The organism is Actinomadura chokoriensis, assembly GCF_041463665.1.
Lineage (GTDB): Bacteria > Actinomycetota > Actinomycetes > Streptosporangiales > Streptosporangiaceae > Spirillospora > Spirillospora chokoriensis_A.
Genome location: NZ_JAXCEJ010000002.1, coordinates 229635 through 287305 on the forward strand (window position 1 = coordinate 229635; position 57671 = coordinate 287305).

The 57671-nt window shown below is 71.0% G+C and carries 52 protein-coding genes and 1 pseudogene (2 of these 53 cut by a window edge); 29 read left to right on the plus strand and 24 right to left on the minus strand.

All coding sequences use genetic code 11. The features are described 5' to 3' along the window. The 3 genes in view from SM418_RS04430 to SM418_RS04440 are tightly spaced (each overlapping or abutting the next) and all read right to left on the minus strand, a layout consistent with a single transcriptional unit that may run on beyond the window. On the minus strand, positions 1–536 hold the 5' portion of the coding sequence (locus tag SM418_RS04430) for an ABC transporter ATP-binding protein (RefSeq protein ID WP_371939246.1). Its footprint begins 151 nt before the window's first position; only the first 536 of its 687 coding nucleotides appear in the window; the start codon lies at positions 534–536; its stop codon lies beyond the left edge, outside the window. Then, complete coding sequence (locus SM418_RS04435) at positions 533–1606, minus strand: peptidoglycan-binding protein (protein WP_371939248.1); 1074 nt, start codon at positions 1604–1606, stop codon at positions 533–535. Before SM418_RS04435 ends, SM418_RS04430 begins: the two co-directional genes overlap by 4 nt. Further along, complete coding sequence (locus SM418_RS04440) at positions 1573–1938, minus strand: hypothetical protein (RefSeq protein WP_371939250.1); 366 nt, start codon at positions 1936–1938, stop codon at positions 1573–1575. Before SM418_RS04440 ends, SM418_RS04435 begins: the two co-directional genes overlap by 34 nt. Positions 1939–2441: 503 nt before the next feature. Between SM418_RS04440 and SM418_RS04445 the strand changes: the two genes are divergently transcribed. The 3 genes from SM418_RS04445 (at position 2442) to SM418_RS04455 (ending at position 4929) form a co-directional block, all read left to right on the plus strand. Beyond that, positions 2442–2867 carry a VOC family protein gene (locus tag SM418_RS04445; RefSeq protein ID WP_371939662.1) on the plus strand — a complete coding sequence of 142 codons (426 nt, stop codon included), beginning with the start codon at positions 2442–2444 and terminating at the stop codon, positions 2865–2867. 206 nt (positions 2868–3073) lie between these two features. Beyond that, positions 3074–3736, plus strand: coding sequence for a response regulator transcription factor (locus SM418_RS04450; protein WP_371939251.1), 663 nt, complete (start codon positions 3074–3076; stop codon positions 3734–3736). Positions 3737–3741: 5 nt separating this feature from the next. Continuing rightward, complete coding sequence (locus SM418_RS04455; RefSeq protein ID WP_371939663.1) at positions 3742–4929, plus strand: sensor histidine kinase; 1188 nt, start codon at positions 3742–3744, stop codon at positions 4927–4929. Here the strand turns inward: SM418_RS04455 and SM418_RS04460 are convergent. Next, on the minus strand, positions 4856–6643 hold the full coding sequence (locus SM418_RS04460) for an AMP-binding protein (protein WP_371939252.1): 1788 nt from the start codon (positions 6641–6643) through the stop codon (positions 4856–4858). The two genes, SM418_RS04455 and SM418_RS04460, sit on opposite strands and share 74 nt — an antisense overlap. A gap of 132 nt (positions 6644–6775) precedes the next feature. Here SM418_RS04460 and SM418_RS04465 point away from each other — a divergent pair. The 5 genes and pseudogenes from SM418_RS04465 to SM418_RS04485 form a co-directional block, all read left to right on the plus strand. Further along, positions 6776–6961: pseudogene (locus SM418_RS04465) on the plus strand (acetyl-CoA C-acyltransferase); the annotation flags it as partial. Positions 6962–6995: 34 nt separating this feature from the next. Beyond that, positions 6996–9095 (plus strand): 3-hydroxyacyl-CoA dehydrogenase NAD-binding domain-containing protein, encoded by a 2100-nt coding sequence (locus SM418_RS04470; RefSeq protein ID WP_371939253.1) that lies wholly within the window; start codon positions 6996–6998, stop codon positions 9093–9095. Positions 9096–9304: 209 nt separating this feature from the next. After that, positions 9305–10789 (plus strand): amino acid permease, encoded by a 1485-nt coding sequence (locus SM418_RS04475; RefSeq protein ID WP_371939254.1) that lies wholly within the window; start codon positions 9305–9307, stop codon positions 10787–10789. A gap of 63 nt (positions 10790–10852) precedes the next feature. Then, a complete protein-coding gene (locus SM418_RS04480; RefSeq protein ID WP_371939255.1) occupies positions 10853–12211 on the plus strand; it encodes an FAD-dependent oxidoreductase in 1359 nt (452 codons plus the stop codon). Positions 12212–12293: 82 nt separating this feature from the next. Then, the gene (locus tag SM418_RS04485) at positions 12294–12659 is read left to right on the plus strand and encodes a hypothetical protein (RefSeq protein WP_371939256.1); all 366 of its coding nucleotides are present in this window, start codon (positions 12294–12296) and stop codon (positions 12657–12659) included. Positions 12660–12698: 39 nt separating this feature from the next. Here the strand turns inward: SM418_RS04485 and dxs are convergent, their stop codons facing one another. Continuing rightward, entirely contained in the window at positions 12699–14642 is a 1944-nt protein-coding gene (dxs, locus tag SM418_RS04490) for a 1-deoxy-D-xylulose-5-phosphate synthase (RefSeq protein ID WP_371939257.1), read from the minus strand. A gap of 148 nt (positions 14643–14790) precedes the next feature. Here dxs and idi point away from each other — a divergent pair, with 148 nt between their 5' ends. The 6 genes from idi to SM418_RS04520 all read left to right on the plus strand — a co-directional run bounded on the left by idi (position 14791) and on the right by SM418_RS04520 (position 20019). Next, positions 14791–15366 carry an isopentenyl-diphosphate Delta-isomerase gene (idi, locus tag SM418_RS04495; RefSeq protein ID WP_371939258.1) on the plus strand — a complete coding sequence of 192 codons (576 nt, stop codon included), beginning with the start codon at positions 14791–14793 and terminating at the stop codon, positions 15364–15366. A 108-nt stretch (positions 15367–15474) separates the two neighbouring features. Further along, a complete protein-coding gene (locus SM418_RS04500; protein ID WP_371939259.1) occupies positions 15475–16782 on the plus strand; it encodes an ABC transporter substrate-binding protein in 1308 nt (435 codons plus the stop codon). Continuing rightward, positions 16779–17744 (plus strand): carbohydrate ABC transporter permease, encoded by a 966-nt coding sequence (locus tag SM418_RS04505; protein WP_371939260.1) that lies wholly within the window; start codon positions 16779–16781, stop codon positions 17742–17744. The genes SM418_RS04500 and SM418_RS04505 overlap by 4 nt, the downstream gene beginning before the upstream one ends. Beyond that, a complete protein-coding gene (locus SM418_RS04510) occupies positions 17741–18592 on the plus strand; it encodes a carbohydrate ABC transporter permease (protein ID WP_371939261.1) in 852 nt (283 codons plus the stop codon). Before SM418_RS04505 ends, SM418_RS04510 begins: the two co-directional genes overlap by 4 nt. A 253-nt stretch (positions 18593–18845) precedes the next feature. Beyond that, the gene (locus SM418_RS04515; RefSeq protein WP_371939262.1) at positions 18846–19274 is read left to right on the plus strand and encodes an ASCH domain-containing protein; all 429 of its coding nucleotides are present in this window, start codon (positions 18846–18848) and stop codon (positions 19272–19274) included. A gap of 91 nt (positions 19275–19365) precedes the next feature. Beyond that, positions 19366–20019: a Uma2 family endonuclease gene (locus SM418_RS04520; protein WP_371939263.1), complete on the plus strand. Its 654-nt coding sequence runs from the start codon at positions 19366–19368 to the stop codon at positions 20017–20019. On the opposite strand, the gene mug is transcribed toward SM418_RS04520, so the two are convergent. From mug to SM418_RS04550, 6 genes are all read right to left on the minus strand, one after another. Further along, positions 20006–20569: a G/U mismatch-specific DNA glycosylase gene (gene mug, locus SM418_RS04525; protein ID WP_371939264.1), complete on the minus strand. Its 564-nt coding sequence runs from the start codon at positions 20567–20569 to the stop codon at positions 20006–20008. The genes SM418_RS04520 and mug overlap by 14 nt on opposite strands. Then, positions 20569–21288: a sulfite exporter TauE/SafE family protein gene (locus SM418_RS04530; protein WP_371939265.1), complete on the minus strand. Its 720-nt coding sequence runs from the start codon at positions 21286–21288 to the stop codon at positions 20569–20571. The genes mug and SM418_RS04530 overlap by 1 nt, the downstream gene beginning before the upstream one ends. A 37-nt stretch (positions 21289–21325) precedes the next feature. Continuing rightward, positions 21326–22255 (minus strand): aldo/keto reductase, encoded by a 930-nt coding sequence (locus tag SM418_RS04535; protein ID WP_371939266.1) that lies wholly within the window; start codon positions 22253–22255, stop codon positions 21326–21328. 322 nt (positions 22256–22577) lie between these two features. Then, complete coding sequence (acnA, locus tag SM418_RS04540) at positions 22578–25343, minus strand: aconitate hydratase AcnA (protein ID WP_371939267.1); 2766 nt, start codon at positions 25341–25343, stop codon at positions 22578–22580. A gap of 250 nt (positions 25344–25593) precedes the next feature. Next, a complete protein-coding gene (locus tag SM418_RS04545) occupies positions 25594–25794 on the minus strand; it encodes a hypothetical protein (protein WP_371939268.1) in 201 nt (66 codons plus the stop codon). A 7-nt stretch (positions 25795–25801) separates the two neighbouring features. Then, positions 25802–26200, minus strand: coding sequence for an ATP-binding protein (locus SM418_RS04550; RefSeq protein WP_371939269.1), 399 nt, complete (start codon positions 26198–26200; stop codon positions 25802–25804). Positions 26201–26368: 168 nt separating this feature from the next. Between SM418_RS04550 and SM418_RS04555 the strand changes: the two genes are divergently transcribed. From SM418_RS04555 to SM418_RS04565, 3 genes are all read left to right on the plus strand, one after another. Beyond that, on the plus strand, positions 26369–27184 hold the full coding sequence (locus tag SM418_RS04555) for a helix-turn-helix domain-containing protein (protein ID WP_371939270.1): 816 nt from the start codon (positions 26369–26371) through the stop codon (positions 27182–27184). After that, complete coding sequence (locus SM418_RS04560) at positions 27171–27353, plus strand: DUF397 domain-containing protein (RefSeq protein ID WP_371939271.1); 183 nt, start codon at positions 27171–27173, stop codon at positions 27351–27353. The genes SM418_RS04555 and SM418_RS04560 overlap by 14 nt, the downstream gene beginning before the upstream one ends. A 156-nt stretch (positions 27354–27509) precedes the next feature. Beyond that, the gene (locus tag SM418_RS04565) at positions 27510–28736 is read left to right on the plus strand and encodes an LVIVD repeat-containing protein (RefSeq protein WP_371939272.1); all 1227 of its coding nucleotides are present in this window, start codon (positions 27510–27512) and stop codon (positions 28734–28736) included. 43 nt (positions 28737–28779) lie between these two features. On the opposite strand, the gene SM418_RS04570 is transcribed toward SM418_RS04565, so the two are convergent. The 4 genes from SM418_RS04570 to SM418_RS04585 all read right to left on the minus strand — a co-directional run bounded on the left by SM418_RS04570 (position 28780) and on the right by SM418_RS04585 (position 33858). Then, positions 28780–29130 (minus strand): DoxX family protein, encoded by a 351-nt coding sequence (locus SM418_RS04570; RefSeq protein ID WP_371939273.1) that lies wholly within the window; start codon positions 29128–29130, stop codon positions 28780–28782. A 2-nt stretch (positions 29131–29132) separates the two neighbouring features. After that, positions 29133–29987: a sigma-70 family RNA polymerase sigma factor gene (locus tag SM418_RS04575; protein ID WP_371966044.1), complete on the minus strand. Its 855-nt coding sequence runs from the start codon at positions 29985–29987 to the stop codon at positions 29133–29135. 86 nt (positions 29988–30073) lie between these two features. Continuing rightward, positions 30074–31534, minus strand: coding sequence for an HNH endonuclease signature motif containing protein (locus SM418_RS04580; protein ID WP_371939275.1), 1461 nt, complete (start codon positions 31532–31534; stop codon positions 30074–30076). Between the two features lie 749 nt (positions 31535–32283). Further along, on the minus strand, positions 32284–33858 hold the full coding sequence (locus SM418_RS04585) for a carboxylesterase/lipase family protein (RefSeq protein ID WP_371939276.1): 1575 nt from the start codon (positions 33856–33858) through the stop codon (positions 32284–32286). Between the two features lie 481 nt (positions 33859–34339). Here SM418_RS04585 and SM418_RS04590 point away from each other — a divergent pair, with 481 nt between their 5' ends. Continuing rightward, on the plus strand, positions 34340–35644 hold the full coding sequence (locus SM418_RS04590; protein WP_371939277.1) for an MFS transporter: 1305 nt from the start codon (positions 34340–34342) through the stop codon (positions 35642–35644). Next, on the plus strand, positions 35641–37398 hold the full coding sequence (locus SM418_RS04595) for a glycoside hydrolase family 2 protein (RefSeq protein WP_371939278.1): 1758 nt from the start codon (positions 35641–35643) through the stop codon (positions 37396–37398). Before SM418_RS04590 ends, SM418_RS04595 begins: the two co-directional genes overlap by 4 nt. A gap of 29 nt (positions 37399–37427) precedes the next feature. Here SM418_RS04595 and SM418_RS04600 read toward each other — a convergent pair whose 3' ends face one another. Continuing rightward, positions 37428–38411 (minus strand): DUF2804 domain-containing protein, encoded by a 984-nt coding sequence (locus SM418_RS04600; protein WP_371939280.1) that lies wholly within the window; start codon positions 38409–38411, stop codon positions 37428–37430. Between the two features lie 205 nt (positions 38412–38616). On the opposite strand from SM418_RS04600, the gene hpnC reads away from it, so the two are divergent. The 6 genes from hpnC to hpnH are packed head-to-tail and all read left to right on the plus strand — an operon-like array spanning position 38617 to position 45887. Further along, positions 38617–39498: a squalene synthase HpnC gene (hpnC, locus tag SM418_RS04605; protein ID WP_371939281.1), complete on the plus strand. Its 882-nt coding sequence runs from the start codon at positions 38617–38619 to the stop codon at positions 39496–39498. Next, entirely contained in the window at positions 39495–40412 is a 918-nt protein-coding gene (hpnD, locus tag SM418_RS04610) for a presqualene diphosphate synthase HpnD (protein ID WP_371939282.1), read from the plus strand. Before hpnC ends, hpnD begins: the two co-directional genes overlap by 4 nt. A gap of 52 nt (positions 40413–40464) precedes the next feature. Continuing rightward, entirely contained in the window at positions 40465–41841 is a 1377-nt protein-coding gene (gene hpnE / locus SM418_RS04615; RefSeq protein ID WP_371939283.1) for a hydroxysqualene dehydroxylase HpnE, read from the plus strand. 55 nt (positions 41842–41896) lie between these two features. Next, positions 41897–42907 (plus strand): polyprenyl synthetase family protein, encoded by a 1011-nt coding sequence (locus SM418_RS04620; protein ID WP_371939284.1) that lies wholly within the window; start codon positions 41897–41899, stop codon positions 42905–42907. A 17-nt stretch (positions 42908–42924) separates the two neighbouring features. Continuing rightward, positions 42925–44883 (plus strand): squalene--hopene cyclase, encoded by a 1959-nt coding sequence (gene shc / locus SM418_RS04625; protein WP_371939285.1) that lies wholly within the window; start codon positions 42925–42927, stop codon positions 44881–44883. Continuing rightward, positions 44883–45887, plus strand: coding sequence for an adenosyl-hopene transferase HpnH (gene hpnH, locus SM418_RS04630; RefSeq protein WP_371939287.1), 1005 nt, complete (start codon positions 44883–44885; stop codon positions 45885–45887). The genes shc and hpnH overlap by 1 nt, the downstream gene beginning before the upstream one ends. A 45-nt stretch (positions 45888–45932) precedes the next feature. Here the strand turns inward: hpnH and SM418_RS04635 are convergent, their stop codons facing one another. Further along, positions 45933–47909: a bifunctional phosphatase PAP2/O-acyltransferase family protein gene (locus SM418_RS04635; protein WP_371939288.1), complete on the minus strand. Its 1977-nt coding sequence runs from the start codon at positions 47907–47909 to the stop codon at positions 45933–45935. A 226-nt stretch (positions 47910–48135) separates the two neighbouring features. Here SM418_RS04635 and SM418_RS04640 point away from each other — a divergent pair, with 226 nt between their 5' ends. Together SM418_RS04640 and SM418_RS04645 are read left to right on the plus strand one after the other, a co-directional pair. After that, positions 48136–48798: a PadR family transcriptional regulator gene (locus SM418_RS04640; protein WP_371939289.1), complete on the plus strand. Its 663-nt coding sequence runs from the start codon at positions 48136–48138 to the stop codon at positions 48796–48798. 2 nt (positions 48799–48800) lie between these two features. Further along, positions 48801–49283: a DUF1707 SHOCT-like domain-containing protein gene (locus SM418_RS04645; RefSeq protein WP_371939291.1), complete on the plus strand. Its 483-nt coding sequence runs from the start codon at positions 48801–48803 to the stop codon at positions 49281–49283. A 90-nt stretch (positions 49284–49373) separates the two neighbouring features. Here the strand turns inward: SM418_RS04645 and SM418_RS04650 are convergent, their stop codons facing one another. After that, a complete protein-coding gene (locus SM418_RS04650) occupies positions 49374–50303 on the minus strand; it encodes a LysR family transcriptional regulator (RefSeq protein ID WP_371939293.1) in 930 nt (309 codons plus the stop codon). A gap of 74 nt (positions 50304–50377) precedes the next feature. Between SM418_RS04650 and SM418_RS04655 the strand changes: the two genes are divergently transcribed. After that, on the plus strand, positions 50378–50545 hold the full coding sequence (locus SM418_RS04655; RefSeq protein ID WP_371939294.1) for a hypothetical protein: 168 nt from the start codon (positions 50378–50380) through the stop codon (positions 50543–50545). 53 nt (positions 50546–50598) lie between these two features. On the opposite strand, the gene SM418_RS04660 is transcribed toward SM418_RS04655, so the two are convergent. Genes SM418_RS04660 through edd form a run of 4 tightly spaced genes read right to left on the minus strand, consistent with a single transcriptional unit; the run spans position 50599 to position 54503 of the window. Continuing rightward, positions 50599–50982 carry a PPOX class F420-dependent oxidoreductase gene (locus SM418_RS04660; RefSeq protein ID WP_371939296.1) on the minus strand — a complete coding sequence of 128 codons (384 nt, stop codon included), beginning with the start codon at positions 50980–50982 and terminating at the stop codon, positions 50599–50601. A 35-nt stretch (positions 50983–51017) separates the two neighbouring features. Next, on the minus strand, positions 51018–51653 hold the full coding sequence (eda, locus tag SM418_RS04665) for a bifunctional 4-hydroxy-2-oxoglutarate aldolase/2-dehydro-3-deoxy-phosphogluconate aldolase (protein ID WP_371939297.1): 636 nt from the start codon (positions 51651–51653) through the stop codon (positions 51018–51020). Continuing rightward, on the minus strand, positions 51650–52642 hold the full coding sequence (gene glk, locus SM418_RS04670) for a glucokinase (protein WP_371939299.1): 993 nt from the start codon (positions 52640–52642) through the stop codon (positions 51650–51652). The genes eda and glk overlap by 4 nt, the downstream gene beginning before the upstream one ends. A 49-nt stretch (positions 52643–52691) precedes the next feature. Continuing rightward, positions 52692–54503: a phosphogluconate dehydratase gene (gene edd / locus SM418_RS04675; RefSeq protein ID WP_371939300.1), complete on the minus strand. Its 1812-nt coding sequence runs from the start codon at positions 54501–54503 to the stop codon at positions 52692–52694. Between the two features lie 147 nt (positions 54504–54650). Here edd and SM418_RS04680 point away from each other — a divergent pair, with 147 nt between their 5' ends. Further along, positions 54651–55769: an ROK family transcriptional regulator gene (locus tag SM418_RS04680; RefSeq protein WP_371939301.1), complete on the plus strand. Its 1119-nt coding sequence runs from the start codon at positions 54651–54653 to the stop codon at positions 55767–55769. 5 nt (positions 55770–55774) lie between these two features. On the opposite strand, the gene SM418_RS04685 is transcribed toward SM418_RS04680, so the two are convergent. Continuing rightward, positions 55775–57211, minus strand: a complete 1437-nt coding sequence (locus SM418_RS04685; protein ID WP_371939302.1) for a hypothetical protein — start codon at positions 57209–57211, stop codon at positions 55775–55777. 231 nt (positions 57212–57442) lie between these two features. Then, positions 57443–57671, minus strand: the 3' portion of a protein-coding gene (locus tag SM418_RS04690) for a hypothetical protein (protein ID WP_371939304.1). 344 nt of this gene lie beyond the right edge of the window; only the last 229 of its 573 coding nucleotides appear in the window; the start codon falls outside the window, past its right edge; the stop codon is at positions 57443–57445.

Below are 57671 nucleotides of genomic sequence, written 5' to 3' on the forward strand. Positions count from 1 at the left end.
ACCTCGGCGCCCGCGGCCGAGTCGAGGTTGCCGGTCGGCTCGTCCGCGAGCAGCAGGCCGGGCTCCCCGACCACGGCACGGGCGACCGCGACGCGCTGCTGCTCGCCGCCCGACAGCTGGTGCGGCCGGTGCCCGGCCCGTGCGCCGAGCCCCACCCGTTCGAGCGCGTCCCGCGCCCGCTCCCTGCGCTCCCTGATCGCGGCGCCGCCGTACAGCAGCCCTTCGGCCACGTTGTCGAGCGCGCTGACGCCCGCCGCCAGGTGGAACTGCTGGAACACGAACCCGATGTGCCGTGCCCGCAGCGCCGACAGCTCCCGGTCCCCGAGCCCGCCGACCTCGTGCCCGGCGACCCGCACGCTGCCCCGCGTCGGACGGTCGAGCGTCCCGATCATGTGCAGCAGCGTCGACTTGCCCGACCCGGACGGCCCGACGATCGCGACCCTCTCCCCCGCCGCGATCACCAGGTCGACGCCCTTCAGCGCCGCGACACCGCCCGCGTACTCCTTCGTCACCCCGGTCAGCTCGACGATGTTCATCCGGCGGGCACCCCGACCTTCACGCCCTCACGCAGGCCGTTCCCGCTGATCTCGACCCGTCCCCCGCCGAACGTCCCGACCTCCACGGCGACCAGGCTCCGCCCCTCGTCGACGACCTCGACGCCGAAGCCGCCCTCCCGCAGCGCCAGCAACGCCTCGACCGGCACCGACAGGACGTCCTTCCTCCGCTCGCTCTCCAACTCGACGCCGACCGGCGCCTCGTCCAGCCGTCCCGTCTCGGCGCCGCCGATCGAGATGTCGACGCCGACCGTGGTCTTCTTGTCCTGCCCCGACCCGGTGCTCTCCGCGACGCCGCCGACCCTGGTGATCCTTCCCTTGACGGTCCTGCCTCCGGGCAACTCCACCGAGACCTCGGCGCCCCGCTTCGCGAGGTCCTGCTTGTCGGCGTCCAGATCGACGTGCACGACCCGCTTCGTCCCGGCCACCGTCAGAACAGGCTGCCCTTGCCCGACGCGCTTCCCCTCGGGCGCCTTGACGTCCCTGATCCGCACGGCCCCGCTCTGGAAGACGACCTGACCCGCACCGACCGCGCCACTACGCGCGAGCCCGCGATCGTCCTGCCACTCCTCGACCGCGGCCTCGGTCGCGCCGGTGAACTCGTCGTCCACGGTCACGCCGCCGTACCCGAGCGCCCGCAGGTTCTCTTCAAGTTGCCGGACGTCCTCGCCCGAGTCGCCGTTCCTCAGCGTCCGGTACATGGGGCTGCCGCCGTACATCAACGTGACCCGCTCGCCCGCCACCTTCAGCAGCGTCCCGCCCCGCCTGACCGTCGCCCCCTGCTCCGGCGCCCACGTCACCACGCCGGACGCGCCCGCCCACACCTCCCGCACATCGTCGTAGGTGAGCTTCCCGTCCACCTTCTCGGTGTCCACTAGATCTCCTCGGCTCACGACGGCGGTGCCCAGCCGCGCCGCACGGACGCCGTCCGCCTCACCATCGCCCGCCGTCCAGGCCAGCACGCTCCCGCCGCCGACCACCACGACGACGGCGACCCCGCCGGCGACCACGACCCGCCTCACCGTCCGGCCCCCGGCAACATGCTCTTGCACGCCTCACGCGCCTTCTCCAAGGCGCCCCGATCGATGTTCCCGCTCGGAAGCTTGACCTGCCCGTCCGCCCCGGGGTCCGGAATGTCCACGCCGTGCTCGCGCATGCACTGCGCGAACCTGACGTACTGGTCGCGCACCTTCGGGTCCTTGAGATCGGGCATCCCGCCGCCCGCCTGCAACCACCGCTGACACTTCTCCAGCGCGCCCTGCAACTTCCCTCTGTCGACCCCCTTCCCGAACCGCATCGCCTTCTCGTCCCCGCTGCCCGGATCGGGCACGTCCACCCCGTTCTCCCGCATGCACCGCGCGAACTCCAGCCGCGCGTCCTCCACGGAAAGCGACCGACTCGGCGAAGCCGACGCGGACCTCTTGGCCGCCGCCCCACCGGCACTCGCCACCCCACGTCCTCCATCGCCGCTCCCGCACGCCGCCAATCCCAGCACCAGCGGCACGGCCACCCCGGCGACCCACACCCGAATCCCCATCTCGTCCTCTCCGCCGAGGCCACCCGCCCCGACGAAAAGCCATGAGACCGACGACGGGGTTAAACCCGCATTAGCCGTGCAGGCTCGTCCCGGGACGACAGGTCATGCGGTTGATCTGCTGGCGCGGCCGTTCGGGCTACGTTTAGGACGCAGAACGGCGAGGACGGCCCGACGGAAGTTCGAGTGAGGGTGCAAGCCGCTCGCGGGGATTTCGTGATCCGGCAGTGCCGCGGTTCTCCGAGAAGACGTGGCCGCGGATGTCAAGAACGGTTCGGCGGCTCCGTCCTCGGGACAGATGCGGCCACCGTGGCCGTACCGAGGCAAGGGGGCCCAGCGTGGCGATCCAGCGGATGGACAACGTCCTCATCGTCGTCGACGACCTTGAGGCGGTCATCGCGTTCTTCGTCGAACTCGGCATGGAACTGGAGGGCAAGGGGCCGATCGAAGGGCGCTGGGCGGAACGTGTCATCGGACTTGAGGACGTCCGCCAGGACGTTGCCATGCTGCGGACCCCGGACGGCCACGGAAGGGTAGAGCTGGCGAAGTTCCACAGGCCGAGCGCCATCAAGCCGGAGCCGAAGGACGCACCGGCCAACACCCTGGGCATTCGCCGCATCATGTTCGCGGTCGACGACATCGAAGGCGTCATCGACCGCCTGCGCGGGCACGGCGCCGAACTCGTGGGCGAGCTGGAGCAGTACGAGAACATCTATCGTCTCTGCTACGTCCGCGGCCCCGAGGGCATCGTCGTGGGACTCGCCCAGCAGCTCAACTGAAGCCCGCCGCAGCGCAGACCGACCCCGCCGCCGGACGGTCCGCGTCGGTGGCGGTGACCGTGCGTCCGACGGTGCTCTGCTACGTCGGCGGGCGCGGGATCGGGACGGTCTCGTTCGAGCCGGGTGGTGCCGCGACCGTGACGTACACGTGCTGGCGGCGGTAGGGCTTATCGGGGTTTAACCCGCGGGGCGGCATGCTCGGCGGCATGCGTGTACTGATCGTCGAGGATGAGCGGGTGCTCGCGGACACCATCGCCGAGGGGCTCCGCGACGAGGCCATGGCCGTCGACGTGGTGTACGACGGCGACGCCGCGTTGGAGCTGACTTCGTACAACGAGTACGACGTGGTGATTCTCGACCGGGACCTGCCCACGGTGCATGGGGACGACGTGTGCCGAGAGTTGGTGGGGCGGCGTAGTCCGGGGCGGATCCTGATGCTGACGGCGGCGGGCGACGTCGACGACCGGGTGGGCGGGCTGACGCTCGGCGCCGACGACTACCTGCCGAAGCCGTTCGTGTTCAGCGAGCTGGTGGCGCGGGTGCGGGCGCTGGCGCGGCGGTCGGGGACGGCCGTACCGCCGGTGCTGGAGCGCAGGGGGATCCGGCTCGACCCGCACCGGCGGAAGGTCGCGCGGGACGGGCGGGAGCTGCGGCTGACGAAGAAGGAGTTCGCCGTGCTGGAGGAGCTGATGCGGGCGGAGGGCGGTGTGGTGTCCGCCGAGCGGCTGCTGGAGCGGGCGTGGGACGAGAACATCGACCCGTTCAGCAACATCGTCCGGGTGACGATGGCGACGCTGCGCCGCAAACTCGGGCAGCCGCCGGTGATCGAGACGGTGACGGGTTCGGGCTACCGGCTGGAGACGCGGTGAGGAGGCTGAGCGTCCGGACGCGGCTGACCCTGGTGTACGGGGGGCTGTTCCTGGTGACGTCGGCGGTGCTGGTGTCCGTCACGTACCTGCTGACCGTCCGGACGATGGACAACCGGTTCTCGGCGCGGGAGAACGTCGACGCGGCGACGCTGGCGCGCCTGCGGGCCATGGCGATCGACGGCGACCTCAGCCAGCTGATGGCGTTGAGGACCGACGCGGACCGGCAGCTGGCGCGGCAGAAGCATGACGTCCTGGAGCAGCTGCTGCAGAGTTCGCTCGTCACGATGCTGGTGCTCGGCGTCCTCGCGGTGGCGATCGGGTACCTGGTCGCGGGGCGGATGCTGCGCCCGCTGCACAGGGTGACGGCGACGGCGCGGCGGCTGTCGGAGAGCAACATGCACGAGCGGATCGCGCTGGACGGGCCGCAGGACGAGATCAAGGACCTGGCCGACACGTTCGACCGGATGCTGGACCGGCTGAACCGCGCGTTCGACGCCCAGCGGCGGTTCGTCGCGAACGCCTCGCACGAGCTGCGCACGCCGCTGACCATCAACCGGACGGTGCTGGAGGTCGCGCTGGCGAGCCGGAAGAGCCCGCCGGAGACGAAGGCGCTCGCGGACGTCCTGCTGGGCAACACCGCCAGGCACGAGCGGCTCATCGAGGGTCTGCTGCTGCTCGCGAAGTCCGAGCGGGAACTCGGCACCCGGGCCGGCACTCCCCTGCCGGACGTGGTCCGCAGCGCGCTCGACCAGCTGGACGACCCGGCGGTGGACGTCGAGGCGAGGCTCGCCCCGGCCGTCGTGACCGGCGATCCCGTCCTGCTGGAGCGCTGCGCGGTGAACCTGCTGGAGAACGCCGTAAAGTACAACGTGCCGGACGGCCGGGTCTGGGTCAGCACCGGGGTGGCGGACGGCGAGGCCTTCCTCCGGGTCGTCAACACCGGACGGCCCGTCCCGGCCTACGAGGTCGCGGCGATCTTCGAGCCGTTCCGGCGGCTGCGCGCCGACCGGACGGGGTCGCGGGACGGCGCGGGCCTCGGCCTGTCGATCGTCCGGGCGGTGGTGCACGCGCACGGCGGCGCGATCGAGACCGTCCCGCGCCCGGACGGCGGCCTGTCGATCACGGTCCGGCTGCCCGGGGCCGCGGCCATTCCACCCGTCCCTCCGGTCGCGGCTGCCCGGGAGGCGCGCTGAGCCAGCGGTGCACGACCTTGCCGGTCGCGTTGCGCGGCAGCTCGGGGATGAAGTGCACGTCGCGGGGCACCGCGTACCGGGCGACCTGGGCGTGCACGTACTCGCGGACGGTGTCGGCGTCGAGCCGGGCGCCGGGCCGCAGGACGATGTAGGCGGCGAGCCGCTGGCCCCATTCCTCGTCGGGGACGCCGGTCACCGCGACTTCGTGGATCTCGGGCAGCCGCAGCAGCGCGTCCTCGACGTCGCACGGGACGATGTTCTCACCGCCGGACACGACCATCCCGTCGCTGCGGCCCTCCACGAACAGCAGGCCGCGGTGGTCGATGTGGCCGAGGTCGCCGGTGGCGAGCAGCCCGTCGCGGACCTCCATCGGCTCGCCGCCGGTGTAGCCCTCGAACAGCAGCTCGTTCGCGGCGAAGATCTGGCCGCGGGTCGAGCGCCCCACCCGGCGGCCGTCGGCGTCGACGATCGCCAGCGAGGTGTTGCGCGGCGGGCGCCCGGCGGTGCGCGGGTCGAGCCGCAGGTCGTGCGGGGTGGCGATGGACACCCAGGACGCCTCGGTGGACCCGTAGACGTTGTAGAGCCGGTCGCCGAACGCGTCCATGAACCGGGTGGCGAGGTCGCCGGGCAGCGCGGCGCCGCTCAGCGCGAAGATCCGCAGCGAGGACGTGTCGTGGCGGTCGCGGACCCGCGGGGGCAGCTCCAGGATGCGCTGGCACATGACCGGGACGGCGAAAACGGCGACGTCGCGGTGGGAGGCGACGGTCCGCAGCGTCTGCTCGGGGTCGAACCGGCGGTGCAGCACGACCGGCGCCCGCATCGCCCAGGCCATCTGCAGCGCGGCGTACCCCCAGGTGTGGAACAGCGGCGCCTCGACGACCATGGTCTGCCGGGCGCGCAGCGGGATCCGGGACGTCATGGAGGCGAGCGGCCACAGGCCCGGCCGGGGCGGGCGGCGGGCGCCCTTCGGACGTCCGGTGGTGCCCGAGCTGAGCATGATGGTGCGGCTCTGGATCTGCGGCGGCCCGGACGGGGCGTCGGACGCGGCCGTCGAGTCGATGACCTCGGCGATGCTCGGGCCCGTCCCGGCGGAGGGGCGCGGTGGCGCGTCCACGTCCGAACGCGGGGGCGGGAGCGTCGCGAGCGGGACGGGTGCGGCGAGCGGCATGCCGGCCGGCGGGCGGTGGTCGGCCCACAGCACGGTCCGGCGCAGCGCGGGGGGGACGTTCGCCAGCAGCGGCGCGAACTCGGCGTCGGCCACGATGAGGGCGGGGCGCAGCTCGCCGAGCACGGCGCGGATCTGCCCCGTTCCGAAACCGGTGTTGAGCAGCACGACCTCGGCGCCGCGCCGCGAGCACGCGATGAGCGTCAGCGCCATGCCGCGATGGTTGCGGCACAGGACGCCGACGCGCGGGCGGGGGCCGTGCAGCGGCAGCCCGGCGGCGAGGCGCGCGGCGCGCTCGTCCAGTTCGGCGAAGGTGAGGACGCCGTCGTCGTCGATCAGCGCGGGACGGGACGGGGACCGGACGGCGGACGAGGCGACGAGCCCGGCGAGCGTGGTGCCCCAGCGCCGCAGCGTGCCCGTCTGCCGGACCATGCGGCGCGGCCCGCCGGTGAACAGCAGCCCGGTGCGCAGCAGGAGCGCGGTGAGGTCGCGGATATGCCCGATCCGCCGGCGCATCCCCGGCCGGTACACGGGCCTCGCGTGCGTCACCGTCCCTCCCTGCACGCCACGGTACTCACCCGTAAGTGGGCGAACAAGGGCACCGCCCGGTCAGTGGTTACTGACGAGTAGCATTGCTGGTTACCAGTAAGTAGCATCGCTGGCGCGGGTACTCGTGCCGCCCGGCGGGGCGGCGCGATCGCGCTCGGCCACCCGCTCGCCTCGTCAGGCGTCCGGCTGATGAACCAGCTCGCCCGCCTGTTCGAGGAACGTATCACTGTCCATTGCGGACTGACCACGATGTGTGTGGGCATGGGCATGGGCGGAACCGTCCTCTGGGAGAACGTCACCTGGGAGGGCGCCAAATGAGCGAGGCAGTCGTTCGGGTCCGGGGGAGGGCACAGTGAGCAGCCTTGGAGAAGTCTTCGCCGACGAGGTCGTCACGCACGCGCACGTCCGTGATGTGACGTTGCCCTACAGCGCGGGCACGCTCGCGCTAATCACGCTGGACAACGGCTTCGACCACACCAAGCCCAACACGTTCGGCCCCAACGGCCTCGCCGAGCTGAACGCCGCCATCGACACCATCGCCGTTCGCGACGACATCGCGGCCGTCGGCGTCACCGGCAAACCGTTCATCTTCGCGGTCGGCGCCGACCTCAAGGGCGTCCCGCTCATCACGAGCCGGGAGGACGCGGCCGCCATCGGCAGGCTGGGCCACGACGTGTTCCGGCGCCTCGGCGAGCTGCACGTCCCGTCGTTCGCCTACTACAACGGGGCCGCGATGGGCGGCGGCGTCGAGATCGGCCTGCACTGCACCTACCGGACGATCTCGTCCGGCGTCCCGGCGTTCGCGCTGCCCGAGGCGTTCCTCGGGCTGGTGCCCGGCTGGGGCGGGACGTACCTGCTGCCGAATCTGATCGGCGCGGAGAAGGCGCTCAAGGTCGTCGTCGAGAACCCTCTCGCGCAGAACCGCACGCTGAAGGGCGGGCAGGCGTACGAGCTGGGCATCGCGGACGCGCTCTTCGACTCGGCCGACTTCCTGGAGGAGTCCCTCGCCTGGACGGCCCGCGTCCTGTCGGGCGACATCACCGTCACCCGGCCCGAGGTCGACAAGGGCAAGGCGTGGGACGACGCGGTGGCGACGGCCCGCTGGAACGTGGACGGCAGGCTCCACGGCGCGGCGCCGGCCTTCACCCGCGCCCTCGACCTGGTCGCCGCCGCCAAGGACCGCACCCGCGACGAGGGCTTCGCCGCCGAGGACGAGGCGCTGGCCGACCTCATCATGAGCGACGAGCTGCGCGCCGGCCTGTACGCGTTCGACCTCACCCAGAAGCGCGCGAAGAGGCCCGCCGGAGCGCCGGACAAGTCCCTCGCCCGCAAGGTCACCAAGGTCGGCGTCGTCGGCGCGGGCCTGATGGCCTCGCAGCTCGCGGTGCTGTTCGCGCGCCGCCTGGAGGTGCCGGTCGTGCTGACCGACCTCGACCAGGAGCGCCTGGACAAGGGCGTCGGCTACGCGCACGGCGAGATCGACGGGCTGCTCGGCAGGGGCCGCCTCTCCCCCGACAAGGCGAACCGCCTCAAGTCGCTCATCTCCGGCTCGCTGGCCAAGGACGCGTTCGCCGACGCCGACTTCGTCATCGAGGCCGTGTTCGAGGACATGTCGGTCAAGCGGAAGGTGTTCGCCGAGGTCGAGGAGTACGTGTCGGCCGAGTGCGTCCTCGCGACCAACACCTCCTCGCTGTCGGTCACCGAGATGGCCGCAGGTCTGGAGCATCCCGAACGGGTCGTCGGCTTCCACTTCTTCAACCCGGTCGCGGTCCTGCCGCTGCTGGAGATCGTCCGGGGCGAGCGAACCGACGACGCCGCGCTCGCCACCGCGTTCGCGACCGGCAAGGCGCTGAAGAAGTCGTGCGTGCTCGTCAGGGACGCTCCGGCGTTCGTGGTCAACCGGGTCCTGCTGCGCCTGCTCGCCGAGATCGTCCGGACGGTCGACGAGGGCACCCCGATCGAGGTCGCCGAGCGCGCCCTCTCCCACGGGCCCGCCCCGCTCGGCCTGCCGATGCCGCCGTTCGTGCTGATGGGCCTCGTCGGCCCGGCGATCGCGCTGCACGTCAACGAGACGCTGCACGGCGCGTTCCCGGACCGGTTCCCGCTGTCGGACAACCTCGCGAGGATGGTCGAGGCAGGCAAGTCCGGCGTGTACCTGCCCGACTTCTCCCTGGACCCGGAGGTCGTGGAGATCTTCGCCGGCGGGACGAGCCCGTCCACCGAGGAGCAGGTCCTGGACCGGGCGCTCGCCGCGCTCGCCGACGAGATCCGCATCATGCTGGACGAGGGCGTCGTCGCGGCGGCGCAGGACATCGACCTGTGCATGATCCTCGGCGCCGGCTGGCCGTTCCACCTCGGCGGCATCACCCCGTACCTGGACAGGTCGGGCGTCGCGGAGCGGGTGACCGGCCGCCGCTTCCTGGAGCCCGGGGTCGCCTCCCTGCCCGCCTGACCTCCGCCCGCTCCCCCGGGAAAGGGGCGTTCCGAGCCTCGCGCCGAACGCCTCTTTTCCGGTGTTTCCGCACGTCACAAGCATGATCGTGGTCCGGCTGATCATAACCGGCGCACATCTGGGCATACGGCTGACGGCCGTCCGGGGACTCCGGCGGCCGTGCCGGGGCACCGGCGGCGTGACGAGCACGAGGCGAAGGGGCGCCGAGGATGAACCTGCTGCGCACGAAATCGGTCGAGCAGTCGATCCGGGACACCGAGGAGCCCGAGCACCGGCTCCGGCGGGCCCTGTCGGCGCTGGACCTCACCGTCTTCGGCATCGGAGTGATCATCGGCACCGGGATCTTCGTGCTCACCGGGCAGGTCGCCCGGGAGAAGGCGGGGCCCGCGGTCGCGCTGTCATTCGTCTTCGCCGCCATCGTGTGCGGGCTCGCGGCGCTCTGCTACGCCGAGTTCGCCTCCACCGTCCCGGTGGCCGGCTCCGCCTACACCTTCTCCTACGCCACCATCGGCGAGTTCCCGGCCTGGATCATCGGCTGGGACCTCATCCTGGAGATGGCGCTAGGCGCGGCGGTGGTGGCCGTCGGCTGGTCCGGCTACTTCGCCTCGCTGCTGGACGACATCGGTGTCACCATCCCGGCGTCGCTGGCCGCCCCGCCGGGCGAGGGCGGGACGGTGAACGTCCCCGCCATCTGCCTCGTGGTGCTGGTGACCGCGCTGCTCGTCCTCGGCGTCAAGATCTCCTCGCGGGTGAACGCGGTGGTCGTCGCGATCAAGGTGTCCATCGTGCTGCTGGTGATCTTCGCCGGGCTGTTCTTCGTCAAGGGCGCCAACTACCAGCCGTTCATCCCGCCCTCGAAGCCGACACCGGAGGTGAGCGGCCTCTCGGCGCCGCTGATGCAGGTGCTGTTCGGGATCACGCCGGTCAGCTACGGCTGGCTCGGCATCTTCGCCGCCATCGCGATCGTGTTCTTCGCCTACATCGGCTTCGACATCGTCGCCACCGCCGCGGAGGAGGCCCGCCACCCGCAGCGGGACGTGCCCATCGGGCTCATCGGGTCCCTCGTCATCACCGCGGTCCTGTACGCCGCCGTCGCGACCGTCGTCGCCGGCATGCAGCACTACACCGAACTCAGCACCGCCGCCCCGCTCGCCGACGCCTTCAAGTCCGTCGGGCATCCCGCGTTCGCCACCATCATCGACGTCGGCGCCGTCATCGGCCTGACCAGCGTCGTGCTGATCCTGCTGCTCGGGCAGAGCCGCATCTTCTTCGCCATGGGACGGGACGGCCTCATGCCGCCCTGGCTCTCGGCCGTCCACCCGCGGTTCGGCACCCCCTACCGCTCGACCATCATCATGGGCATCGTCGTCGCGGTCCTCGCCGGGTTCATCCCGCTCGCCAAGCTCGCCGAACTCGTCAACATCGGCACGCTGTTCGCGTTCCTCGTCGTCTCGATCGCCGTGGTGATCCTGCGCCGCACCCGCCCGGACCTTCCGCGCGCGTTCCGCACCCCGTGGGTGCCGGTCATCCCGATCCTGGCCGTGCTCGGCTGCCTGTTCGTCATGATCAACCTGCCGGTGGACACGTGGCTGCGCTTCGTCGCCTGGATGATCATCGGCGTCGTCGTCTACGCCGGCTACGGGTACCGGCACAGCCGGGTGCGCCGCGCTCAGGAGATCTCCGTCAAGACCTGAGATTCCGGCTCCCACCCACTTCAGGGGGGTCAACGGTAGGCATTTGACCGCCGGGTGGGCACAATGACCCGCATGGCTTCTCCAGTGCTCGTCGCGGTGATCGGTTCCGGCCCGGCGGGGATCTACGCCGCCGAGGCCCTCGTCAAGCAGGCCGACGGCGACGTCCGGGTGGACGTGTTCGACCGGCTGCCGACGCCCTACGGTCTGGTCCGCTACGGCGTCGCGCCCGACCACACGTCCATCAAGTCCATCGCCCGCTACCTGCAGCGAGTGCTGGAGGACCCCGCGGTCCGGTTCTTCGGCTGCGTCGAACTGGGCCGCGACATCACCCGCGCCGACCTGCTCGACTGCTACGACGCCGTCATCTACGCGACCGGCGCGATGGTCGACCGGCACATGCGGATCCCCGGCGAGGAACTGGCCGGCAGCATCGCCGCGACCGACTTCGTCAACTGGTACTGCGGCCACCCCGACGCCGCCGACCACGAGTTCGACCTGTCCGTGGAGGAGGTCGCGGTGATCGGCGTCGGGAACGTCGCCGTCGACGTCGTCCGCATCCTCGCCAAGACTGCCGACGAGCTGCGCGACACCGACGTGCCCGAGCAGGTCATCGAGGCGCTGTCGCGCAGCCGGGTCAAGCGGGTCCACATGATCGGGCGACGCGGCCCGGCGCAGGCGAAGTTCACCACGAAGGAGGCCCGCGAGCTGGGCGAACTGCCCAACGCGAGCATCCACGTCAGGCCCGAGGACATGGACCTCGACCCGGCGAGCGCCGAACTCGCCGCGAGCGACCGCAAGACCGGCGGCAACATCAAGGCCCTCAGTGCCTGGACGGGCGAGCCCGCCCCCGGCCGTCCCCGGCACATCGACGTGCGGTTCTGGCGCGCACCCGTCGAGATCCTCGGCACCGACCGCGTCGAGGGCCTCAAGCTGGAACGGACCCGGCTGGAGGAGTCGGGCCGCGTCACCGGCACCGGCGAGTTCGAGACGCTTCCCGTCGGCATGGTGCTGCGGTCCGTCGGCTACCAGAGCGTCCCGCTGACCGGCGTCCCGTTCGACGAGCGCTCCGCCGTCGTCCCGAACGAGGGCGGCCGCATCCTCGGCCCGGGCGGCGTGCCCGTCCCCCGCGAGTACGTCGCCGGGTGGATCAAGCGCGGGCCGTCCGGTGTCGTCGGCACCAACAAGTCCGACGCCGCCGAGACCGTCCGCAACCTCCTGGAGGACGTCGCCGGCGCCGACACGACGCCGAAGCGCACCATCGAGGAGCTGCTGGAATCGCGCGGGCTCCCCGTCGTCACCTACGACGACTGGCTCAACCTCGACGCCGCCGAAATCGCCCTCGCGCGCAGCCTCGACCGCGGCGAACGGGTCAAGCTGGGCCGCTGGGAGTCGATGACGTCTGCGTGCCGCCGCGCGGAATGACGCACATGTAATTCGCTTCCGGGTAAATATCCCGCCGGGAAAGTAGTGACGAACATGTGACCCGGGCGCTACGGTGCGGCGTGTGACCGGTGGTCCAGAACTGTACGGGTTCCCCCCACCCGAGACGGTCCCCGACCTCAGGTGGCTGGGCCCCGACTACGTGTCCGTACTCGTGTACGACCTGACGCAGGGGCTTCTGCGCCAGGACCCCCGCACGTCCGTCATGGGCGTGCGGTGCGAGGGCGAGCCCCGGCTCGACCCCTCGGTCGACCCGGCGGGCGTCATCCGCGCGCACGACGCCTGCTTCCCGCTCCAGGTCTTCGTGCAGGACGGCGCCGGGCGCCCGTGGCGCCTTCGTGGGCGATGGACGTACTCGGGACGCGGGCTCGGCACGTCCGCCGCGTCCATCACCCACTTCTGGCAGCTGCTGTCCGCGGACGGCGTCTAGCCCCGCGGCGCGCCGGGCCGCCCGGTCAGGGCCGCTCGATCAGGGCTGGTCGTCCGACGTACGCGACGCCTCCGCCGCCTCCGCGTCCTCGCCCTCCGCCGCGGTGATGCGCGCCACCGACTCGGTGATGTCGCGGGCGAGCGCCTGCGGCGTCAGGCCGATGTCGGCGAGGATCTCGCCGCGCGACGCGTGATCGAGGAACTCCTGCGGGATGCCGAACGTGCGGATCGGGGTGTCCACCTCGGCGTCGCGCAGCAGCCGGGCCACGGCGTCGCCGACCGCGCCGGTGCGGCCGTTGTCCTCGGCGACGGCGACGAGCGCGTGGTCGCGGGCGAGGTCGAGCAGCGCGGGGTCGAGCGGCTTCACCCAGCGCGGGTCGAGGACGGTGACGCCGATGCCCTGCGCGGCGATCAGCCCGGCGGCCTCGACCGCGGGCGTCGCCATCGAGCCGGCCGCCACCAGCAGGACGCGGGTGCCGTTGGAGCCGTCGTGGCGGGCCAGCACGTCCATCCCGCCGACCCTGTCGATCGCCTCGATGTCGTCGGCCGCCGGGCCCTTCGGGTAGCGGATCGCCGTCGGCCCGTCGGAGACGGCGACGCACTCGCGCAGCAGCTCGCGCAGCCGGGCGCCGTCGCGCGGCACGGCGACCCGCAGGCCCGGGACGAGCTGCAGGATCGACATGTCCCACATGCCGTTGTGGCTGGCGCCGTCGTCGCCGGTCACTCCGGAGCGGTCCAAAGCGAAGGTGACGGGCTGCCGGTGGAGCGCCGCGTCCATCAGGACCTGGTCGAACGCGCGGTTGAGGAACGTCGCGTACACCGCCACGACCGGGTGCAGGCCGCCCATCGCGAGCCCGGTGGCGGACGTGACGGCGTGCTGCTCGGCGATGCCGACGTCGAAGATGCGGTCGGGGAACGCCTCGGCGAACGGCGCGAGCCCGACCGGGTAGAGCATCGCGGCGGTGATGCCGACGACGTCGCGGCGCTCCCGGCCGATCGCGACCATCTCCTCGCCGAAGACCTTCGTCCAGGCGGGGCCGCCCTTCTTCTTGACGAACCTGCCGGTGGCGGGGTCGAACGCGCCGCCGCCGTGCATGCAGTCCTCGGTGTCGTTCTCCGCCGGCGCGTAGCCGCGGCCCTTGGTGGTGATGCAGTGCACGATGACCGGGCGGCCGAACCCGCGGGCGCGGCGCAGGGCGCGCTCGACGGCGTCCTCGTCGTGGCCGTCGATCGGGCCGACGTACTTCATGCCGAGGTCCTCGAACATGGCCTGCGGCTGCAGGACGTCCTTGAGGCCCTTCTTGATGCCGTGCAGCGCCTCGTAGGTGAGGTTGCCCACCACCGGGGCGCGCGGCACCGTCTTCTTGATGAGGTCGAGCGCGTTCTCGTAGCCCTGGGTGACGCGCAGGTCGGCGAGGTGGGACGCGAGGCCGCCGATGGTCGGCGAGTAGGACCGGCCGTTGTCGTTGACGACGATGATGACGGGGCGGTCGACGCCGGCGGCGATGTTGTTGAGCGCCTCCCAGCACATGCCGCCGGTCAGCGCGCCGTCACCGACGACCGCGACCACCGCGCGGTCGGACTCGCCGCGCAGCTGGAACGCCTTGGCGAACCCGTCGGCGTACGAGAGCGCGGTCGAGGCGTGCGAGTTCTCGATGACGTCGTGCTCGGACTCGGCGCGGCTCGGGTACCCCGACAGGCCGCCGCGGCTGCGCAGCAGCTCGAAGTCGTGCCGTCCGGTGAGCACCTTGTGCACGTAGGACTGGTGTCCCGTGTCGAAGAGGATCTTGTCGTGCGGCGAGTCGAAGACGCGGTGCAGCGCGATCGTCAGCTCGACCGCGCCGAGGTTGGGCCCCAGGTGCCCACCGGTCTTGGAGACCGCCTGAACGAGGAACTCGCGGATCTCCTCCGCGAGCCGAGACAGTTGAGCGGCGTCCAGTCGTTTGAGGTCGTCGGGACCTTTGATCGACTCCAGCAAGCTCACTCGTTTCAACTCCTCCGTCGGGGATCGGTCTCCCCTGGCTCGGGCCGTTCTGAGTTTAATCCCGGTTCGCCCCCGACGCGCCGAAGGGCGTCCGCGCGCCGGGTGCGAAAAGACTGACCTCGGGGCGGCGATGGGGTAGGAGTAGAGCATGGGCGTCGAAGAGATCGTGCTGCTCAACGCGGACGACGAAGCCGTCGGAACCGCTCCCAAGAGCGCCAGCCACCATAGCGACACGCCGTACCACCTGGCCTTCTCGTGCTATGTGACGGACACGGAGGGTCGCGTGCTGATCACTCGGCGCGCCCTGGACAAGCGCACCTTCCCGGGTGTCTGGACGGGGAGTTGCTGCGGCCATCCGGGTCCGGGCGAGAAGCTGCGCGATGCCGTGCTGCGGCGGCTGCGGGACGAGCTCGGCATTCCGTCGGCGTCGCTCACCTGCGTCCTGCCGCGGTTCCGGTACCGCGCCGTCGCCGAGGACGGGACGGTCGAGCACGAGCGGTGCCCGGTCGTGCGCGCGACCGTCGCCGACTCCTCCGTCCACCCGAACGCCGCGGAGGTCGAGGCGGCCGAATGGTGGACGTGGGAGCGCTGCCTGGACCTCGCCCGCCGTCCCGAGTCCTCGCCCTGGTACCGGCTCCAGCTGGCCGAACTGGCGCCGCTCGGCGCCCCGCCCGACTGGCCGGACGCCGGGCAGGAGGGGCTGCCGCCCGCCCTCGCCTGGTAGGCGAGAGTGACGCGCATCACCTATTGATCACTTTTCCGTCGCCGGTGTTGACCCTGCCGGCGTCCGAACGGACGCTGGCACTTCCCGGGGTAACCGAAGGGACGGACGATGCGAGTACGTGCTTTCAGGCGCCGCTGGACGGTGTTCGCGGCCGTGGCGATGACCGGGGCCCTCGCCCTGTCGGGCTGCGGCGGCGACGACGGCGAGGGCTCGAAGAACGACAAGTCCGAGGTCGAGGTCTTCTCCTGGTGGACGGGTCCCGGCGAGGCCGACGGGCTGAAGGCCATGCAGGCCGACTTCGAGAAGAAGAACCCCGGGACGAAGTTCGTCAACGCCGCCATCGCCGGCGGGTCGGGCACGCAGGCCAAGGCCGTCCTGGCGAGCCGGCTGCAGAACCGCAAGCCGCCGGACTCCTTCCAGGGCCACGCGGGCGCCGAGCTGCTCGACTACATCAAGGCGGGGCAGATCGATCCGCTGGACGACTTCTACCAGCAGAACAACCTGAAGTCGGCCTACCCGCAGCAGCTCCTCGACCAGATCACCTACAAGGGGCACATCTACTCGGTGCCGGTGAACATCCACCGGTCCAACGTGCTCTGGTACAACCCCGACATCCTGAAGGACGCCGGGGTCGACGGCCCGCCGAAGTCGATCCCCGAGTTCATCACCGCGCTGAAGGCCGTCAAGGAGAAGACGAAGAAGGTGCCGCTGTCGCTCGGCGCGCAGTGGACGGCCGACCACCTGCTGGAGAACGTCCTGCTCGGCAGCCTCGGCGCCGACGCCTACAACGCGCTGTGGAAGCCGGGAGCCGACTGGAGCACCCCGGCGGTCGCCAAGGCGCTGGGCGAGTTCGGCGAGATCATGAAGTACACCACGCTGGAGGCCGCGTCCACCGACTGGCAGGGCGCCGCGAAGGCCGTCGTGGACGACCGGGCCGCGTTCAACATCATGGGCGACTGGGCGTACGGGTACTTCGTCGGCGATGCCCCCAACGGCCTCGGCAAGAAGCTCGACACCGACTTCAAGTACGCGGCGGCGCCCGGCACCGAGGGCACCTACATGTGGCTGTCGGACAGCTTCACCCTGCCCAAGGGCGCGCCGCACAGGGCGGGCGCGACCGCGTGGCTGAAGGAGGTGTCCAGCAAGGAGGGGCAGGACCTCTTCAACCCGAAGAAGGGCTCCATCCCCGCCCGTAAGGACGCCGACAAGAGCCTCTACACCGGCTACCTGCAGACCGCGTTCGAGGAGTGGAACGACCCGCAGACCAAGCTGGCGGGCTCGTTCTGGCACGGCGTGAACGCCAACAACAAGTGGCACACCGACATCGACACCGCGATCGGCCTGTTCCTGCAGAGCAAGGACGTGGGCAAGCTCCAGCAGGGGCTGGTGAGCGCGGCCAAGAACAGCGGGCTTTGACTTCCTCGGAAGAGGGCCTGAAGGCGGCGGACCCCGGCCGCCGGGATGTGCCGAAGGAGCATCGCGCGTCGTTCCTGCGGCGCAGCCGCACGTGGCTGCCGGGGCTGCTGCTGGTCTCACCCTCCATCGTCGCGATCGGCCTGTTCGTCTACGGGCTGCTGTTCTGGAACACGCGAGTCGCGCTGAGCGGCAAGCACGACGAGGTATCCGCGTACGGGTTCGACAAGGGCAGGAACTTCGTCGACCTGTGGGACCAGCCGAGCTGGCCGGGCGCGGTGAAGCACGCGCTGCTGTTCACCGCGGTGTTCGTCGTCGGCGCCCTGCTGCTCGGCGCGTTCCTGGCGTTCCTCATGGACAGGGGCGTCCGGGCGGAGGCGGGCTTCCGCGTCGTGTACCTGTTCCCGATGGCGGTGTCGTTCATCGCGAGCGGCGTGGTGTGGCGGTGGCTGATGAACCCGGCCCCGCCGGAGCGCGCGGTCGGGTTCAACCAGCTGTTCGACAAGCTCCACGTCGGGTTCCTGTCGAACGACTGGTGGCAGGACCCGGACTGGGGGATGGCGGCGATGGCTCTGCCCGCCATCTGGCAGATGTCCGGATATGTCATGGCTTTGTATCTGGCCGGGTTCCGCAGCGTCCCCGAGGACCTGCGCGAGGCGGCGCGGGTGGACGGCGCGTCCGAGTGGAAGGTGTACCGGTACGTGGTGTTCCCGCAGCTCCGCCCGGTGACGCTGTCCGCGCTGATCATCCTCGGGCACATCTCGCTCAAGGTGTTCGACCTCATCATGGCGATCGCGGGCAAGCAGATCATCACCTACGTCCCGGCCATCGCCGCCTACGTGGAGATCTTCGACCGGCACGATCCGGCGAACGGCGCCACCATCGCCACGTACCTGCTGGTCGCGGTGGCCCTGCTGGTGATCCCGTACCTGGTGTGGTCGGTGCGCTCGGAGCGGGCCCGATGACCGCGGTGGGCGCGCCGGGCCGCCGCTCGTCCGGCACCGTGCGGACGGTGAGGATCATCATCCTGCTGGCGTTCGTCGTGCTGTTCCTCATCCCGGTCTACGTGCTGATCGTGACGAGCTTCAAGCCGCTCGACGAGGCGGACCCGGGCAGCGCGTGGAACCTGCCGAGCCACTGGAGCGTGTCCGGCTGGAGTTCGGCGTGGGACACGCTGAGGCCCGGCCTGGAGAACAGCGTCAAGATCGCCGTCTCCGGGTCGATCATCTCGGCGGTGCTCGGCTCGCTGAACGGCTACGTCCTGTCCAAGTGGCGGTTCCCCGGCGCGGACGTCGTCTTCACGCTGTTCCTGTTCGGCATGTTCATCCCGTACCAGGCGGTCATGATCCCGCTGGCGGGGCTGCTGACGGACATGGAGCTGGCGGGCACGATCCGCGGCCTCGTCCTCGCGCACGTCGTGTACGGCATCCCGATCTGCACGCTCATCTTCCGGAACTATTACGTCACGATCCCGGACGAGCTCATCGAGGCGTCCCGCGTGGACGGCGCCGGCATGCTGCGCACGTACTGGTCGGTGGTCCTGCCCGTGTCGGCCCCGGCGTTCGCGGTGACGCTGATCTGGCAGTTCACCTCGATGTGGAACGACTTCCTGTTCGCGGTGTTCCTCGGCGCCCCCGACAGCTGGCCGGTCACGGTGATGCTGAACAACACCGCGGGCTCGGGCGCGGTCGCCGTCCAGTACAACCAGCAGATGGCCTCGGCGCTCCTCGCGTCCCTGCCGACCCTCCTCGTCTACCTGCTGCTCGGACGGTTCTTCATGCGCGGCCTGATGGCGGGCGCCTTGAAGGGTTGATTCACCCAGCACGTCAACCGGACACCCGTCTCAGGCGTCACATGGGTGATCGGCAGAGATCCGCATGGGAATTTACGGCCCGGCAGCCGCCCCGTGATGGATTTCGACCCCTTCGACCCTTCTGTTGGCAATTCAGTCGGAATGCGCCTAGCCTCTCGTGCATCGTGGCGCGGCGCACCGGCGTCCCGCCGGGCCTCGGCGATCCCGGGCCGACGCAGACCGGGCGAGCAGTGGAGGTGGGCGCGTGCAGGCGATGAGTGTTCAGCAGCCCTGGGCGTTCGCGATCGCGCGTGGCGGCAAGTCCGTCTCGAACCAGGACTTCCCGGCCGCCTACCGCGGCCCGCTCCTCATCCACGCGTCCATGCGCGTCGACCTCAAGGCGTGCGACTCGCCGCTGATCCGGGCCGCCGGCTGGGACCCGCGCGACCCGCTCGCCACCATCGGCGCCATCATCGCCGTGGCCGACCTCGACGACGTCTGCTCGGCCGCCGTCCGCGGCGGCGCCTGCGACTGCGGCCCCTGGGCCGCGCGAGGCCGCCACCACTGGCACCTCACCGGCGTCCGGCCCCTTCCCCGCCCCATCGTGGCCGTCGGCCGCACCGACCTCTGGCAGCCGACCCCCAGCCTGCTCAACGAGGTGAACACCATGTTCGCCACCGCCTCCCTCAACAGCGCAAGCTGAGAGTAAAGAGATTGCTACGCTAGGTCGCCGAAGTCGGGCGGGGTAACGTAGTCCCTGCATGGATTCGTCATGCCACCAACGGGAGCGGCACGTGAGCATCGCGCACGATCATGGCGGGCTTGGCCCGTACACGGTGGAGGACCTGCACGCCCGAGAGGACGAAGGCCGAGGCCTTGAACTCGAAGATGGGTGGCTGGTCGAGTTGTCTCCGAATCCACTGCACAACATGGCCTACGAGAGGCTGCGCCAGATCATCCGGACGGCGGCAGCGGACGCGGATGCATCTCTCCTCGTGACTTCCGGAAGCGACTGGGAAATCGAAACACCGGTCGGCATTCGCAAGCCGGATGTGGTCGTGATCCCTGGAGACATCGCCGCCTCGTGGTATGACGGCGTCTGCCCGGCCACCATTCCAGGTCAGGATCTACTCCTCGTCGTGGAGGTGGTCTCGCCGCGCAGCGGAAGCGAGGGCAGAGACCGTTTCCGCAAGCCCCAGGAGTACGCGGCGATGGGAATCCCCCAGTACTGGCTGGTCGACTACACGCCGGAACCCATCGTCCAGGTCTTCGTCCTGGACGACCATGAGGTCGGCCCAACCGGCAACAGGGTCAGCGCCTATCGGCTCGACCAGACAGCGAAGTCCGGAGACGTCCTGGAAGTCGAGGTCTCAGCCGACAAGCCGTTCACCGTTCGGTTCGACCCGCAGGTCCTCGGACAACGTCCCAGCCGCTTCACCGACATCTGAGGGCCTCGGCGGCTTCGCGGAGGCGGCCGAATTCGGCGGCGATGCGGTCGAGTGGCCAGCCCGCGTTGAGTCCGCTCGGGTTGGGCAGCACCCACACGCGGGCGGAGCCGAACGTCTCGTCCTGCGGGCCGATCTGCGTGCGCGGGCGGCCGAAGGCCGTGCGGTAGGCGGTGACTCCCGCGACGGCCAGATAGGCCGGGCGGTGCCGTTCGACGAGGGCCCGCAGCCGGCGTCCGCCTTCGCGGAGTTCGCCGTCGGTCAGTTCGTCGGCGCGGGCCGTGGTGCGGTGCGCCAGGTTCGTGATGCCGAGGCCGTAGCCGGGCAGGAGGTCCTGCTCGGACGGGTCCAGCAGGCGGTCGGTGAAACCGGACCGGTACAGCGCGGGCCAGAAGCGGTTGCCGGGGCGCGCGAAGTGGTGCCCGGTGGCGCCGGAGTAGAGGCCCGGATTGATGCCGCTGAACAGCACCCGGAGCGTCCCGCCGTCCGGGGGCAGGACGTCGGGGATGACGCGGTCACGGGCGGCCTCCAGATCGGCCTTCGTTGGACGCATCAGATCAGGTTACGGACGATCAGCACCACCGCGGACGCCCCCACGACGACGAGGAGCGCCGCGCGGAGGCGCCCGGCGTCCAGGTAGCGGCGCAGGGGCCCGGCGCCGAGGAACCCCGCGAGGACGAACGGCAGGAGCATCAGGCCCGCGACGACCTGCCGGACCGGGAGGCGTCCGGCGAGGGCGAGGGCGCCGAGGGACAGGATCGCCCCGCCGACGAAGTAGAGCGCGAGGGTGGCGCGGACGCGGGGCCCGCTCTCGCGCTGGTAGAGCAGCGCGATCGGCGGGCCGCCGATGCCGGACGCGGTGCCGGTCGTGCCGGAGACGAGCCCGGCGACGGCGAGCGTCCTGCGGTCCCGGGGCACCTCCCGCGACCAGGTCGTCACGGCGAGCGCGGCCAGGACGACGAGGCCGATCACGATGCCGAGGACGTGTTCCGGGACGGCGGCCACCAGCAGCACGCCGAACGGCGTTCCGGCCAGGCGGCCGGCGAAGGCCCAGCCGAGCCCGCGCAGTTCGACATGCCGGACCTCCTCCGCGAGGGTCGCGAACGGAAGGGCGAGCGTGACCACGAGGACCGCCCCCGGCATCAGGGCCGGGAACAGCATCGCGACGACCGGGGTCGCGACCAGGCCGACGCCGAGGCCGACGCTGCCCTGCACGATCGCGCCGACCAGGGCGGCGAGCCCGCCGATGAGGAGGAAGTCGAGAGGTGGCACGGTCGCCGACGCTACATCCCGACATCTCCGGTCTGGATCAGGCGGACGCCTCGGTGAGCCGCTTGAGCTGGTCGTCGGTCAGCGTCGTCCGGGCGACGTCGAGCAGGGGCGGCAGCTGGTCGAGGGTGCGGGCGCTGGCGATGGGCGCGGCGACGGTCGGCTGCGCGGCGAGCCAGGCGAGCGCCACCGTCGCGACGGCGGTGTCCTGCTCCTCGGCGACGATGTCGAGCGCGGCCAGGACCCGGCGTCCGCGTTCGGTCTCCAGGTGCCCGGCGGCGCGTCCGGCGCGGACGCTGTCCACCTTGGCCCCCGGACGGTACTTGCCGGTCAGGAAGCCGGAGGCGAGCCCGTAGTACGGGACGGCGGCGAGGCCGTGCCGTTCGGCGATGTCGCGGCGCGGCCCCTCGTAGGTGTCGCGGGACACGAGGTTGTAGTGCGGCTGGATGGCCACGTAGCGGGCCGTGCCCTCGCGCTCGCTGAACTCCAGCGAGGCTTCGAGCCGGTCCAGCTCGATGTTCGACACCGCGATCTGCCGGACCTTCCCGGCGGTGACCAGGTCGTCCAGGGCCGTCATGATCTCCCCGACGGGCACGGACGGGTCGTCGAAGTGGGTGTAGTAGAGGTCGATGCGGTCGGTGCGGAGCCGGCGCAGCGAGTCGTCCGCGGCGGCCTTGATGTTCGCGGGCGACAGGCCCTGGCGCTCGGGGTGCTTGCCGACCTTGGTCGCGATGACGATGTCGTCGCGGTTGCCGCGCGTCTCCGTCCACTCCCCGATGATCGTTTCGGACTCGCCGCCGCTGTTGCCCGGCGCGGCCGCCATGTAGGAGTCGGCGGTGTCGACGAAGTTGCCGCCCGCCGCCGCGTAGGCGTCCAGGATCTCGAACGAGCGTTCCTTGCCCGCGGTCCACCCGAACACGTTGCCGCCCAGGCAGAGCGGGAAGACGTCCACGTCACCGAGCTTCTTCATTCAGCCATCCCTTGATCCAGTGGCCTTTCCTCCCCTGCGGGGAGGGCTTCATTCCCTCGCGGGACCGAAATTCTGGTTCACCAGGCCGTGCCCCAGGAGTTCACCACGTCCACGATCGCACGTTCAGCGGCGGGTCCCGCCCGCGCCGGCCAGACGAGCATGCTTCGCGACTGCGCCCACGCCCTCGACCAGTGCCCGTTTCCTCCAAGTAATGACTGCTTTTGACATAACTTCCGTATGATCATTGCTTGTCTTGCTTGAGAAGTCCGCACACGTGAACGGGCCGCCCCCGATCGGGAGGCGGCCCGTTTCGCGTCGCGGACTACTTGCGGATCAGGTTGCGGAGGACGTACTGGAGGATGCCGCCGTTGCGGTAGTACTCCGCCTCACCGGGGGTGTCGATGCGGACGGTGGCGGTGAACTCCTTGTCGCCCGCCTTGACGGTGACCTCGTCCGGGACGCCGCCCTCGTTCATCGCGGTGACGCCCGTGATGTCGAAGGTCTCGGTGCCGGTGAGGCCGAGCGACTCGGCGGACTCGCCGTCCTTGAACTGCAGCGGCAGGACGCCGAGGCCGATCAGGTTGGAGCGGTGGATGCGCTCGTAGGACTGCGCGATGACGGCGCGGACGCCGAGCAGCGCGGTGCCCTTCGCCGCCCAGTCGCGGGACGAGCCGGAGCCGTACTCCTTGCCCGCGATGACGACGAGCGGGGTGCCCTGCGCGGCGTAGTTCTGCGCGGCGTCGTAGATGAACGCCTGGGGCGCGCCGTCCTGGGTGAAGTCGCGGGTGTAGCCGCCCTCGACGTCGTCCAGGAGCTGGTTGCGGAGCCGGATGTTGGCGAACGTCCCGCGGATCATGACCTCGTGATTGCCGCGGCGCGAGCCGTAGGAGTTGAAGTCCTTGATCTCGACGCCGTTGTCCTGGAGGTACTGCGCGGCGGGCGTGCCGGCCTTGATGGACCCGGCCGGGGAGATGTGGTCGGTGGTGACCGAGTCGCCCAGCTTCGCCAGGACGCGGGCGCCGTGGATGTCGGTGACCGGCTCCGGCTCGGCGCCCATGCCGTCGAAGTACGGGGCCTTGCGGACGTAGGTGGACGAGGCGTCCCACTCGAACAGGTCGCCGGTCGGGATGTCGAGGCCGGTCCAGCGCTCGTCGCCCTTGAAGACGTCCGCGTAGCTCTCGGTGAACATCTCCTGGCCGATGGACGACTCGACGATCGCCGAGACCTCCTCCGGCGCGGGCCAGATGTCGCGCAGGTAGACCGGGCCGTCGGTGCCCTCGGCGATCGGGTCGTTGAGGATGTCGATGTCCATCGTCCCGGCGAGCGCGTAGGCGATGACGAGCGGCGGCGACGCGAGGTAGTTCATCTTCACGTCGGGGCTGATGCGGCCCTCGAAGTTGCGGTTGCCGGACAGCACCGCGGTGACCGCGAGGTCGTTGTCGTTGACGGCCTTGGAGATCTCCGGCTGCAGCGGGCCGGTGTTGCCGATGCAGGTGGTGCAGCCGTACCCGACCAGGTTGAAGCCGATCTTGTCGAGGTACGGGGTGAGCCCGGCGCGCTCGTAGTAGTCGGTGACGACCTGCGACCCGGGGGCGAGCGAGGTCTTGACCCACGGCTTGCGCGTGAGGCCCTTCTCCACCGCGTTCTTGGCCAGCAGCGCCGCGGCGATCATCACGTACGGGTTGGACGTGTTGGTGCAGGACGTGATGGCGGCGACGGCGACGTGCCCGTGGTCGAGCTCGAACGCCGTCCCGTCCTCCAGGGTGACCGGGACGCGGTTGTGCGGCCGGCCGGACCCGCCCGCGTCGACGTGCCGGGGCTTGTCGCCCGCGGTCTCGTGGGCGATCGCCGGGGTGTCCGAGGCGGGGAAGCTCTCGTTGGACGCCTCGTCGAGCGCGCCCAGGACGCTCTCGACGTAGTTCTGCACGTCCCGGCGCCAGGTCGCCTTGGCGGCGGACAGGGAGATGCGGTCCTGCGGGCGCTTCGGGCCGGCCAGCGACGGCACGACCGTGCCGAGGTCGAGCTCCAGGTACTCGGAGAAGTCGGGCTCGACGGACGGGTCGAGCCACATCCCCTGCGCCTTCGCGTACGCCTCGACGAGCGCGATCTGCTCCTCGTCCCGCCCGGTGAGCCGCAGGTACTTCAGCGTCTCGTCGTCGATCGGGAAGATCGCGCAGGTGGAGCCGAACTCGGGGCTCATGTTGCCGATCGTGGCGCGGTTCGCGAGCGGCAGCGCGTGCACGCCCTGGCCGTAGAACTCGACGAACTTGCCGACGACGCCGTGCTCGCGCAGCATCTCGGTGATCGTGAGCACCAGGTCGGTCGCGGTCGTCCCGGCGGGCAGCTCGCCCGTGAGCTTGAAGCCGACCACGCGCGGGATGAGCATCGAGATCGGCTGGCCGAGCATCGCGGCCTCCGCCTCGATGCCGCCGACGCCCCAGCCGAGCACGCCGATGCCGTTCTCCATCGTCGTGTGCGAGTCGGTGCCGACGCAGGTGTCGGGGTAGGCGACACCGTTGCGGTCGAAGACCACGCGCGCGAGGTGCTCGATGTTCACCTGGTGGACGATGCCGGTCCCGGGCGGGACGACCTTGAACTCGTCGAACGCCGTCTGCCCCCACCGCAGGAACTGGTAGCGCTCCTTGTTGCGCTCGTACTCCCGCTCCACGTTGCGCTCGAACGCCTGCGGCGAGCCGAAGTAGTCGACGATGACCGAGTGGTCGATCACCATCTCCGCCGGCGCCAGCGGGTTGATCTTCGTGGGGTCGCCGCCGAGGTCGCGCACGGCCTCGCGCATCGTGGCGAGGTCGACCACGCACGGCACGCCGGTGAAGTCCTGCATGATCACCCGCGCGGGGGTGAACTGGATCTCCTTGCTCGGCTGGGCCTGCGAGTCCCACTGGCCGAGCGCGCGGATGTGCTCGGCGGTCACGTTCGCGCCGTCCTCGGTGCGCAGCAGGTTCTCCAGCAGCACCTTCAGGCTGTACGGGAGACGGGCCGCGCCCTCGACGGCGTCCAGCCGATAGATGTCGTACGACTTGTCGCCAACCTGCAGCTTGTCAAGGCTGCCGAAGCTGTTCGCGGACACGGACTCCTCCTCCGTAGCCACCGCGCGTCCGGTCCGGGACATGAGCGCGCGGCGCTCGTCTTGATCTTCAATGTCCCCGTCCCCTGCGCCGGCACGGGCGGCGGGACGGGTGCTCGTTTACCTTGATCCTGCCTTAGTCGGACCCTTCGCCCACAACCAGGGCAGCCTAACTTCCGCAGGTTTTCTCTTGACGTCAAGCTATCCCCAATTTATCTCGACATCAAGCTACTTGCACCCGGCCCCCAGGAGATCACCCGCTCTCCCGCAGCGACCGGACGGCCCGCCGCGCGGCACCGGGGTCCGCGGCCGCGAGCAGGGCGAGCATGCTTCCCAGGTCACCGGACCAGATCAGACGGCCGTTGGAGATCCTCCAGAGCCCGCGCTCGTCCCGCGTGACGGCCCATTCCGGAAAGAGGTGCTGGAGCAACAGCAGTACGACGGGCTCGTTCATGTGCGTCTCACGAAGCAGCGAGCTTCGCCCACACGACCTTCCCGCCCTCATTGAGGGGCCGGACACCCCACGCGTGGACGATCTCCGCCATGAGCTGGAGCCCGCGCCCGGACACAGCCGCGCAGCTCCGCGGCCGGATCACCGGCCGCTCCTCACCGCCCTCCCACACCTCGATCACCGGCAGTCCGTCGCGCTCATCGCGGAACACCCGCACGACGATCGGCCCCTCACCGTGCCGGTAGGCGTTGGTGACCAGCTCGCAGACCACGAGCCGCCCCACGTAGTCGTCCTCGATCCCCCACTCGGCGAACCGCTCCGCGAGAAACCGCCGCGCGAGCCGGGGCGCCCGGTCGGTGGGTTCGAGGACGAGCGGAGACGGAACCTCTGGGGCAAGTGCGATGGACATCGGGACACGACCTTCACGTGGGGTTCTCTCGAAGCGTCTCCCAGCGTGGACGGCGATGATTACAGTCGGTAGGCGAATCGGCACAGTTCGGTGAGGTCCTGAAGCCGCCCCGCTTCTGACTGAAGTCCTTGAAGTTCCTTGAAGTCCGGCAAACAACGGAGGCCCCCAATGGTCGACCCCTACAGCCCGCAAGCCATCTGGGGCCGCGAACTACGGCACTACCGAACCAAGGCCGGGCGCACTCAGGCCGAACTCGCCGGACGCATCAACTTCTCCGAGTCACTGATCTCCGGTGCCGAGACCGGCCAGATTTCGGCGTCCGTCCCGTTCGCCAAGGCATGCGACCTCGAACTCGACACGGGCGGTGCACTGCTGCGGGCACTGGACTTCAGGAAGGCCCAGCGCTTCCCCACCGGGTTCGCCGAGTACCTGGAGGTCGAGAAGAAGAGCGGCATGATCCGCTGGTACGAGGGATTGTGCATCCCAGGTCTCCTCCAGACGCCCGACTACGCCCGAGAACTCCTCCGCGCCGGACGTCCCGGCGACACCGACGAGGAGATCGAGGCGCTCCGCACCACACGCATGGAGCGCAAGGCGTTTCTCGCCGAGCCCGACGCGCCGACCCTGTGGGCCGTCGTGGACGAGACGGTGCTCCGGCGCCCGATCGGTACCGCCAAGACCATGCATGAGCAGCTGACATACCTGCTCGATGCCATCGAGCATCCCAAGATCACCATTCAGGCGCTCCCGTTCGATACCGGTGCCCACGCTGGACTCACCTGTTCCTTCATCCTGTTGACTCTCACCGACGGGGTGACGGTGGCATACGCTGAAGATCTGACAGGCGGACGGTTCATCGAACGTCCGGATGACCTGGGCCATTGGGTCGCTTGCTATGAGTCGATCAAGTCGTCGGCGTTGCCGGTGAAGCAGTCGGCGGAACTCATCCGCCGCATCATGGGAGAAATTCATGAACGTGAGTAAGGCGGTTTGGCGCAAGTCATCACGAAGTTCGGGCAATGGCGGCGCATGCGTCGAGGTCGCCGGGCTTTCCGATGCGATCGGCATCCGCGACAGCAAGGACCCGTATGGCCCGAGGCTGATCGTGGGACGCAGCGAGTTCGCTGCCCTCCTTGCAACCCTGAAGCACTGACGCTCCCTGAACATCCGGCCCGGCCCTGCGAAGGCCGGGCCTTCCGCGTGTGCGGGTGGTGTGGCCGGATGCGGACAGGACGCCTGACCGGCACGGCAGGAAAAAGATGATCTTGCGGTCTTGATCACGATTCACCGGGGTGCCTACCGTGCCCGCATGATGATCAAGAGAAGGTCCCTTCTCAAGGGGATGATCGTCGCTCCCGCGGCCTTCGCCATGGGCGGCGCGCTGGACGCCACCAGCGCCCTCGCCGCCCCGTCTCCGCTCCCCGGGCCGTCCCTGCTCGACGTCACCTACCCGCCAAAGGACGATTTCGGCCTCGTCCCCATGGACAAGGCCCTGAACAGTGACACCAGGTGGGCCGACCTGATCACGGCCCTCAAGCGGACGCTGCCGAACAGCAGCGTCGACACCGTCCTCGACTCCGCCAACCGGTTCGGGACCGACGGCGACCTACCCGACACCCCGCCCAGGGTCGACCACTGGTTCTGGCAGTCGGGCGACCGGAACGACGACTACTGGTACCCGCAGGGGCTGACGACCAGCGCCGACCACCTCGCCGAGGGCACCTACAACGGCCGCGAGGTCCAGCTCCTCTCGTGGTACAGCAAGCACGAGAAGAACAAGGGCGTCCGGATCAGCTTCGTCGACATGAGCGACCCGTCCGCGCCCGCGTACCGCCACGTCCTGCTGGTGGAGCCGACCGGCAGCACGCTCACGCCGAACTTCACCGAGGTCAAGATCCACGCCGGCGGCATCATGTGGTACGGCGACCTGCTCTACGTCGTGGACACGAACAACGGGCTGCGGATCTTCGACCTGAACGACCTGCTGAAGGTCACCACGGGAGACCAGGACGCCATCGGCCGCCAGTCGGACGGCACGTTCCAGGCGCACGACTACGCCTACGTCCTGCCGCAGTCGTCCGCCTACAACTCGGTCGTGCACGACCAGGCGGCGATCGCCTACTCCTGGATCTCCCTGGACCGGACCTCGACCCCCGACAGCATCGTCATCGGCGAGTTCCGGGAGACGGAGGACTCGGAGAGCCGCCTGTTCAAGTGGGACCTCGACTACCAGACCCGCCGCCTCAAGGAGAGCAACGGCGTCGCACACCCCTCGTTCGCCGCCATCGTGGACATCGACCGGATGCAGGGCGGGACGTGCATCAACGACAAGTTCTACGTCGTCCGCAGCAACACCGACAACCAGGACGGCAACCTGCTCACCTGGGAGCCGGGCAGCTACGTCGAGTACCCGATGAACCTGCCGCCCTACCCGGAGGACGTCTCCTACGACCCCAACAAGGACTGGCTCTGGTGCAACACCGAGACCAATGACGCCCGCCAGGTCTTCGCCCTGAAGGTCTCCCAGATCGGATGACCCCGCTGCGGGACGGCACAGCCAGTGCCGTCCCGCGGTACATCTAGTTGTTGATCGCGAGTGTCAGCGAGGCGACGGCCAGGGCGAGGTAAGCGCCGGGGAAGGCGATGTTGTAGAAGACACGGGCCCGTACGTGGACGGCGACGGCGATGGCGAAGAAGGCCACGAGCCCGGCGGCCGCCGCGATCCCGATGGCGTCGAGGCCGAGCAGGCCGAGGACGAGCCCGGCCGCGCCGGCGCCCTTGAGTGCGGCCAGCAGCGGCAGCAGCGAGCGCGGCACGCCCACCTCGGCCGAGTTGGCCAGGACGAATCGGGCCTTCGCGAGGTCTGCGACGACGATCGCGGTGTTGATCGCGACCGTGGCGAGGGTGACGACGACGTAGGTGACGAACATGGTCAGTCCTCGATGTTCAGCAGGGCCAGCCGCCGGGGGTCGGCGATGACGTCATAGTGGACGATGAGGCCGTCGGCGATGTGGAAGGCCAAGGCGGCGAGCGGGCCGCCTCCCACCGCGATGCCGGGCCGTCCGTCGATGAGGACCAGGCGTGCCCGCCGGGCATTGGCGCGCATCGCGCGGGCCTCCTCGATCACGGCCTTCCTGCCGTGCACCCGTTGCGGGGCGCCGGGGCGCAGGATCTGCGGGTCGGCCGTCCGCGTCACGTCGGGGTGCAGAACGTGGACGAGTCCGTCGATGTCGCCCTGCTGGGCGGCCTTCATGAAGGCGCACACCACTTCTCGGGCCTCGCGGGCCTCCTCGTCGGGCCACCCGGTCCGGCGGACGCGGACGCGGGCGCGGCTGGCCAGCTTCTTCGCCGATCCCGCAGTCGTGTCCAGGATGTGGGCGATCTCCTCGAAGGGCGCGCCGAACACGTCGTGCAGGATGAGCGCGACGCGTTGCGGCGGCGTGAGTTCCTCGACCACCACCGTGAACGCCGCGGTCAGTTCACCGGCGAGCAGCGCGATCTCCTCCGGGTCGTCCCCATCGGCGGGGACCGGCAGATCCTCGGGGCCCCGGGGTTCCTCACGGGACCGTCGTCGCAGCAGGTCCAGGCACAGCCGGGTCACCACGGTGGTCAGCCATGCCTGCACGTTGCGGATCTCGTCGACGTCGGCATTGACGTACCTGGTCCATGCTTCCTGCACGATGTCCTGCGCGTCGGCGTCCGATCCGAGGACGCGGAACGCCACCGCCAGCAGGCGCGGACGCTCCCGGTCAAAGACCGCGACCCGATCCGTGTTCTCCACCGCCACGACGCCTCCTGTCCTTCGGTTGCCGTCCGCCTTCCAGACGCAGCGAAAGCACAAAAGGTGACCCGCACCGGAACACCGGCGGCGCGCTATTGCCGGTCGGGGCGGACGATGTACCAGGCGCCTGCTGGTGTGACCCAGATCAGCAGGCCGGGCCAGACTTGGACGAGCCTCCAGTCGGGGCGCTGCTTCAGCCTGTGGTGGCGTCGGCAGAGAGGCGCCAGGTTGCAGCGGCAGGTGACCCCGGGCCGCCATGGCACCGTGTGGTCGAGGTCGCACCGGTGCGATGGCTGGTTGCAGCTCGGGAAGACGCAGGTCGCGTGCCGGGCCTCGATTTCCCGACGCAGCGCGACGGGTGGCCGGTAGCCGGGTCGACCGTGCACTTCGTCATCCCCGCGGCAGGCCGCCTCCCGGGCCTCGGCAAGCCCGCGCTGGATCCACCGCACGGCACGCCGGATCTCTCCTGGCAGCTCGCGCGACGAAACGCGACCACCCACCTGGGTCAACCGCTGATCGATCACATCCGCCAGCACCGAGAGCTCGCCTTCACCGCCGTGGCGCCCCTCCGAGCCTCCGCTCGGTAGGGGGCCGCGTGTGATGTCGGACGATGGTGTGCCCGATGCGCCGTTCGGCATGGTCACGGTGAGGGATGTGTGACCGGGCGGGCTCGCGGGAGCGGAAGGCACGTCGTCGGGACGGGAAACCAGGTCGGCGTCAGCGCATGGGTTGGCGAGGAGGTCGCGGATCGCGTCGGGGAGGGGCGAACCCCGCAGGAGGTGGGTGGCCAGGTCGGCACGGATGGTGTTCAGGGAACGGGTGTCGCCGTCGTGTCCGATGCCGTGCGCGGCGGCGGTGATCTTGTTGTAGATGGCGTGGGCGTCCTCGGGAGCCAGGTCGCACAGTGCCAGATCAGAGGTTCCGGACGGGTTGTCCCACAGCTCGACTCGACGTCGCCGAACGGCGTCCCGCTTGCGTTCTTCGATGGCCTCGGGTGCCAGGCGCTGGACGATCCGCCTGATCCGGCGGCGCAACTGCCCGGTTGTCTGGGTGGACGCCTTCTCCAGTGCGGCCGCCTCGACCCGTTCGACGACCGGTTCGGGCAGTTGGTCGGTGAGGTCGCATACGACCCGGGCTTTCGCAAGGTCGATGCGTCCGGCCTCCAGGGCGGCACCGGTGGCGGCGAGGGGGCCGGTGAGGTTCTCGGCGAGGTGAAGGAGGGTGGCGGAGGCGTTGCTGGTGATGGTGAGCGCGGCGGCGACTTCTTCGGTGACCGATTCGCGGGCCGACAGGATCCGGTAGTCGGGGTCGCCATCGGCTTCGGCCTGGGTGCGGCGCTGGGCGAGTTCGGCGATGGCGGCCAACTCCCGCGCCTGCGCCCAGGAGGTCTGGCGACGCGCGGCGGCTGCGACCTGGAGCAGCTCGTCGTCGGTCAGATCGGCCAGACGCTCTTTTCCGCCGGACAGGCAGATGGCCAGTTGCGGGCCGGGAGGGAACCACTCCCGATCCGCCCATTCACGCTGGTGACCAACGATTTCTGCGGGGACCGACACAAGAATTCACCTCCAACCCGATTCCACTGCCTAATTGTATCGCGACCTACCGTTAACGTTGGCGGACATTCTGGACACGCCACATTACTGTCACCTTTATCTTCTGCCCGCCAACACGAAAGGACGCTCCTTGCACTCAGCTCCCATCCAACGGTCAGCGCGGGCTGCGCACGGCTTTATCGGGTTGGGGTGGTTGCTGCAGGTGGACAGCTGAGGCAGCCCCCGCAGCCTGGCACGAACAGTGCAGGTGGTCACCAGGCTGGAGTCACGTTGGTTGCGGTCGCGGGTAGAGGATTCGTGCCTAGCCGAAAGGCGAACGCGCGGTACGGTCACAAACGCGCGCTTCGCGCGCCGGGCCCAAAGACCGAAGCCCCTAGCCGCCCTCACTCCCCGTCTCTAGCTCTTCTTGCCGCGCGTAGCGCGGCGGCGGCAGCAACCACGTACCGAGCCATACAATAAACACGTATCCCAGCCACCTACCGCAACCAACGTGACAGCAACCGGCGGCAAGGGAAAGGGGCGCACCCACCTTCGGAAGGCCACCTCAGCCGTCCACCCACACCGACCACGCTTAAACCGATAAAAAGAAGACCTCAGCCCCGCACACGACGCCAGCGGACACGACCGACAAAAACCGGGGACAACCCGGAAACACAAGCTCGCTTTTGAAGCGGAGCTCCGTGAGGCGCCCGGCAAGAACGTTGGTGCTGATTTCACCGTTCGGCTTGTCGAGCGCCTCCGCCAGCGCGTTAGAGGGAGTTCCAGAAGGAGCAGTTGCCGGACTCGGCTGTGTCGGTTCGGTGGATGCCACCTGGCCCGGACGCCAGCGACAAGACGTCGTTCGGTGATCGGAAACGCGGCCATGACGGCGCCTGGCGCGCCTTCGGGATGCCGCTGCGGGCGAAGGACGTCCAGTAGCCCACCATGGCGTCGGAGAGGCGCTGCTGCTCCGCGTTCAGGTCACCGAACAGGCCCGGGAACAGGAACGTCAACTCGCTGGTGTGCTCGGCGCCCTCCTCGAATCCCGGGACGTCCACCAGCGGTGGAGCGGCGCGATCGGCGAACTGGTACGCGTACACCGGGACGCCCGCACGATCGAGCAGCGCAAAAGCGTCTTGGTGTGCGCACGCCGACAGGATCTCGTGGGAATCGGTCTGCAGCGTCGCCAGCGCGATCCTGGGGTCGGGGAAGTCCGCCGCCGGGTAGCGGGCCAGTATCGCGTCCGCGTCGGCGCCGTAGGTGGAGCGGACGATCTCCTCGTACTGAGCCGCGGTGATGGGGTCCGGGTAAGAGAGGGACACGAACAGGCGCATCTCGTCCAGTGTGTTGCCGTGCATGACCGGCACCCGGTTGAAGCGGCCCCGTTCGATCGCCTGCTCGGGCTGCAACGGCAGGACGCGGTCGCCGCCCGCGACGGGGCCCGCGTCCGTGGCCTTGGCCTCGAAGCTCTGCAGCACCGTCTTGACGGGTGCCGCGCGCAGGCAGGCGGCGACGGCGGAGACCGAGCCCTTGTCGCACCCCATGTCCTCCGCGATCGCCGCCCCGTCGCCCTCGGCCGCCGCTACGGTGCGCGCGGGCGCGGTGCAGGTGTAGCTCTGCGCGATGATTTTGTGGAACAGGCCGGCGGCGGTCGGCGAGGCGAGGTTGGCGCAGGTGTTCAAGGCCCCGGCGGACTCGCCGAACAGCGTGACGTTTCCGGCGTCCCCGCCGAACGCCTCCGCGTTGCGCCGTACCCAGCGCAGGGCGGCCTGCTGGTCGAGCAGGCCGTAGTTCCCCGACTGGTGGCGCCGGTCGGGGCCGGTCTCCAGGTCCGGGTGCGCGAGCCAGCCGAAGGGGCCGAGGCGGTAGTTGATGGTGACGACCACGACGTCGCCGTCCACGGCCAGTTTGGCGGCGTTGTGGACGCTCGCGGTGCCGGTCGTGTTACCGCCACCGTGCACCCACACCATGACGGGCAGCCGGTCACGGCCGTGCGTGCGGGCCGGCGTGGTGACGTTCAGGTAGAGGCAGTCTTCGACGTAGGACGTCTCACCGCCGTAGGGCGGAGGGAGTTGCGCGCATTGTTCGCGCGGGGACGTGGCGTCGTACACCCCCTGCCAAGCGCGCGCCGGCTGCGGTGGCCTGAAGCGCAGGCTTCCGGTCGGCGGTGCGGCATAGGGGATGCCCTGGAACAGCCGGTAGTCGGGTTTCACCTGGCCTCGCACCGGTCCGAGGTCGGTGCGGACGACGGCGGACGGTTCCGGCACCCGGTGCTGAGCCCCGGCCGGAGCCGCCCCTCCTAAGACGAGGGCGGATACGAGCAGTGGGATGGCGGTGAGCCTCACAGAGTCCCCTTTCGGTGCGACACCACATCTGACGCCCCCGATGCCTGGATCCCGCGGGACCAGACCCCCGATCTCTCCGATCCAAATGACAACGCGATCCCAGGGAGGGTGCAAGCGACCTACGCACAGATCATCCAAATAGTGATGATTGTGCTGCCTCGTCCGTTACACAGAAACATCGCCTTGTTGGGACGACCAGGCCGTTTCGGACCAATACCACTCACGTCACAGGGCCCGTCAAGGCGTCTCGCCCGACGGCCTGATAGTGGCGGATCAGCCAGGCAAGCGACCGTTGAGGCGCCGCCGGCCGATGTCGCCGCTCGGGGCGGGATTCTCCCGCTCCAGGATCGCCATCGCCGTCAGCGCCAGCCCGGCGGCCCCACCGATCGGTCGGCGCCCATGCGCACGACTTCGCCCCTCCACAACCCGGTGGCGGTCGGGTGTGAATAGTCCGGTATGTAATAGTTGTACTGTCTCGTCCGTGACAACGGGAAACACCCTCTCGCTGGGACGACGGCTCTGGACGATGCTGATCGCGCTCGGCTTCGTCGGCCAGCTCGCCTGGACCGTCGAGAACATGTACCTCAACGTGTTCGTCTACGACACGATCAGCGGGAACCCCGACGTGATCGCCGCGATGGTGGCGGCGAGCGCGGTGGCGGCGACGGTCGCGACGATGACGATCGGCGCGCTGTCGGACCGGCTGGGGCGCAGGCGCGCGTTCATCGCGGGCGGCTACATCGTGTGGGGGCTGTCCACGGCGGCGTTCGGGCTGATCAGCGTGGACACCGTGGCCTCGATCGCGCCGGTCGCCGACGCGGTCGTGTTCGCTGCGGTCAGCGTGATCGTCCTCGACTGCGTGATGTCGTTCCTCGGGTCGGGCGCGAACGACGCGGCGTTCCAGGCGTGGGTGACGGACGTGACCCGGACCGAGAACCGGGGGCGCGTCGAGTCGGTGCTGGCCGTGATGCCGCTGATGTCGATGCTCGTCGTCTTCGGCGGGTTCGACTGGATGACGCGGGACGGCCAGTGGTCGCTGTTCTTCCTCGTCATCGGGCTGATCATCGCGGCGGCCGGGGTCGTGGCATGGATCTTCGTCCGGGACCGTCCGGTGGAGCGGCACGCGGGCGGGTACCTCGGCGCGCTCGTGCACGGGCTGCGGCCGTCGGCGATGCGCGCGAACCCGGGGCTGTACCTCGCGCTCTCCGCGTGGTGCGTGTGGGGGATCTCCACGCAGGTCTTCCTGCCGTATCTGATCATCTACCTGGAGCGGTACCTGGACATCGAGGGGTACGCGCTGGTGCTCGCCGTCGTCCTGACGGGCGCGTCGGCGGTCAGCGTGCTGGCCGGGCGGATCGTCGACCGGGTCGGGAAGGTCCGCTTCCTCGTGCCGGCGGTCACGGTGTACGCGGCGGGGCTGCTGCTGATGCCGCTCGCGCGCGGCATGGTGTCGGTGATCGGGGCGGGGCTGGTGCTGATGTCGGGGTTCATGCTGGTCCTCGCCCCGGTGGGCGCGCTCGTCCGGGACTACACGCCGCCGGGACGGGCCGGGCACGTGCAGGGGCTCCGGATGGTGTTCGCCATCCTCATCCCTATGATCATCGGGCCGTATCTCGGCGCCGCCGTCATCAAGGGCGCGGACGAGCGCTACGAGGACCTCGGCGTGCTCAAGCACGTCCCGACGCCTGCCATCTTCCTGGCGGCGGCGGCGGTCCTGGTGCTGATCGTCCCGCCGGTGGTGGCGCTGCGCCGCCGGGACGCGAGGACGAGGGAGGCCGTGCGATGACGCTGCTCACCAGGTGGGGCAAAGTGCTCGATCCGGAACTGGTGCTGCCGGAGTATCCCCGGCCGCAGCTCGTCCGGGACAGTTACCTCAACCTCAACGGACGCTGGGAGTACGCGTTCGCGGACGAGGAGCCGGCCGAGTACGACGGCGAGATCGTCGTGCCGTTCTCGCCCGAGTCGGCGCTGTCGGGCGTCGGCCGGCAGCTCCGCCCGGACGAGACGCTCTGGTACCGGCGGAGCGTCCGGCTGCCGGACGGGTTCCGTCCCGAGGGCCACCGGGTCCTGCTGCACTTCGGCGCGGTCGACCAGACGTGCCGCGTGGCGATCAACGGCCGGGAGGCGGGCCGGCACGAGGGCGGCTACCTCCCGTTCGCTTTCGACATCACCGAACTCCTTGAGGACGGCGACAGCGACGGCGACGCCACCGGCACCCTCGTCGTCGAGGTCCGCGACCCGTCCGACACCGGCGACAGGGGCTGGGGGAAGCAGAAACTCAAGCGCGGCGGCATCTGGTACACGGCCCAGTCGGGCATCTGGCAGACGGTGTGGGTCGAGTGCGTGCCCGAGGTGCATGTCGAGCGGCTCACGCTCGTCCCGCACCTGGACGAATCATGCGTCGAAGTGACGGTCCACGCGGCCGCGACCGACCAGCCGGCCCGCGTCGAGATACGGGCGAACGCAGAGGTCGTCGCGCACGCTGAGACGCCGGCCAACGAACCCGTCCGGATCCCGATTCCGGACGTCCGCCCGTGGAGCCCCGAAGATCCCTTCCTCTACGAGGTCGCGGTCGAACTCGGCTCAGACCGTGTCGAGAGCTATGTCGGGATGCGGTCGTTCGGCGTCGGTCCCGACGGGAACGGTGTCCCGCGCCTCCTGCTCAACGGCCGCCCGTACTTCCACGCAGGCGTCCTCGACCAGGGCTACTGGTCGGACGGCATGTACACGGCGCCGTCCGACGAGGCGCTGGTGCACGACATCGCCACCATGAAGCGGCTCGGCTTCACGATGCTCCGCAAGCACATCAAGGTGGAGCCGCTGCGCTGGTACCACCATTGCGACCGGCTCGGCATCCTCGTGTGGCAGGACATGGTGAACGGCGGCGGCCCGTACCGGCCGGAGGTCATCACGGCGCCGGCCGTGTCCCCGCTGCGGCTCGGCGACCGGAGGCACAAGCTTTTCGGGCGCGCCGACGCCGCCTCCCGCGAGCGCTTCCGCGCGGAGACGCGGGAGACGATCGAGCACCTGCGCAACGTGGTGAGCATCGCCGTCTGGGTGCCGTTCAACGAGGGCTGGGGCCAGTTCGACGCGGCGGACGTCGCCGCCGAGGTCAGGGCGCTCGACCCGACGAGGACGATCGACCACGCCAGCGGGTGGCACGACCAGGGGGCCGGTGACCTGCGCAGCCTGCACGTCTATTTCCGCCGTTTCCGGGTGCCCCGCCGCCGCGATCGGCGCGTGCTCGTCCTCTCCGAATACGGCGGATACAACCTGCGCGTCGACGGCCACGCCTTCAACGACAAGGACTTCGGCTACAAGCGCTACGACTCCCCCGGCCGGCTCGGCGCCGCGTTCGCGCGGCTGCACGCGCGGCAGATCGTCCCGGCGATCCCGCGCGGGCTCAGCGCGACCGTCTACACCCAGCTCTCGGACGTGGAGGACGAGCTGAACGGCCTCCTCACCTACGACCGCGAGGTCTGCAAACTGCCCGAGGACCTGGTGCGCTCGGTGAACGCGCGCCTCACCGGCGCCGGGTGAACCCGCGGCTCACCAGCGCTCGGCGCGGCTTACCAGCGCTGGCGGGCCTCCTCCGCCCACCCGGTGAGGCCGTCGAAGTCGATCCACGCGCCGTCGTCGGTCTGCACGCGCCCGCTGAAGTGCCCGAAGCACTGGTGGGTCTCGGTGCCGACGACGCCGAGTTCGGTGCGCGAGACCTTCTCGTGGAAGGGCCGGAACTCGACCTCGACGCGCTTCCCGCCGATCGTCCAGGGGCGCAGCCAGTCGGCCCGGTCGTAGGTCCAGGCCAGTTCCTCGCCGATCTTGTGGATCCGGCCGTCGACGAACAGCGCGTTCTCGGTCATGCCGGTGCCGTCGGTCCACTTGCCGCCGAACTGCAGGGCGAGGCCGGGACCGCTCGCGGCCGCCCAGTTCCACGTCATCCGGTACGGCCATTTCCCCCGCCCGTGGTCGAGGACGGCGAAGGCACCTTCCCCGACCTCGTGCTCCCCGGACGGCAGCGTCAGCCGCCCCCGCACCGGACGCCCGACGTCCTTGACGGTGTACTGGAAACGCCGCGGCCCCCACGGGATCACCACGCCGAGCGACTCGTGCCCGTCCGGCAGCGGAATCTCGACATCGAGATCGATCAGCCCCGGTACGAGCGCCCGGACCCGCGACCCCGCCGGGCGCTGCTGGACGCCGACCGCCGCTCCCCCGCCCCGCACGGACGCCTCGCCGGCACCGCTGCGATCGGGGAAGACGGCGCCGCGCGCAAACGGCACCACGGCGTCCTTTCCGATCTCCTCACCGGTCTCGCGGTCGAGCACGTAAGCGCCGTGCACCCCGGCGTAGTCGAGGGACGAGGCCACCAGCCCGATGATGTGCCGGGGCGTGACGATGCCCCAGTACTCCCACCGCTTCGCCCGTCCCCACCCGCGCAGGTTCGCGCGGTGCAGCGGCCGCCGCGTCCAGCCGACCGCGTCCGGGTTCAGCCGCCCGTCCGGCAGGCACAGGTCGACGGGTTCGGTTATCTCGCGTTCGTGCGTCCTCATTCCCCGAGCCTACTGACCGGGCGTCGACCACCGGTCGGCCGCCGTGAGGCCACCCTTTCGGCCAACCTGGCCCATGTGCGCAGCGGCCTGTTCAATGGCCTCGACGCCGGGGGCCCTGCAACGGTTCAGGGGCCGGGCAGGCGCCGTTTAAATAAGTCCATACCCTGGCCAGAGTTTCTCTGGTGCCGGACCGGTCGATCTCTCCATGGTGATCATTGAACCGCTCTGGAGCGTCGAGGAGCACGATCGCGCGCTGGACCGGCTCGCGGCGCGGGAGAACTTCCCGGTGGCGGCGCGGCTGCTGCCCGCCCGGCACCGCGCCGACCTGCGGGCCGTCTACGGGTTCGCGCGGCTCGTCGACGACATCGGCGACGAGGCGCCGCGGGAGCAGCGGGCCAAACTGCTCGGCCTGGTGGACGACGACCTGGACCGCGTGTTCGCCGGGCGGACCCCGAACCTGCCGCAGTTACGGCGGCTGGCCTGGACGGTGCACGCGCACCGGATCCCGGAGGAGCCGTTCCGCGATCTGGTCCAGGCCAACCGCCAGGACCAGGTCGTCCACAGGTACGAGACTTTCGATGAGCTGAGGGACTACTGCGCGCTGTCCGCCGCGCCCGTGGGGCGCATCGTCCTGCACGTGTTCCGCGCGCACCGGCCGGCCCTGGAGGCGGCGTCCGACGACGTGTGCACGGCGCTGCAGGTCATCGAGCACTGCCAGGACGCGGGCCAGGACTACCGGGGCGGGCGCATCTACCTGCCGGGCGAGGACCTGCGCCGCTTCGGCTGCGCCGAGGAGGACCTGGCGCGCCCGGTGACGCCGACGCGGCTGCGCGGCGTGCTGGCACTGGAGGCGGGCCGCGCCGCCGAACTGCTGGACCGGGGCGCGCCGCCGCTCATGGCGGGCCTGACCGGGTGGGCGCGGATCGCCGTCGCGGGCTACGTGGCGGGGGGCCGCGCGGCGCTGTCGGCCCTGGCGCGCGGACGGTACGACGTCCTCGCCCGCCGGCTGCGCCCCCGGCACGCCGCGCTGTCCGCCAGATGGGCACAGACGCTTTCACGGCGCGCGCTTAGGGGGGAATGGCGATGACGGTTTCGGAGGCTTGCGAGCGGTCCGAGCAGGTGGTCGAGGCGTACCGGCACTGCGAACGCGTGGTGCGCGACGAGGCCCGCAACTTCTCCTACGGGATCCGGCTGATGCCGGCGCCGAAGCGGCGGGCGATGAGCGCGATCTACGCGTTCGCGCGCGGCATCGACGACATCGGGGACGGCCCGGAGCCGGCGTGCGTGCGGCTCGACCTGCTGGACCGGTCGCGGCGGCGGCTGCTGACCGTGCAGGACGTGCTGCGCGGGCGGGCGGACGTCCGGACGCTGGAGGGGCACCCGGTGCTGACCGCGCTGGCGGACGCGGCGGCCCGCTACCCCATCCCCCTCGACGCGTTCGACGAGCTGATCGACGGCTGCGAGAACGACGTGCGCGGCGCCGACTACGACACCTTCGACGACCTGCTGCGGTACTGCCAGCGGGTCGCGGGGACGGTCGGGCGGCTGTCGCTCGGGGTGTTCGGGTCCGACGGCCGGCAGCGGGCGGAGGGCCTCGCCGACTCGCTCGGCGTCGCGCTGCAGCTCACCAACATCCTGCGCGACCTGCGCGAGGACCGGCTGACGGGACGGATCTACATCCCGAAGGAGGACCTCGTCCGGTTCGGCTGCACGCTGGAGCTGGACGAGGCGGGCACGTTCACCGACCCGCCGTGGCGGCTGAACGAGCTGGTCGTCTTCCAGGCGGAGCGGGCGCGGGCCTGGTACGCCGAGGGGCTGCGGCTGCTGCCGCTGCTGGACCGGCGCAGCGCCGCCTGCACGGCGGCGATGGCGGGCATCTACCGGCGGCTGCTGGAGACGATCGCGGAGCGTCCGGCGATCGCGCTGAACGGCCGGGTCTCGCTGCCGACGTGGCAGAAGGCCGTCGTGGCGGCGCGCGCGCTGTCGGGGGTGGAGCGGTGAGCAGCGCCGAACCGGCGGAGCCGGGACACGCACCGGCCTCGGGGGTGGAGCGGTGAGCGTGGTCATCGTCGGGGGCGGGCTCGCGGGCATCTCCGCCGCCATCTCGCTGCAGGAGTCGGGCGTGCCGGTCACGCTCGTCGAGTCCCGGCCGTGGCTGGGCGGCGCGACGCACTCCTTCGTCCGCGGCGAGCTGAGCGTCGACAACGGGCAGCACGTGTTCCTGCGGTGCTGCTCGGCGTACCAGGGGCTGCTGCGCAGGCTCCGCGCCGACCACCTGGTGGAGGTGCAGGACCGGTTCGACGTCGCCGTCCTGCGGCCGGGCGCGAAGGCGGCGCGGCTGCGGCGGTCGCGGCTGCCGAGCCCGCTGCACCTGCTGCCCGCGCTGGCCCGGTACTCGCCGCTGCCGCCCGCCGACCGGTTCCGCGCGGTGCGCGCCGCGCTCGGGCTGGGCCGGCTCGACCCCGCCGACCCGGTGCTCGACACGATGCCGGCGGGGACGTGGCTGGCCGAGCACGGGCAGCGGATGTGGGCGCGGCAGGCGCTGTGGGGCCTGTTCATCACCGCCGCGCTCAACGCCGAGGTCGACGAGGCGGCGCTCGGCCTGTCCGCGATGGTGTGCAAGCGGGCGCTGCTCGGGCGCGCCGACGCCGCCGACATCGGGGTTCCGCTCGTCCCGCTGGAGGAACTGCACGGCGGCCCGGCGCTGCGGCGCATCGCCGAGATGGGCGGGACGGTCCGGCTCAAGGCGAAGGTCGAGGCCGTCACCACCGACCCGAAGGTGGTGGTGGACGGGGTGCCGATCGCCGCCGACGCGGTGATCATGGCGGTGCCGCACGAGGCGGCGGCGCGGCTGCTGCCCGCGCAGGCGCTGCCCGACCCGCTGCGCTGGCCCGAGCTGGACGCCAGCCCGATCGTGAACGTGCACGTCGTCTACGACCGGAAGGTCCTGGACGCGCCGTTCGCCGCCGCGGTCGCCTCGCCCGTCCAGTGGGTGTTCGACCGGACGGCGGTGAGCGGGCTGCGCCGCGGCCAGTACCTCGCGGTGTCGCTTTCGGCCGCCGACCGCTGGATCGACATGCCGACCGCCGAGCTGCGCGCCCGGTTCGTCCCGGAGCTGGCGCGGCTGCTGCCCGCCGCGCGGGGCGCCGCCGTCCGGGAGCTGTTCGTGACGCGGGAGCGGCGGGCGACGTTCCGGCAGGGCCCGGGAAGCGCGGCGGCCCGGCCGGGTGCGGTGACGGCGGCGCCGGGGCTGTTCCTGGCGGGCGCGTGGACCGACACCGGCTGGCCCGACACGATGGAGGGAGCGGTGCGCAGCGGCCTCACCGCCGCGCGGCTGGTCCGCCGCCACCTGGCGGGTGCCGGGGCCCCGGAGCCGCGCATCGCCGCCGTCCTTCAACCGATCCGCCCGGAGCAGGTGAGGGCCCTGTGACGGCGTCCACCGGCCCTCAGCCGATCCGCCACCGCCTGGAGAAGGTGAGGACCCCGTGACCGCCGTTCCGGTGTCGATGACCGATGTTCGCGAGCTGGTCGACGGTGCGCTGCGCGCGGCCGTCGGGCGGCTCGACCCGCGCACGTACCGTGTCGCGGCCTACCACCTCGGCTGGGCGGACGAGGAGGGCCATCCGCGCAAGACACCCGCGGGGAAGGCGCTCCGTCCGGCGCTCGCGCTGCTGTCGGCGCGCGCCACCGTCGCTCCGCCGGAGAGCGCCCTGCCGGGTGCCGTCGCGGTGGAGCTGACCCACGCGTTCTCGCTCCTGCACGACGACATCATGGACCGCGACCGGACGCGCAGGCACCGTCCGGCGGCTTGGACGGTCTTCGGTGAGGCGTCCGCGATCCTGGCCGGCGACGCACTCCTCGCCCTTGCCGGTGAGGTCCTGCTGGAGGCGCCGGGGCAAGGCTCAGCGCGGGCGGCGCGCGCGCTGGCCGCGGCCACGCGCCGCCTCATCGCGGGCCAGTCGCTCGACATGGACTTCGAGACGCGCAGGCAGATCAGCGTGGACGAATGCGTCGCCATGGCGTCCGACAAGACCGCGGCGCTGCTGGCGTGCTCCTGCTCCATCGGGGCCGTCCTGGACGGGGCGCCCGAGTCGCTCTCGGTCGCGCTGGAGGCGTTCGGAACGGACCTCGGCGTCGCGTTCCAGCTCGTGGACGACCTGCTCGGCATCTGGGGCGACCCCGCGATCACCGGGAAGCCTGCCATGTCGGACCTGCGGTCCCGCAAGATGTCGCTGCCCGTCGTGGCCGCGCTGAACTCCGGCGCCCCGGAGGCGGCGCGGCTCGCCGAGCTGTACGCGCGGCCGGAGCCGTCCGAGGAGGACCTGGCCGAGACCGCCGCGCTCGTCGAGGCGGCCGGCGGGCGCGCCTGGGCCGAGATGCAGGCCGAGAGCCGCGTCCAGCGCGCCGCCGAGCATCTGCTGTCGGCCCGGCTGCCGGACTCCGTCCGCGCCGAGTTCCTCCGCGTGGCCGACTTCGTCACCCGCCGGGACCACTGAGAGATCCGGGATCATCGATGACCACGCTGGAAACGCCGGAAACACAGCAGCGCACCGGGCCGCGGACGGCCGCCGAGGCGCTGGACGCCGCCCGCGACCACCTGCTGCTGCTCCAGTCCCCGGAGGGCTGGTGGAAGGGCGAGCTGCAGACCAACGTCACGATGGACGCCGAGGACCTGCTGCTGCGCGAGTTCCTCGGCATCCGCACCGGCGAGGACACCTTCGAGTCGGCCCGCTGGATCCGGTCTCAGCAGTCCGCCGACGGGACCTGGGCGAACTTCCATGACGGCCCGCCGGACCTGTCCACGACCGTCGAGGCGTACGTGGCGCTGCGGCTCGCCGGGGACCTGCCCGGCGCCGCGCACATGGGACGCGCCGCCGCCTACATCCGCAGCGAGGGCGGCCTCCCCGCGACCCGGGTGTTCACCCGGTTCTGGCTGGCGATGTTCGGCCGCTGGCCGTGGGACGAGCTGCCGGTCCTGCCGCCGGAGATGGTGTTCCTGCCGCGCTGGTTCCCGCTGAACGTCTACGACTGGGCGTGCTGGGCGCGGCAGACGATCGTCCCGCTGACGGTGGTGGGCGCGCTGCGTCCCGTCCGGCCGCTGCCGTTCACCCTGGACGAGCTCGTCCCCGACTACGACGTCCCGCGCAAGGGGAAGCGCGGCCTGCCCGGCTGGGACGAGGCGTTCGGCGCGCTCGACAAGGCCCTGCACGTGTACCAGCGGCGCCCGCTGAAGGGGCTGCGGGAGGCGGCGCTCCGCCGCGCCGGCGAGTGGATCGTCGCCCGGCAGGAGCGGGACGGGTCGTGGGGCGGCATCCAGCCGCCGTGGGTGTACTCGCTGCTGGCCCTGCACCTCCTCGGCTACGGCCTGGACCACCCGGTCATCCGGCGCGGCCTGGACGGCCTCGAACGGTTCACGATCCGGGACGAGATGGGACGGCGCCTCGAGGCGTGCCAGTCCCCCGTCTGGGACACCGTCCTCGCGATGAACGCGCTCGCCGACGCGGGCCTGCCCGCCGGGCACCCGGCCCTGGAGCGGGCCGCCGAGTGGGTGATCGGCGAAGAGGTCAGGGGGCCCGGCGACTGGTCGGTGCGGCGGCCCGGCCTGCCCCCGGGCGGCTGGTCCTTCGAGTTCGACAACGACTGCTATCCCGACACCGACGACACCGCCGAGGTCGTGATCGCGCTGAACCGCGTCGAGCACCCGCGGGCGGAACCGGCGATCGAGCGGGGCGTCCGCTGGATGGCCGGGATGGTGTCCAGGGACGGCGGGTTCGGCGCGTTCGACGCCGACAACACCCGCGGGCTCTGCCGCAAGCTGCCGTTCTGCGACTTCGGCGAGGTGATCGACCCGCCGTCCGCCGACGTCACCGCGCACGTGGTGGAGGCGATGTCGCACCGCGGGATGGCCGACTCGCTGCTGGTCAAGCGGGCCGTCGTGTGGCTGCTGAAGGCGCAGGAACCGGACGGGTCGTGGTTCGGCCGGTGGGGCGCCAACCACGTGTACGGGACGGGCAGCGTCGTCCCGGCGCTGATCGCGGCGGGCGTCCGGCCGGACAAGCCGGTGATCCGGGACGCGGTCGGCTGGCTGCGGCGGCACCAGCGCGACGACGGCGGCTGGGGCGAGGACCTGCGGTCCTACCGCGACCGGACGTGGGTCGGGCACGGTGCGTCGACCGCGTCGCAGACGGCGTGGGCGCTGCTCGCGCTGCTCGCCGCCGGCGAGCGGGGCCCGGTCGTCGAGCGCGGGGTCCGCTGGCTCGTCGAGCACCAGCGCCCGGACGGGACGTGGGACGAGGACCACTTCACCGGCACCGGCTTCCCCGGCGACTTCTACATCAACTACCACCTGTACCGGCTGGTGTTCCCGCTCTCGGCGCTCGGCCGGTACCTGCGGCAAGCCCCGTCCCCCCGCGCGGGCGCCGACGCGGCCGCGCCCGGCGAACTGAACGGCGAGTCGAAGGAGAGTTCCTGATGGGGATGCCACTGCGGCAGAGCCTGCGCGTCGGCGGATACGTCCTGCGCAAGAAGCTGTCCGGGCAGTCGAAGTTCCCGCTGATCGTCGAACTGGAGCCGCTGTACGCGTGCAACCTGGCGTGCGCGGGCTGCGGCAAGATCCAGCACCCGGCGGACGTGCTGAAGCAGCGGATGCCGGTCGAGCAGGCGGTCGCGGCGATCCGCGAGTGCGGGGCGCCGATGGTGTCGATCGCGGGCGGCGAGCCGCTCATGCACCCGCAGATCGGCGAGCTGGTCGACCGGCTGGTGAAGATGCGGCGGTACGTGTTCCTGTGCACGAACGCGGCGCTGATCCCGAAGAAGATCGATCAGTTCCGTCCGTCGCGGTACTTCGCCTGGGCGGTGCACATCGACGGGCTGCGGGAGCGGCACGACGCGTCCGTCTGCAAGGAGGGCGTGTTCGACCAGGCGGTCGAGGCGATCCGCATGTGCCAGGAGCGCGGGTTCCGGGTCACGACGAACACGACGGTGTTCAACACCGACACCCCGCAGACCGTCATCGACGTCCTCGACTACCTGAACGACGATCTGCGCGTCGACCAGATGATGATCTCGCCGGCGTACGCCTACGAGAAGGCGCCCGACCAGGAGCACTTCCTCGGAGTGCAGGAGACGCGGAACCTGTTCCGGAAGGCGTTCGCGGACGGCCGGCGCAAGCGCTGGCGGTTCAACCACTCGCCGCTGTTCCTCGACTTCCTCGAAGGGAAGGCCGACTTCCGGTGCACGGCGTGGGCGATCCCGTCGTACTCGCTGAAGGGCTGGCAGCGGCCCTGCTACCTGATGGACGACGGCTACTGCGACACCTACCAGGAGCTTCTCGACACCACCGACTGGGCCGCCTACGGGCGGGGACGTGACGACCGGTGCGCGAACTGCATGGCGCACTGCGGCTACGAGCCCACCGCCGTGTTCGCGACGATGGGCTCCCTCAAAGAGTCGCTCCGCGCGATCCGCAGTGTCTGAGCCGCACCGGCCGCTCCCGCAGCGGGGGTGGGCGCTTCGGAAGGTTCAGGCTCTGCGGAGTTCTTCGATGACGTCGTGGACGGCGTCCATGAAGGCGTCGGCGTCGCCGGTGAGGCCGGGATCGAGGGAGAGGCCGAAGCACAGTTCGCGGTCGACGCCGAGGGCCGCGATCGCGAGCGGGGCGCCGGGGGCGAGCGGGACGATCGGGTACACGGCGGTCAGGGGCGCACCGGCCAGGCGTAGCGGCTTGTCGGGTCCCGGAAGGCTCGACACGGTGCCCTGCAGGAACCGGCCGCTGTAGGACATGCGGGCGAAGCGGGCGTGCAGCGGCGCGGGCATGACGCGTCCGGCCTGCCACATGACGAACCAGGCGGCCTGCGCGCGGGTTCCGGAGCGCAGCACGCGGCTGCGTTCGGCGATGAGCGCGAGGCGGTCGGGCTCGGCCATCTTCCCGACCGGCAGGTCCACCATGGCGGCCGTGGTGTGGTTGCCGACCATCGCGCTGCCGGGCGGCCGCATCATGAGCGGCACGGCGACGCGGCAGGTGTCGGGGCGCCCGTCGTCCTCGCTGACGACGCGGTTCAGCGCGCCCGCGACCGCGCACAGGACGACGTCGGTGACCCGGGCGTCGTGGCGGCGGCCGACGTCCCGCACCTCCGCCAGCGGAAGGTGCATGCTGGCGAACCGGCGCTCGGAGGTCCCGCCGGCGGGCAGCCGCTCCGGCCTCGTCACGGCGCCGGCGAGCTGGCCGAGCCCGACCACGGTGGCGAGCGCCTTCCGCAGCGGCCTGCTCGGGAAGCTGGCGCCGAGGTTGTCGGGCGGCGGCTCCATCAGGTACATCGCCTGCGCGACGATCCCGACGCCGTCGGCGACGACGTGGTGCATCAGGTAGACGACGGCGGTCCGGCCGGGCTCGGCGCCCTTCATCACGACCATCCGCCAGGGCGGCCGGTCGAGCGGCAGCCGCTCCGACTGGATCTCGGCGACCGCGGCGCGCAGGCCGGGCATGCCGTCGACGTGCCGTTCGGCGACGTGCCACTCCCAGTCGACGTCGTGGTGGTCGCGCCAGACCGGGCGGAGCCAGGGGCCCCGCCGGACGAGCCGCTGCCGGAACCGGGGCAGCCCCGGCAGCCGCTCCTGGACGACGCGGACGAGGTCGTCGCGCCCGACCTCGTCCCGCGAGGTGTCGAGCATGATGACGCCGCCGGCCTGCTGCGGGGCGGCGGGCGTCTCCACCGCGAGGAAGAACGCGTCGGGGCCCTGGATGCGGGCGTCGCGCGGACGGGCGATGCGTTGAGCGAGGTACACGGGGACCACCACGAAGGGTACGGCGGCCACCGCGTCCAGCAGGAAGTGGTTCGCGGTCGCCAGGATGACGTACAGGGTGAGGAGGATGTGGGCGGTGTTCAGCCACTGCACCCACCGCCTGGCCTTGACGCGGGCGAGCTCGACGCCGACCCACAGCGTCCAGGCCATGTGCAGGGACGGGACGGCGGCGAACCGGTCGGCGTGCTCGACGACCGGCGAGCCCCATGACCCCCAGGTGCGGCCCTCGGTCACGGTGTCGATGAACCCGAGGTCGTGCATCAGCCGCGGCGGCATCACGGGGAACAGCGCGAAGCACGCGAGACCGGCCAGGTTGAGCATGACGAAGGCGTTGCGGGCCGTCCGGTACCGGGCGGGGTGCCGGATGAATAACCAGGTGAGCAGCGCCAGCGCGCTTGCGATGTAGGTGATCGCGTACTCGTAGTTCGCGACGACGCGCCAGACCGGCTGATGGGCGAGCCAGGCGTTGAGGGCGGGTTCGACGTCGATGTGCAGGACGCGCTCCAGGCGGTACAGCGCCTCGCCGTGCGCGCGCGCCGCCTGCTGCCCGCCGTGCTCCGGGAGCATCGTGACCAGGGAGTAGACGGCGAAGAGCGCCAGGCCGAGCAGCACCTCGTTCCGGACGCGGGGCCTGCCGCCCGTGACGCCCGGTGTGCCGACCGCGTCCCGTGCGGCCACGACCTCGTGTGTGCCCATCGTCCCCTCGGACCGGGTGGTACCCAAGATTCGCAAAATCAGACGGCGATGCCCGCTATCGGAGATCATGCCCGGTTCACTCGTAGCGAAGCGCGGGGCGATCCGGCGGAATGCCGGGGAACCAACTGGCCCATCCGTACGTCTACGATATATCGTTGTCGTATCGCGAAGGATCAGAGAGAGATCTCAGAAGGTCTCGGAAGATCGCAGAAGGTGGGTGCGGAACATGGGACACAGGCACGGACCCGGCCCCTGGGGGCACGGTGATTTCCCGAACTTCGGCGCGCTGTTCGGCGGCGCCCCCTGGGGGCCGCCCGGCGGGTTCGGTCACGGACCCGGCCCGCGTCCCCCGTGGGCGCGCGGGCGCGGCGGTCCGTGGGGCCGGGGCCCCGGCGGCGGCAGGGCCCGCAAGGGGAACGTCCGCGCGGCGATCCTCGTGCTGCTGGCCGAGGAGCCGCGCAACGGCTACCAGATCATCCAGGAGATCAACGAGCGCAGCGGCGGGGCGTGGAAGCCGAGCCCCGGCGCGGTCTACCCGGCGCTCCAGCAGCTCGCCGACGAGGGCCTGATCGCCGGCGACGAGTCGGGCGGGCGGCGCACCTTCCACCTCACCGACGAGGGCAGCGCCTACGTGTCCGAGAACGCCGACCGGCTCGCCGAGCCGTGGGCGGAGATGACGCCCGAGTTCGGCGAGGGCGTTCCCGAACTGTTCAAGCAGGTTGCGCAGACGGGGGCCGCGGTGATGCAGATCGTGCACTCCGGCTCGTCCGACCAGGTCAACCAGGCGAGGGACGTCCTGGCGGAGACCCGGCGAAGCCTGTACCGCATCCTGGCCGACGACCTCGGCACCGAGGACCCGGGGCCGACGGCCGCCGAAGACGAGGAGTAGCCATGGCACACCAGGACGAGATCCGCATCGGCGACGCCGAGCGCGACGCCGTCATGGTCGCCCTGCACGACCACTTCGCCAAGGGACGGCTGGACCGCGACGAGCTGGACGAGCGGCTGGACGCCGTGCTGTCCGCCAGGACGCGCGGCGACCTGCGCACCCTCGTCAAGGACCTGCCGTCCCCGACCGGGCTGCCCGAACCCGAACCCGCGCGGGCGGGGACGGCGGCGCCCGTCTTGTTCGGCGGGCCGGGGCACCCCGCGTGGCGGCAGCATCACCGGCACATGGCCCGGCATCACCGGCACGGGCCGCCTTTCCCGGCGTTCCCGCTGCTGCTCGGAGTGTTCCTGGTCCTCGCCTTCACGGCCGGGCCGGGCACCGGGTTCCTCGCCGTCCTGCAGATCGCGCTGGTCGTCTGGGTCGTCCGCGCGGTCCTGCTGGCGTTCGGGGTGCGGCGGTCGCGACGGCATCTTCCCGGCGCCTGACGCGGCTCAGGGACGCGGCCCAGCGCGGCGGCGCCTGATGCGCGACGGCGTCGTGGCTGGACGTCCCGCAGACGATCGCGGCGCGGTCGCTCAGGCCGCGGCCGCCGGGACGCAGTGGCCCGGGACGGCGTCGTGCAGGGCGTCGAGCCCGCGCACGATCAGCGGGTTGTCGCGGCTGCCGCGCCGCACGCAGGTCAGGACCCGCCGCTTCGGGACGACGTCCCCGGTCAGCGGGACCCGCACGACCGGCTGGTCGGACGGCCCGCCCGCCAGCCGCGGCACGAGCGACACCCCGAGGCCGTTCGCGACGAGCGCCCAGATCACCGACCAGTTGGCGGCATGGTGCGCGAACCGGGGCGTGAAACCGGCGGCGGCGCAGTACGTCATCACCTGCTGGCGATGGGCGCAGACCTCGGGATCGGTGGTGATCCACGTCTCGGCCGCGGCGTCCTCCAGCCGGACGCCGGGGCGCCGCGCGGCCGGGTGCCCGACCGGGACGATGAGGTCGTAGGCCTCCTCCAGCAGCGGTGCGCGGTCGAAGCGCGGGTCGCCGGGCGGCGGCGCGTCCGGGACGGGCTCGATGACGGCGATGTCGGTCGCGCCGGCGGCGAGGAGCCCCAGGGCCACGTCGGTGTCGCATTCGCGGATCTCGACCCTGAGATCCGGGTCGTCCCGCAGCAGGGCGCCGGCGGCCGGGGCGACGAGACCGCCGACCGCCGTCGTGAACCCGCACATGCGCAGCGGTCCGACGGCCCCGGCGCGGTGCGACTCCAGGTCGGCGAGGGTCTCCTCCCACTTCGCCAGCAGCTCGTCGGCGTGCTCGATCAGCAGGTGCGCGGCCGGGGTCAGCCTGACCTTGCGGCCCTGCGGCTCCAGCAGCGGCACCTTCAGCTCCCGCGCGAGCTCGCGCAGCTGGTGGGAGACCGCCGACGGCGTGAGGTGCAGCGCCTCCGCCGCGGACGTGACCGTCCCGTGCTGGTGGACGAGCCGGAGCATGTGCAGCCGCCGCAGATCAATCATGTAACCATCTTGCACGATTCCATGAGAAAACCTGAAATAGACGGCAACGTTCGACCGGTCGCAGACTGGGTGTCATGAGCAATCGGAACACGCTGGTCTCCCGGCATCTCACCAGTGACGGCGTCGTCGTCTGGACCCGCTGCGCGTGCGGACGGCTGCGCATGGACCTCGTCCCGACCGCGGGCGCCCCCGGCCTGACCGCCGGCCCGTGCCCGCACGCGCATTCGCCCAGTCGAGAATGACCGCGCATCACACCGTCCGGCGGCTGCCCCCGCAATCACCTACTCGCAATCACCTACTCGAGGGTGACCTCGTAGTGGAGGGTCCGGTAGTGCTTCATCCGGTGGGCGAGCGGCACCGCGAGTCCCTGCAGCAACGGGTGCTTGCGGGCCAGCAGACGGCGGATCGGCTGCGACTCTTCCTCGGTGAGCAGCCGGACGCGCCCGTGCACCTCCGGGCCGGTGACCTTGCCCCGGAAGGTGCTCGGCGCGAGCTCCACCTCGGGGTTGCGCGCCAGTCGCTTCGACTTGAACGCCTTGTCGTAGGTGCGGAAGTAGGCGTGCTCGCCGCGCACGACGACGTTCACGGGCGTCCCGACCGGCGTCCCGTCCTTCCGGTAGGACGTCAGCAGGACGGTCCGCTGCCTTCTCAGCTTCTCGAGCTTCGTTGTGGTGTCCATGACCAGATGACGGGATACCCGCCCTGGTCGTGACATCACCTCACGACATCACGTCGGAGAGCCGCGGCCTCGGCGGCGAGTTCGCGGATGCGGGCCCAGTCGCCGTCGCGAACGGCGTCCGCCGGGGTCAGCCAGGAACCGCCGACGCAGCCGACGTTCCCCAGTGCCAGGTACTCGGCGGCGTTGCGCCGGCTGATCCCGCCGGTCGGGCAGAACCGGATCTGCGGCAGCGGACCGCCGAGCGCCTTCAGGCAGGCGGTCCCGCCGGCGGCCTCGGCGGGGAAGAACTTCATCGCCGTGATCCCGCCCTCCAGCAGCGCGATCGCCTCCGACGCGGTCGCGGCGCCCGGCAGGAACGGCAGGCCGGTCGCGGCCATCGCCGCCTGGAGACGGGACGTGCAGCCCGGGCTGACCAGGAACCTCGCCCCGGCGGCGGCCGACCGCTCCGCGTCCTCGGGCCGGACGACCGTCCCCGCGCCGACCACCGCGTCCGGGACCTCGGCGGCGATCCGGGTGATCGCCGCGAGCGCGGACGGGGTGCGCAGCGTCACCTCGATCACCGGGAGCCCGCCCTCGACCAGGGCGCGGGCGAGCGGGACGGCGGCCTCGGCGTCCTCCAGCACCACGACGGGGATGACGGGCGCGAGGTCGAGCAGGTCTTCGGCGATCATGCGGTCTCCAGGTCGGGCACGGCGGGTCGGGCTTCGGGCGGTCCGCCGGGCAGGGTCTGCGCGAGCCGGACGGCGGCGCCGACCAGGGCCGGGCCGGGGTGGACGATGAGCGCGGTCGGGATGGCGCGCATGTAGTCCTCGAGAGGAGGCTTCCGCTCGAAGCGGGCGCGGAACGCGCTGTCGCGCAGCACGTCCACGATGCGCGGCAGGATCCCTCCGCCGAGATAGACGCCGCCGCGGGCGCCGAGCGTGAGGGCGACGTTGCCGGCGTGGGCTCCGAGCAGCGCGCAGAACATCCGCAGCGCCTCGCCGCAGCGAGGGTCGTCGCGGTGTTCGGAGATCTGCTCGGCGGTGAGTCCGTCGCCGCGCGCGCCGTCGAGCATCACCAGGTATCGGTGGATGCGCGCCAGTCCGGCCCCGGACAGCAGGTGCTCGGCGGTCGCGGCGCCCTTTTCGGCGCGCAGCAGCCGCGCCACCTCGATCTCCCGGTCGGTGGCGGCCGGGAGATCGACCTGCCCGCCCTCACCGGGCAGCGGCACCCAGCCGGACGGCGTCGGGACGAGTCCGGCGACGCCGAGGCCCGTGCCGGGGCCGACCACCGCGAGCGTCGCATCGGCGGTGGGGGCCCGCTCGCCGACGACGATCAGGTCCCGCTCGGTCAGGCGAGGGAGGGCGAGGGCGAGCGCCTCGAAGTCGTTGATGATGTCGAGGTGGGGGACGCCGAGACGGGCCCGCACCGCCTCGACGGTGCCTCTCGGCCAGCCCGCGTTGGTCAGGTGGTACGCCCCACCGGCGACCGGGCCCGCGACCGCCAGGCACGCGGCGGGCGGACGCGCGCCGACCGCGTCGAGATAGGCGGCCGCCGCTTCGGCGAGGCCGGGATAGTCGCAGGTGGGGAGCGACTCGATATCGGACGGGTCGGCGTCCGGGCCGTCCACCAGCGCGAACCGGGCGTTGGTACCGCCCACATCGGCGACCAGCCAGCTCATGCGGGCCTCCCGTGAGGGCACGACCCCCCACAGCCCCGGTTCGCTTCGCTCATGTGAGGACTCCCGCGCCTCGCTCCGCCGAGCCGACGGCGTTGCGGAAGACCTGGAAAAGCTCCCGTCCCGTGCCGTAGGCCCGGTCGAGGGTCGGGGGCTCGGGCTCGCGGGCGGCGAACTCCTCGTCCGGGACGAGGACCTCCAGGACGCCGCCGTCCGCGTCGAGCCGGACGATGTCGCCGTCGCGGACGCGGGCGAGCGGGCCGCCCGCGGCCGCCTCCGGCGACACGTGGATCGCGGCGGGCACCGCCCCAGAGGCGCCCGACATACGACCGTCCGTGACCAGCGCGACCCGGTGCCCCCGGTCCTGGAGGACCCCCAGCGGTGGGGTGAGCCGGTGCAGTTCCGGCATCCCGTTCGCCCGCGGCCCCTGGTTGCGGACGACGGCCACCACGTCCCGGTCCAGTTCCCCGGCGGCGAACGCGTCCTGGAGTTGCTCCTGCGAGCCGAACACGCGGGCGGGGGCCTCGATGATCCGGTGCTCCGGTTTCACGGCCGACACCTTGACGACCGCCCGTCCGAGGTTGCCGCGCACGGTGTGCAGGCCGCCGTGCGCGTCGAACGGCTCCGCGACCGGACGCAGGACGTTCGCATCGCCCGATTCGGTGACGGTGTCCCGCCACTCGGCCTTGCCTCCGACGCATTCCGGAACGTTCCGGTATGCGGCGAGAGTGGCGCCGCCGACAGTCCTCGCGTCCTCGTGGAGGAGCCCGGCGTCGATCAGCTCGCCGATGAGGAACGCCGTGCCGCCCGCCGCGTGGAAGTGGTTCACGTCGGCGGTCCCGTTCGGGTAGAGGCGGGTGAGCAGCGGCGTCACCCTCGACAGCTCGTCGAAGTCGTCCCAGGTCAGCTCGATGCCCGCCGCCGCGGCCATCGCGACCAGGTGCAGCGTGTGGTTGGTGGAGCCGCCCGTGGCCAGCAGGGCGACGACGCCGTTGACGAACGCGCGCTCGTCCAGCAGTTCGCCGATCGGCGTGTACTCGTCCGCCAGGTTCGTGAGCTTCAGGATGCGGCGCCCGGCCGCCTCGGTCAGCGCGTCCCGCAGCTTCGTGCCCGGCGGGACGAAGGAGGCCCCCGGCAGATGCAGGCCCATGACCTCCATGAGCAGCTGGTTGGAGTTGGCCGTCCCGTAGAACGTGCACGTGCCGGGCGAATGGTAGGACGCGGCCTCGGCGGCGAGGAGCCGCTCGCGTCCGATCTCCCCGGCTGCGAACCGCTTGCGGATCTCGGCCTTCTCGCCGTTCGGCAGCCCGGACGCCATCGGCCCCGCCGGCACCAGGATCACCGGCAGGTGCCCGAACGACAGCGCCCCGATCACCAGCCCCGGGACGATCTTGTCGCAGACCCCCAGCAGCAGCGCGCCGTCGAACATGTCGTGCGACAGCGCCACGGCCGTCGCCATCGCCACCACGTCCCGGCTGAACAACGACATCTCCATGCCGGCGCGGCCCTGCGTGATGCCGTCGCACATCGCGGGCACGCCCCCGGCGAACTGCGCCGTCCCGCCCGCCGCGCGGACCGCGCCCTTCAGGATGTCCGGGTAGTCCCGCAGCGGCTGGTGCGCGGACAGCATGTCGTTGTACGCCGAAACGATCGCGATGTTCGGTGTGACGTCGCCGCGGAGCCACAGCTTGTCCTGGACGCCGCACGCCGCGAAGCCGTGGGCCAGGTTGGCGCAACCCATTCCGCCGCGCGCCGGACCCTCCGTCCGGGCGTCCCGGACGCGGCTCAGGTACGCGCCGCGCGTGCCCGCGCTCCGCTCGACGACGCGCTGGGTCACTGCCTCCAGCACGGGATGTAGGGCCATCGGACGCTCCAGACCAGGGGGATGTCTAGATCGCAAGCTACCGATACATAGGTCATCTGATCAAGCTGACTTATGAACTTTGGATGACAAAAATTCATAGGTTGTGCCAACTAGACGCACCGAACGGGGTCGTGCTTGACTGGCCCGATGCCGCGCCCCGTCACCCGCCCCTCCACGGTCGGCGACGTGCTGCGCCTCATCCGCGAGGACGGCGTCGCCACCCGCGCCGAACTTGGCCGCATCACGGGCCTGTCGCGTCCCGCCGTGGCGTCCCGCGTGGCGTCCCTGATCTCCCGCGGCCTCGTGGTCGAGCGCACCACCGGTCCGTCGACCGGTGGACGCCCCCCGGCGCGCCTCGAGTTCAACGCCGCGGGCGGGACGGTCCTCGTCGCGCACCTCGGCCAGTCCCGCGGCCAGCTCGCCGTCTGCGACCTCGCCGGGACGATCCTGGCCCGCGCAGACGGTCCCCCGGCCGAGACGTCCCCGGGCAAGACCCTCCCCCGCCTCCTCGACCAGTGGACGTCCCTCCTCGCTTCCTCCGGGATCGACGCGTCGACCGTCCGGGGCGTCGGCCTGAGCGTTCCCGACGCCGTCGAACACGCCGCCGGACGCTGGGACACCCTCGAGATCGGCGACCCGGTCCACGACCGCTTCGGTGTCCCCGCCTACCTCGACAACGAGGTCAACGCCGCGGCTCTCGGCGAGCACCGGGCCCACCCGGGCGTCGACGACCTCCTGTTCGTCAAGGTCTCGACGGGCATCGGCGCGGGACTCATCGCGGGCGGCCGCATCCAGCGCGGCGCCCTGGGCGCGGCCGGCGAGATCGGCCACGTCCCGGTCCCCTCACCGCTCGAGGCCCCGTGCCGCTGCGGCAACGTCAACTGCGTCGAGGCGATCGCCGGGGGCACCGCCCTCCTGGCCCGCTCGCCGGCGGACAGTCTGACCGGCCTGGCCGCGCTCGCCCGCTCCGGCGACCCCGCGACCGTCGCCCTCCTCCGCGACGCCGGCCGCCGCATCGGCGAGGTCGTCGCCACCGCCGTCAACCTCCTGAACCCCGCCGTGGTCGTCCTCGGCGGCGACCTGGTGGGCGCCGACGAACCCCTGATCGCCGGGCTGCGCGAGACCGTCTACCAGCGCTCCACGGCCCTCGCGACCCGCAACCTGCGCATAGAGCCGAGCCGCGTGGGCGAACGAGCGGGCCTTGCGGGCTGCGCCGCGATGGTCCTCGCCGGCATCCTCTCCCCCACCGCCATCGACGCCGCCTGACGGTCTCACCGCTCGTCGTTCTTGTAGACCTTCCGCTTCTTCGACTTGCCGGGGAAGACGACGAGCAGATGCTTCTCGGCGGGCATCTGCGGCGAGAACGTCTCGGGCTCCCTCCGGCCGCGCACGTACACCCGGAGTCGATACGATCCCCGGCCGGCGGCGGTGACGACCATCGGTTCGACGGGGCCGTCCATCGAGCCGACCTTCGACCGTCCGTCCGGGCTGTCGAAACCGACCTCGGCGACACGCTCCCAGCCGTCGAGGTCGAGCGGCGGCGCCTTCCGGTAGGCCCGGACGGTCAGGCACAGATCCCCTTCCGTGCCCGTCAGCACCGTCACCAGCCGGCCGTCACTCGCGACCAGCCCGTCCGCGACCGCCTCGTCGAACGAGTCGCTCATGCCTCCGACGTAATAGCTGCTGCTCTCACCGCCCCACATGACATCCGTGACCTCCCGGACGGGTTCTGGCCCCGCCGGCACCGTCCGCTTGCAATACGCCTTTTCCTTCGCCTGCTCCCGCTCGTACTCGACCCGGAGCGCCGCCTCTCTACGCTCCTGCTCGCGCAACCGCGCCGCCGCCCTCTCCGGACACAGGTAAGCCATTTGCTGAAGGGACGGCCAGCGCACTCCATGCCGCTCGATTCCCGGCTGAGGCTTGTCGCCCCGGCAGGCACGCCTTCCCATATCGAGCACGACGGCATCGGACAACGTGGGCTCCGGTGCCGGACCCCACCCCAACCGCATCCCGGGATGCCCACGGACGGAACACACGTACGCCAGCTTCCTATCCCGCTCCGAAAGCCGCTCAACCGCCGACACCAAACTCCCGGAGCCCTGCAACGGCACGGACCGCGCCTTGGCGCAGTCCTCCGGATCGGCCATCACCACCCGAGGCGGTTCCTGATCACCGCCGACGCCGAGGACTAGTCCGATCACCAGGACTCCGGAGACCGCGCGCACCATTCCGGGCCGCGGCCGACAAACCGCCGCCAGCAGCAGGGCGACGAGCAGCAGGCGTCCCGTCCACCAGGCGACCTGCCAACCGGGCCAGGGCAGGAACCACAGGTCGACGCACCTCTGGCCCCACCGGGCCACGTCATACCCGAGCAACACCGGCCCGGCGAGCGCCACCGGCGCGAGAATGGCGACGGCGACCCACCCCGCCGCCCGCCACCTGGTCACCAGCCATATCAGGAACGCCGGAACAACGACCAGATAGGGTTTGCCGCTTACTTGCGCGAACCCTGGAACGCTCTGAACATCCAGCTGATGGAACCAGCCACCGCATTCGTTCGGAGAAAGAGCAAACCCAATCCCCATCGCCGTGCGGCTTGTCCCGAGCAGGCTGGAGGCCGCGACGAGCACGAGCGGCACCACACTCACCACGACCGCGGCGAGCCACAAGAACAGCTGCGTCCGCCGATCCCGCTGCAACATGATCAAGAACCATAGTGTTGTGCGCGGGGGCCGCGGGACGGTTTCGCGAACTCACTCCGGAACCCGGCGGCTCGACCGCTCGTTTGGCGGCCGTGAATCACAGCCGGACGCCGCCCTTAGGACACTGCACGCGACCGGCACCGGTAAAGGAAACCCGGTGTCATGGCCACCAGCACCTCGTGGCCCTCACCCTTCCCTGCCTCGATCAGATCGAGGTCTCCATGCACGACCGAAGCCCTAAGGGGTATTGCTCCAGTGGGTCGCGGTCCACCGCAGAGATCCTGCCGTTTTGTCCACGCCCGTCAGCTTCAAAAAAGTGACCCGACTGCCATCCTGGTTCGACAGGCAGAACATCGTCCCCGGCGGCGTTTCGGACAACGATATATTTCCGCCAATCCCACCCGGTTCATCCAAAGTGGTGACTGCCTGGTGACAGCCCGCCTTGTCGAGTTCCCCGCTCACCTTT

Coding starts and splice junctions, on each gene's coding strand:
- SM418_RS04480 (WP_371939255.1), top strand. CDS start 10,853: ATGACCCGCATGGCTTCTCCAGTGCTCGTCGCGGTGATCGGTTCCGGC.
- SM418_RS04565 (WP_371939272.1), top strand. CDS start 27,510: ATGATGATCAAGAGAAGGTCCCTTCTCAAGGGGATGATCGTCGCTCCC.
- SM418_RS04595 (WP_371939278.1), top strand. CDS start 35,641: ATGACGCTGCTCACCAGGTGGGGCAAAGTGCTCGATCCGGAACTGGTG.
- SM418_RS04570 (WP_371939273.1), bottom strand. CDS start 29,130: ATGTTCGTCACCTACGTCGTCGTCACCCTCGCCACGGTCGCGATCAAC.
- SM418_RS04500 (WP_371939259.1), top strand. CDS start 15,475: ATGCGAGTACGTGCTTTCAGGCGCCGCTGGACGGTGTTCGCGGCCGTG.
- SM418_RS04655 (WP_371939294.1), top strand. CDS start 50,378: ATGAGCAATCGGAACACGCTGGTCTCCCGGCATCTCACCAGTGACGGC.
- SM418_RS04510 (WP_371939261.1), top strand. CDS start 17,741: ATGACCGCGGTGGGCGCGCCGGGCCGCCGCTCGTCCGGCACCGTGCGG.
- SM418_RS04640 (WP_371939289.1), top strand. CDS start 48,136: ATGGGACACAGGCACGGACCCGGCCCCTGGGGGCACGGTGATTTCCCG.
- glk (WP_371939299.1), bottom strand. CDS start 52,642: ATGAGCTGGCTGGTCGCCGATGTGGGCGGTACCAACGCCCGGTTCGCG.
- SM418_RS04555 (WP_371939270.1), top strand. CDS start 26,369: ATGGTCGACCCCTACAGCCCGCAAGCCATCTGGGGCCGCGAACTACGG.
- mug (WP_371939264.1), bottom strand. CDS start 20,569: ATGCGTCCAACGAAGGCCGATCTGGAGGCCGCCCGTGACCGCGTCATC.
- SM418_RS04550 (WP_371939269.1), bottom strand. CDS start 26,200: ATGTCCATCGCACTTGCCCCAGAGGTTCCGTCTCCGCTCGTCCTCGAA.
- SM418_RS04650 (WP_371939293.1), bottom strand. CDS start 50,303: ATGATTGATCTGCGGCGGCTGCACATGCTCCGGCTCGTCCACCAGCAC.
- hpnC (WP_371939281.1), top strand. CDS start 38,617: ATGGTGATCATTGAACCGCTCTGGAGCGTCGAGGAGCACGATCGCGCG.
- hpnD (WP_371939282.1), top strand. CDS start 39,495: ATGACGGTTTCGGAGGCTTGCGAGCGGTCCGAGCAGGTGGTCGAGGCG.
- edd (WP_371939300.1), bottom strand. CDS start 54,503: ATGGCCCTACATCCCGTGCTGGAGGCAGTGACCCAGCGCGTCGTCGAG.
- SM418_RS04535 (WP_371939266.1), bottom strand. CDS start 22,255: ATGAAGAAGCTCGGTGACGTGGACGTCTTCCCGCTCTGCCTGGGCGGC.
- SM418_RS04515 (WP_371939262.1), top strand. CDS start 18,846: ATGAGTGTTCAGCAGCCCTGGGCGTTCGCGATCGCGCGTGGCGGCAAG.
- SM418_RS04645 (WP_371939291.1), top strand. CDS start 48,801: ATGGCACACCAGGACGAGATCCGCATCGGCGACGCCGAGCGCGACGCC.
- SM418_RS04560 (WP_371939271.1), top strand. CDS start 27,171: ATGAACGTGAGTAAGGCGGTTTGGCGCAAGTCATCACGAAGTTCGGGC.
- hpnH (WP_371939287.1), top strand. CDS start 44,883: ATGGGGATGCCACTGCGGCAGAGCCTGCGCGTCGGCGGATACGTCCTG.
- SM418_RS04635 (WP_371939288.1), bottom strand. CDS start 47,909: ATGGGCACACACGAGGTCGTGGCCGCACGGGACGCGGTCGGCACACCG.
- SM418_RS04600 (WP_371939280.1), bottom strand. CDS start 38,411: ATGAGGACGCACGAACGCGAGATAACCGAACCCGTCGACCTGTGCCTG.
- idi (WP_371939258.1), top strand. CDS start 14,791: ATGGGCGTCGAAGAGATCGTGCTGCTCAACGCGGACGACGAAGCCGTC.
- eda (WP_371939297.1), bottom strand. CDS start 51,653: ATGATCGCCGAAGACCTGCTCGACCTCGCGCCCGTCATCCCCGTCGTG.
- SM418_RS04680 (WP_371939301.1), top strand. CDS start 54,651: ATGCCGCGCCCCGTCACCCGCCCCTCCACGGTCGGCGACGTGCTGCGC.
- SM418_RS04475 (WP_371939254.1), top strand. CDS start 9,305: ATGAACCTGCTGCGCACGAAATCGGTCGAGCAGTCGATCCGGGACACC.
- SM418_RS04445 (WP_371939662.1), top strand. CDS start 2,442: ATGGACAACGTCCTCATCGTCGTCGACGACCTTGAGGCGGTCATCGCG.
- SM418_RS04450 (WP_371939251.1), top strand. CDS start 3,074: ATGCGTGTACTGATCGTCGAGGATGAGCGGGTGCTCGCGGACACCATC.
- SM418_RS04545 (WP_371939268.1), bottom strand. CDS start 25,794: ATGAACGAGCCCGTCGTACTGCTGTTGCTCCAGCACCTCTTTCCGGAA.
- SM418_RS04660 (WP_371939296.1), bottom strand. CDS start 50,982: ATGGACACCACAACGAAGCTCGAGAAGCTGAGAAGGCAGCGGACCGTC.
- shc (WP_371939285.1), top strand. CDS start 42,925: ATGACCACGCTGGAAACGCCGGAAACACAGCAGCGCACCGGGCCGCGG.